Genomic DNA, 57,671 nt, shown 5'->3' on the forward strand with positions numbered 1-57,671 from the left:
GCTCGCTCTGGTCAGGGCGGGGTTGGTGGATGGTGCTGTGCCCGCACCGCACTTGGCGGTCGTGCTGTTGAGTGGCACGTCTGGTAGTTCAGGGCCAAGTACGGCGACGGGCCACCCCCCAGGACTACTGATGTGTTCCAGAGATGCGTGTCCCCAGCACTGGTAAAAACCCCCGCCGTTTGAGCGCCGACCGCCGCTCTACAGCCAACCCGCTCCACCGAGCGAAGCGTTTACCTGCACGTTTGTACCCCGCTGTGTCTGAGGGGGTTGGCGCCGCGCGGGTTCAACCAGCGGGGGGGTAAGGCTTCAAACACCCCCCTGGGCTTGAGGGGTCTGCGCACTGTGCACGCTCAACCACCGGTGGCGGAGCTTCAAGCGGGCCCGTGGGGGCGAGGGGTCTGCGCTCCGTGTGGGTTCAAGCATTCGTGGTGTCGGCTTACTCAAGGGTCACCCCGAGGGCCACAAACCCCTGGGGTACAGGGGGTGTGGACGTGCACGTGTGCGCTGCCCTGGGTTGTGCGGGGTGTGAACCTCTGCCACGTGCTGTAGTAACCCGCACCGCACAAACCCCCTTGGGCACAGGGGGTGTGGACGTGCACGTGTGCGCTGCCCTGGGTTGTGCGGGGTTTGAAGCTCTGCCACGTGCTGTAGTAACCCGCACCGCACAAACCCCCTTGGGCACAGGGGGTGTGGACGTGCACGTGTGCGCCGCCTTGAGTTGCGCGGGGTTTGAAGCTCTGCCACGTGCTGTAGTAACCCGCACCGCACAAACCCCCTTGGGCACAGGGGGTGTGGACGTGCACGTGTGCGCCGCCTTGAGTTGCGCGGGGTTTGAGGCTCTGCCGTGCGCTGTAGTAACCCGCACGGCGCCGCCTCCTCAGACACAGCGGGGTACAGACGTGCACCTGTGTGCTTGGTTCAGTGGTGCGGGTTGGCCGTAGGGCGGTGGGCGGCGCTCAGACGGCGGGGGTTTTTACCAGTGCTGGGGACACGTTCTTCTCGAACACGTCGGTTGTCCTGGGGGGTGGCCCGTCGCCGTACTTGGCCCTGAACTACCAGACGTGCCACTCAACAGCACGACCGCCAAGTGCGGTGCGGGCACAGCACCATCCACCAACCCCGCCCTGACCAGAGCGAGCAACCCCAAGGGGTACGCAGTAAGCGGCACCCGACCGCCTTTAGCTAATGGGAAAAACGGGTTGGCCGTAGAACCCTCCCGGAACAGCAACCACAACCCCAGAACACACAGCCAACAGCAACCACAACCCGCAGAGGGGCGAGGGGCGCTCAGCCCCTTGGCCTGGGTCCAGGACGCTCCTGGTCAGGACGAATCAGGGGTGGACGGCGTTGGTAATCGCGGTTCGGGCCACCTCAACTGCCATCTCGCACGCCTCATCCGCGCTGACCTGCACGTAGAAAGAGTGCTCGTTGGAGGTGGCCACGGTGAGATTGCACGAGTCCGGGAACTCCGTGGTCACGCCCGGGTACCCCTCCACGCTGACGAACTCCTGGTCGTCGGCTTCAGAGAAAGCAGCGGCAACGGTGTCCTCGACGGCGTCCTTCTCCTCATGAACCTCCACGCGGAGGTCCACGCTGGCGTCGACCCGGTTCGTGTAGAAGCAGTTGGCGTCGGACTGGGGGCTGCCCTCGCCCTCCTCGTCCAGGATGCCCAGTTCCACGGCGGTGGCGTCGGGGAGCAGATCGCAGGGGTGCGTGTCGGTGGGATCCAGCGCCGCGACCTCGAACTGCCTGATGGAGTCGCGCTCCGCCAGTTCCGCGCTGCCACAACCGCTGACCAGCAGCACGGCCGCCACCGCGACCCGTCCACGCATGCGCCGCTCCGTCCGTTGGGTGCCGGGGCCCTGTGGCCCCGGCACGAAACTACAGAGCGGCGTCGCCCGAGTGGGGGCTGTGGCCGGAAACGGTCAGGCGACGAAGGCAGTCACGCCCGTGACGAGCAGACCCACGCCGAGGCAGATCACCAGCCCGCCGAGCAGCACCGACGCCGAGGGGCGCAGGTCGCCCAGGCCGGTGCGCCCGCTCACCATGGCCTGGCGGCGGGCCAGGGTCGGCAGGAGGGCGACGTTGACCGCGTACATGACGGCGGCCACGAAGCTCGCGGTGACGAAGCCCATCCAGAAACCACCGCCGCCGGACATCACGTTGAACGCGGCCAGCGATGGCAGCATCACCAGGAGCAGCACCGAAGCGGCGCCGAATGCGGTGAGCAGCCGCGGCGAGGAACCGCGCGCGCTCCCTGAGACCACGAGGAGAAGACCGATCAGGGCCGCCACCATGATGGCGCCCCCGATTCCGAACACGGCGATGTTGACCAGCGAATTCACGCTGGTCATTGTCGCACCGCCCGGCCGGGGGACGAACCCGGGGTGGGCTCAGCCGTGGTGCTCCACCTTGGACCCACCGGCCGCCTTCACCACGCGCAGGCGGGTGGTGACGCGTTGGCGGAGGTCCGCGACGTGGCTGACCACGCCCACTGCGCGGCCGCCGTCGCGGAGCCGGTCCAGCACGTCCAGGACCTCCTCCAGGGTGTCCTCGTCCAGGGTCCCGAAACCCTCGTCCACGAAGAGGGTGTCGATCTCCGTCCCGCCCGCCTCGGCGGTGGCCACGTCTCCCAGACCGAGCGCCAGGGCCAGGGAGCTGAAGAAGGTCTCCCCTCCGGAGAGCGTCGCCGGGTCGCGTTCCACCCCCGTCCAGGCGTCCACCACGCGCATTCCCAGACCCCCGGCGGAACGGGCTCTTCCGTCCCCGGCCGCCTTGTCCACCGTGTAGCGCAGCTCGTAGCGGCCGTCCGACATCGTCAGCAGCCGGTGGTTGGCCGCCTCCACCACCTGTTCCAGCCGGGCCGCCAGCACGTAGGCCGAAAGCCGGACGCTGTCGGTGTTGTCCGGCGAGGTCCCCGCCGCCAGGGTGCTCAGGCCCTGGGCCACCGCGTAGCGGCGCAGTACGGGCTCGGAGCCGGACAGCTGCTCGCCGAGTTCCACGCGCAGGGTCGCCAGACGGCGTGCCCGGTCCGAGAGCATGCCCTGCCAGGCCACCGCTCGGTCGGCCTCCCGGTCCGCGGCCTCGGCGGCGGCGCCCAGAGTCGTGAGGTCCGGCGCCAGTGTGCTTTCGGCGGCGGCCAGGTCGGGATCCGAGAGCCGGGCCTCGACCGTGGCCCACTGGTCGTCGAAGTCCCGTGCCCGGGATCTGAGGTCACGGCGTCCGCGCTCGTCCAGGGCGGCCGCCACCACCTCGTCCTCGTGCTCGAAGCGTGCCTCGGTCAGCGAACGCCCGGCCTCGGTGACGGCGGTGCGCAGCTCCTCGGCCGCCCGGTCGCGTAGCTCGACGGCGTCCGCCGCGTCACGGAGCAGTTCGGCCTCGCCGCGCAGCCGGGCGATCCGCTCGTCCAGTCCGGCGTCCTCGCCCCGGGCCCGGTCCAGCAGCGCGGTCAGCCGTTCGTGTTCCCTGGCGCCCTCCTCACGACGGGCGGTCAGTTCGCTCTCCTCGCGTGCCAGCTCGCCCTCGCGCTGGCGGGCCCGTTCCAGCTCGGCCGTCGCCTGGGCCAGTTCCTCCTCCAACCGGTGCACCTCGCGCGCTGCGGCGCGGGCGTCGGCCAGCTCCTGTTTGCGGACGGCCACCTCCTCCGCCGCGCCCTCCACGGTGCGACCCTCGGCGCGCTCGGCGGCGGCCGTGTGCCGTTCCCGCGCCGACACCAGGGTGTTCTCCGCCTCGGTTCGCCGGGCGGCGGCGGTGTCCGCCGCGTGCTGGGCCGCCCGTTCCTCCTCGGCCGACACCAGCCCGAGCCCGCTCGGCGCGGCGGGGGAGGGGTGCTCGGTGGACCCGCACACCGCGCAGGGCGCGCCGTCGGCCAGATCGGCGGCGAGCTCGGCAGCCATGTGGGCGATCCGCCGCTCCCGCAGGTCCTGGGACCGGTCACGGGCGGCCTGGGCGGTGTCGACCGCGCGCCGACGCTCGTCCTCGGCCCGTTCCACCTCGGCACTCAGGCGACGGTGCTCCTCGGCGGCCGATCGGCGCCGTTCGGCCAGGTCGAGCGCGGCCTTCGCGGGGTCGGTCAGCCCGGACTGCTCCTGGGCCCGGCGCAGTTCCTCGGTGACCGTCCCCACCCGGGCGGGCAGCGACGCCACCCGCTCGCTGGCACGGACCGCCTCGGAGCGCAGGGCGGCGAGCCGTCGGTCCAGTCCGGAGAGGTCGCGGTGGAGGGACCGACGGCGCTCAGCGTCCCCGCGCAGGTGGTCCAGCCGGGCGAGTTCGTCCTGGCGGGACCTCTCGGAGGAGCGGAGCACCGAGGGCAGGCCAGCTCTGTCGGCCGGGTCCGCGAACTCTGCGGCGTCGACGTCCGCGACCCCGCTGACCAGGGCCAGGCGTTCGGTGACGGTCAGCTCGGCCTTGTCCAGTTCGGCGCGGCGGTGGTCGCGGGCGCGCAGGGACGGCAGCACCGTGTCGGCCCGCTCCGCGGCGGCCAGGCTGGTGTCGATCCCGGCCCGCCACTCGTGGCGCTCGGCCAACCGGGCGCGGCGTTCCCTGGCTTCGGCCAGCCGCTCGCGCCGGTTCAGCAGTTCGTGTCCGGTGTTCAGCGCCTCACGGGCCCGGTCCCTGGCCTCGGTGAACCCGGCGGTGACCGCCTCCGAGTCCCGGGCGGTGGCGGCCTGCACCGACGCCAGTTCCGTGGCCCACGCGTCGAGCTCCTCGGGGGCCTGAGGGGCCGAAGACCCGCCCACCTCGGCGATCCGTCCGGAGACCGCCCGCACCCGTTCGTCGGCGGCGCGCACCTCGCGCTCCAGCTTCCTGGCGTGACCGCCGAACCACTCCTCCACGTCCCGGAACACCCGGGTGTTGAAGATCCGCTCCAGCGACTTGCGCCGGTCGTCGGACTTGGCCCGCAGGAACCGGGCGAAGTCGCCCTGGGGCAGCATGACGATCTGGCAGAACTGGGTGATGGTGAGCCCGACGAGGTCGCCCACGAACTGTCCGGCCTCGTCCGGTCGGGTCGTCACGCCCTCCCAGCGGTCTCCCCGCCAGTCGAGGACACGCACCTTCTGGTTCTCGGTGACGGTGCCGCTCCCGCGCTTCTTGGGGCGTTCCCATCGCGGGTTCCGCTCGATCCGCACGCGGCGCCCCTGGACCGTGAACTCCAGGGTGACCTCGGGCCGGAGACCCGGGGCGGCGTGGTCGCTCCTGGGGGAGCGGTCCTTGCCGCGGGCCCCGGGCACGTCACCGTAGAGCGCGAAGCAGACCGCGTCCAGGACGGAGGTCTTGCCCGCGCCCGTGGGCCCGTGGATCAGGAACAGCCCGCCCTCGCCGAGTCGGTCGAAGTCGACGGTCTCCGTTCCCGCGAAGGGACCGAAGGCGGTCATGGTGAGGGTGTGCAGCCGCATCTAGCGTGTCCCTTCCTGGACGCGGACCTCTTCGACCGCGCGGTCCACCAGCGCGCGTTCCTCGGGGGTGGCGGCGCTGCCTCTGGCCCACTCGATGAAGTCGGCGACCACCTCGCGCTCGGGTCGGTCGGCCACCGCGACGGTCACCGGTCGCCGCTCCACGGCGCCGTCGTCGGGGTCGAACTCCAGCATCAGGGTGTGCGGGAAGCGTTCGCGCAGCCGGTCCATGGGCTGGGCGGGGCGCCGGGGGTCGGTGAGGGTGACGTGGAGCCAGTGGCCGGTGTGGGGCTCCCAGCGGTCATCCGTGAGCAGGTCGTCGAGGCGCCCCCTGACACGGGTGAGCGGCCGGGGCACCGGGGCGTCGACGAACTCCGCCCCGGCGAACCCGTCGGCGTCCAGGTCCACCACCCAGCAGCCCTTGCGGTGGTGTTCCTCGGAGAAGGAGTAGGCCAGCGGGCTGCCCGGGTAGCGCACCGTGGGCGTGATGGTCTGGCGCCCGTGCAGGTGGCCCAGGGCCACGTAGTCCACGCCGTCGTAGACCGACGCCGGAACGTGTGAGGCCCCGCCCACCGAGATGTCCCGTTCGCTGTCGGAGGGCTCCCCGCCGGTGACGAAGGCGTGGGAGAGCACCACCGAGCGCGTGCCCGGGCGCTGGGCGAGATCCGCCCTGACCAGGCTCATCGCGTGTCCGATCGCCGCCGGGTGGCCGCGCGCGGACAGCTCCCAGTGGTGGCGGGCGATCTCCGGTTCCAGGTACGGGATGCCGTAGAAGGCCACCGGCCCGTGCCGGTCCTCGATCACCACCGGGGTCCCGATCCCGTCCAGGGAGCTGCGCAGGTGCACCCCGGAGGCGTCGATCAGGTCGGTGGCGAAGGACATCCGGGCCATGGAGTCGTGGTTGCCGCTGATCAGCACCGCCCGCGCCCCGGTGTCCCGGATGCGGCCGAGGGCGCCGTCGAACAGGCGCACGGCGTCGACCGGGGGCAGGGCGCGGTCGTAGAGGTCACCGGCGACCACCACCACGTCGATCCGTTCCGAGTGGATGGTGTCGACGAGGTGGTCGAGGAACGCGGCCTGGGCCTCGATGAGGTTCTCCCGGTGGAAGGAGCGACCCAGGTGCCAGTCCGATGTGTGCAGCAGGCGCATGGAACTGGACATTACCCGGGATCGCTCCGTCCCCGCCGGGAGAACCGTGTGGCCTGTGGACAACTCCGGCGGGCCGCGGCGGTGGCTCGGGGCCTGCGGTCTCAGAGCCTGCGAGCCAGCGTCAGGCCGTCTCCGATGGGGAGCAGGACCTGTTCGACGCGGTCGTCCGCGACGAGCCTGTCGTTGAAGTCACGGATGCCCTGGACGTGCGGGGCGGTCTGCTCGGGGTCCACCACCCGCCCGTGGGACAGCGTGTTGTCGGCCAACAGCAGCCCGCCGGGACGTGTGCGGGGGACCAGTTCCTCCCAGTAGTCCACGTAGCCGGTCTTGTCCGCGTCCAGGAAGGCCAGGTCGAACTGGGGTTCCCTCGGCAGGGCGCGCAGGGAGTCCAGGGCCGGGCCGATCCGCAGGGTGATCTTGTGGTCGACCCCGGCCCGTTCCCAGTACCTCCTGGCCACCGAGGTCCACTCCTCGCTGATGTCCAGCGCGAGCAGGGTGCCGTCCTCGGGCAGTCCCCGTGCGAAGCACATGGAGGAGTACCCCGTGAAGGTGCCGATCTCCACCGCGTTCCGGGCCCCCGACAGCTGGGTGAGCAGGGTGGTGAACACGCCCTGTTCCGGGCCGATCTGCATCCCCCGGTACTCGGGGAACAGCGCGGCGGTCTCCTCGGCCAGGTCGGACAGGACGGGGTCCACCGGCTGGCTGTGGGCGACGACGTAGGCGTGCAGTTCCGGGCTGATGCCCTCTGTGGTTCGAGTCACGCCCGCCACCCTAGGAGGCATCGCCCCGCCGGGCCAGCGGCCTCGCCCGCAGCCGGGCCGCTGAGAACACGCCCTAGTGGTCCGGGAGGAGGGTGGGCCAGTCGAAGAGGTACACCGAGCCGATGATGACGCCGATGGTGAGCAGCGGGGTGACCACCTTCTGCTCCACCGGGCCGTTGGTGACGAAGCCCTTGCCCTGACCGACGCGCTTCTTCCAGAACGGCCAGAAGATCGGCACGCCCATCTTGGTGATCATGTCCCCGAAGAAGTGCAGGACGATACCGAAGGCCACCGCCAGACCCAGCCACGTGTAGTTCACGCCCACCGAGTACAGCGTGAGGGTGATCGCCGCCGTTCCCAGCGCGTTGATGATCCCCGAGGCCGTCCGGTTCTTGTCCATGCCGAAACCCAGCCCCTGCATGGCGATTCCGACCAGCAGGAACACGAAGATCTGCACGGCCAGTTCCGACCACAGGGCCAGGGCCTGGACCAGGACGCCCATCAGGACGGCGAAGAAGAACGAGTGGGTGCCCATCCGGTGCCCGCCGAAGGCCCAGTTGAGAATGTCGCTGAGGATCTCGGTGGCCTTGCCGTAGGTCTTGGTCACCGTCGCGCTCTTGTGGTCCACGTCCGGCAACAGGGCCGCGCCAGCGCACACCAGGGAACCGGCGATGATCTCACCGGGTCCCAGTTCGAAGCTGAGTCCAAGGAATTCCGTGCCCTGGACCAGCGGTACGACCGCCATCCAGCCGACCACGCCACTGAGTGCGTGCGAGTGCCCCATCATGGCGGGAACCGTAGCGGAGTCTGCCAATCGCCGCGAATCAGAGACCCGTTTCGGACAGGGAACAAAAGCCACTTCATCCCCAGGAAACACGAACGCCTCCGACACAGGAGTCGAATGTGTTGCGATATCCCGCCTCACCTCGAAGATCGTTGACGCTCCTCGCGGCGAGTTGGTAGACAACCAACAACCCCCAGGTGGCAATGCCACCAACCCCACGAAACCTGACAGGGGCCGTTATGAAAACCCAACATCCTCCCTCCGGCACCCTTCTCCGGCGGACGGCGGCGTCCGGCAGCGCGCTCCTCCTTCTCGGAGGCCTCACGGTGGCCCCGGCGGCCGCCGACGAGGCGAGCGGCAACACCCTCACCGTCGCCATCGCCCAGCAGGTCGACTCCTTCAACCCCTTCACCGCGCAGCTCGCGGTCACCACGAACATCCTCCGGCACGTCTACGACAGCCTCACCACGGTGAACCCGGAGACCGGCGAGCCCGAGCCCTCGCTCGCGGAGAGCTGGGAGACCTCCGACGACGGTCTCACCTGGACGTTCAACCTCCGCGACGACGCCCTCTTCAGCGACGGCGAGCAGCTCACCGCCGACGACGTGGCGTGGACGTTCACCACGATGATGGAGAACGACGCCGCCGCCGTCGCCAACGGCAACTACGTCTCCGGGTTCGAGGAGGTCACGGCCGAGGACGACACGACCGTCGTCATCGAGCTGGACGAGCCGCAGGCCACCATGGAGTCCCTGCGCGTGCCGATCGTCCCCCGGCACGTCTGGGAGCCGATCATCGAGGAGGAGGGCGAGGCCTTCTCCGACTACACCGCCGACGACCTCCCCACGGTCGGCAGCGGTCCCTTCGTCCTCACCGAGCACTCGCGCGGCGAGCACATCCGCCTGCAGGCCAACCCCGACCACTGGCGCGGCGCCCCCGGCTTCGACGAGCTGTACTTCCGCTACTACTCGGAGAAGGACGCCGCCGTCGAGGCCCTGCGCAGCGGCGAGGTCTCCTTCGTCTACGAGCTCACCGACGCCCAGATCACCTCCCTGGAGACGCTGGACAACGTCGCCGTCAACGTCGCCGACGGCAAACGGTTCCAGGCCTTCACCATCAACCCCGGCGCCGTCACCCAGGACGGCGAGGAGTTCGGTGACGGACACCCGGCACTGGAGGACCGCACCCTGCGCCAGGCCATCGTCATGGGCATCGACAACGAGGAGATCGTCCAGCAGGGCGCCAACGGCCAGGCCGTCGCCGCGGGCGGTTACGTCCCGCCTCGCTACACGGACTTCCACTGGGCTCCCGAGGGCGACGAGGCCATCCTCGACTTCGACCCTGACGCCGCCAACGCGATGCTCGACGAGGCCGGGTACGAGAGGGGCGACGACGGCGTGCGGGTCTCGCCCGACGGCGACCGCCTCGAACTGCGCATGCACGTCCACGCCGACCGCCCGGACAACGTCCAGGCCGGGCAGGTCATCGACGAGCGCCTCGCCGACATCGGCATCGAGATCGACAACCAGACCGTCGACCCGGGCATCCTGAGCGACGCCCTCTACGACGCCGAGTACGACCTCATCTTCACCGGGTGGACGGTCAACCCCGACCCCGACTACGTGTTCAGCATCCACACCTGCGACGCGCTGCCCACCGAACCGGGCACCATGCAGGGCGACGCGTACTTCTGTGACGAGGAGTACGACGAGCTCTACGCCGCGCAGCTGGCCGAGTACGACCGCGAGGCCCGCGCCGAGATCATCCACCAGCTCCAGGAGGTCCTGTACCGGGAGGCCGTGGTCAACGTCCTGGCCTACCCGAACATCATGGAGGCCTACCGGACCGACCACATCGCCAGCCTCCAGTTGGAGCCCGCCGAGGGCGGCAACATCTGGGGTCAGGACGGCTACTGGGCCTGGTGGTCGGCCGAGCCCGCGGAGGGCGCGTCCGGCGGCGGCTCCGGGCCGTCCACCGGGGTGCTCATCGCCATCGGTGCCGGCGTGCTGGTGCTGGTGGTCGCGGGTGCCTTCGTCTTCTTCCGACGACGCTCCACCGTGGAGGACCGCGAGTGACGACAACGCCCACCGAGGCGGACGAACCGACCGGGGCGGGGACCACCGACGTCCCCGCCCCGGCGGGCCCCACGGGGTTGGGCCGAGCGGCCCCCGTGGCCACCTACGTGCTCGGCCGCCTGACCACCGCCGTGGTCTCCCTGTTCGCCGTGATCGTCGCCGGGTTCTTTCTTTTCCGGATCCTGCCCGGCGACCCCGTCCGCGCCATGACCGAGGGCCGCGAGGTCTCCGCCGAACAGCGCGAGGAGCTGCGCCGCCAGTTCGGCCTCGACCAGCCGCTCTGGCAGCAGTTCCTCGACTACGCGGCCGGGCTGGTGCGGCTCGACCTCGGGATCTCCTTCCAGTACCGCGAGCCGGTGGTCGACCTCATTCTGGAACGCCTGGGCCCGACGATCCTGCTCGCCGGTACCGGCACGGTCATCGCCGCGCTCCTCGGCCTCTTCCTCGGCGCCCGCGCCGGGTGGCGGCCGGGCGGACGCGGGGACCGGATCAACACGGCGGTGGCGCTGTTCTTCTGGTCGGTGCCCACGTTCTGGCTCGGTCTGCTGCTGATCGTGCTACTCGCCTCGGGACGCGGGTTCATGCCCGGCCTGTTCCCGACCGGTGGCATGGTCTCGCCCAGTGCCACCGGACCGGTGGAGACCGCGCTGAGCACCGCCCGGCACATGGTGCTGCCGGTCCTGACCATGGTCGCGGTGATCTACGCGCAGTACCTCATGATCATGCGCTCGTCGCTGATGGACGAGAAGGGCGCCGACTACCTGGTCACGGCCCGCGCCAAGGGACTGCGCGACGCCCTCGTGCGCCGCAGGCACGCCGTGCCCAACGCGCTCCTGCCCACCGTGACGCTCATCTTCCTGAACCTCGGGCAGGTCGTCTCCGGGGTCATCCTCGTGGAGACGGTCTTCTCCTGGCCCGGACTCGGCCAGCTCTTCTACTCCGGTCTGCGCGTGCCCGACCTCGGCCTCGTCCAGGGGCTGTTCGTGGTGTTCGCGGCCTCGGTGATCCTCATGAACCTGCTGGCCGACCTGGTGTATCCGCTGCTCGACCCGAGGGTGCGCCCATGAACACGCCCACCGGACCCGCCCCGGCCGACCCCGCGGCGCCACCGGATCCCGCGCTCTCCAGCCGCGCCCTGGCCCGCAGACGCCGCCGTGAGGCCCTGGTCGGCTTCGCCCGCGAGTACGCCCGCAACCGGGCAGGGCTCCTCGGCCTGGGCCTGCTGCTCGCCATCGGCCTGCTCGCCGTGACGGCCCCGCTGTTCATCGACCAGACCCACCTGACCATCACCGGCGCCCCTGGTGAGTCCCACGAACCGCCGAGCTGGCAGTTCCCCTTGGGAACCGACAACTTCGGCCGCTCGATTCTGGACCTGGTGATCTGGGGTGCGCGTGTCTCGCTGACGGTCGGACTGCTGGCCACGTTCGTGTCGGTCACCCTCGGCACTCTCGTGGGAGTCACCGCCGGGCACTTCGGCTCCTCCGGCGGCGTCGGCGGCCGAATCGTGTCCACGGTGCTCATGCGGGTCACCGACTGGTTCCTGGTCCTGCCCACCCTGGTCCTGGCGGTGGCGCTGGCCGCCGTCCTGCCGCGCGGCACCGGCACCATCATCATCGCGATCGGCCTCACCGTCTGGCCGCCCACCGCACGCCTGGTGCGCGCCCAGACCCTCGCGGTGGAGGCCCGCCCGTTCGTGGAGCGCGCCCGCGCCCTGGGCGGCGGCCACGCCCACGTGATGGGCTGGCACGTGCTGCCCAACGTCATGCCGGTCGTGCTCGCGCAGACCACGCTGCTGGTGGCCACCTCCATCATCGCGGAGTCCACCCTGGCCTTCCTGGGCATGGGAGACCCCACCACCATCTCCTGGGGCGGCATCCTGGAGGCGGCCCGCACCGCCGGGGCGATCAGCGCCGGGATCTGGTGGTACATCGTCCCGCCCGGCCTGGCCATCGCCGTGGTCGCGCTCTCCTTCACCCTGTGCGGGCGCGCGGTCGAGTCCGTCATCAACCCACGGCTCAAGGGGCAGAGTTGACCAGCCTTCTCGACGTCAGCGACCTGCGCGTCACCTACTCCGGCAGCGCTGGGGACGTCCCCGCCGTCCGTGGCGTCGACCTGTCCCTGGACCCCGGCGACACCCTCGGGGTGGCGGGGGAGTCAGGCAGCGGCAAGTCCACCGTGGCCCTGGCCCTGCTGCGCCTGCTGCCCGCCAGCGCCAAGGTCACCGGAAGCATCCTGCTGGAGGGCGAGGACGTCCTGCAGATGAAGTGGGGCCGCCTGCGCGCCGTGCGCTGGGTGGGCGCCTCGGTGGTGTTCCAGGGCGCCATGCACTCGCTCAACCCGGTGAAGCGGATCGGTGACCAGATCGCCGAGCCGCTGCTCATCCACGAGCTGGTCGGTCCCGCCCGGGTGGAGGCGCGCGTGTCCGAGCTCCTGGAACAGGTGGGGCTGCCCGCCTCGCGTCGGCGCGACTACCCCCACCAGCTTTCCGGGGGCCAGCGCCAGCGGGTGATGATCGCGATGGCGCTGGCGTGCGAGCCGCGCCTGATCATCGCGGACGAGGCCACCACCGCGCTGGACGTGATGATCCAGGCGCAGATCCTGGCCCTGTTGGGGCGGCTGGTGGACGAGACCGGGATCGGCATGCTGATGATCAGCCACGACCTGTCCGTCCTGGCGGCCACCTGCGACCGGGTCGCGGTCATGTACTCCGGGCGGATCGTCGAACACGGCCCCGCGCGGGAGGTCGTGCACGAACCCGCGCACCCCTACGCGAGCGCGCTGAGCGCGGCCTTCCCGAAGATCGGTGACCCGGGCTCGCGCCTGGCGCCCCGGGGGCTGCCCGGAGACCCGCCGGACCCCGCCGACCCGCCCACGGGCTGTGTGTTCCGGCCGCGCTGTGCCGTCGCGGAGACGGTGTGCGCCACCGTGGACCCGCCGCTGTGGCCGGTCCGCCCCGACAGGGACGGCCACTCGGACCGGTACGCCGCGTGCGTGCACGTGGGCACGGGGCCGGGGTCGCTCGGCCACGGAGACGCGGCGAGTGGCTCCGGTGGCATGAGCCGACCGGGCGGCGCGAGTGACAAGAGCGGAACCGCCAACACAGAGGAGACGAGCCGTTGAGCGCCGACACTGACTCACGACAGCCCTCCTCCCGGTCCGGGCCGAAGCAGGAGACCGGGCCCATCCTGCGGGCCGACGACGTGAGGGTGGCCTTCGCCGCCGGGGTCGCCCCGGGCGGCGGCCGGGGTACCGCCCGCGCCGTGGACGGGGTCAACCTGGACGTGGCGGCGGGGGAGATCGTCGCCCTCGTGGGGGAGTCCGGCTGTGGCAAGACCACCCTGGCCCGGGCCCTGCTCGGGCTGGAGCGGCCCACGGGCGGCCGGGTCCTCTTCGAGGGGGCGCCACTGGGCTACCGCTCGCGCGACCTGCGCACCTACCGGCGCCGGGTCCAGCTCGTGCAGCAGGACCCGATGGGGTCGCTCAACCCCCGCCGCACCGTCTACGAGTCAGTCGTGGAGGGGCTGCGCATCCACGAGGGCACCGCCGTGGACGAGACGGAGCGAGTCTCGCGGGCGCTCTCCCAGGCTGGTCTGCGCCCGCCCGAACGGTTCTTCACCCGCTACCCGCACGAGCTCTCCGGCGGACAGCGCCAGCGCGTGGTGATCGCCGGGGCCCTGGTCCTGGACCCGGAGGTGCTGGTGGCCGACGAGCCGGTGGCGTCCCTGGACGCGTCCGTGCGCGGGGAGATCCTGCGGCTGCTGCTGGAGCTGCGCGACGAACTGGGCCTGTCCGCGCTGGTGGCCACCCACGACCTCGGACTGGCGTGGAACATCGCCGACAGGGTCGCCGTGATGTACCTCGGGCGCGTGGTGGAACTGGGCACCGTGGAGGAGGTCCTGTCCGCTCCCGCCCACCCGTACACGCGGGCCCTGCTGTCGGTCCTGCCCGACTCCGGGATGGAGGAGGGCCCCGTGGTGCTCTCCGGCGAGCCGCCGGACCCCAAACAGGTCCCCACCGGCTGCCGGTTCCACCCGCGCTGTCCGGTCCTGGCCTCGGGTGAGGCGGAGCGGGCCGGTGTGGCCGACCTGTGCACCACCGTGGACCCGGAGGTCCTGGGCGGCGGCGCCGAGCGGCGGGTGGCCTGCCACTGGGCGGCCGAGGACGCGACCGGCCGCCTGCGCGCGGACGGTTCGCCCGGACCCGTGCCCGTGTAGGTCGTCCCGGCAGGTGGGCACCACGTGAGCCGCATCCTGGTGGGCTGTGGGCGGCGTGTCCTCGCGGGCGCCGACCGGCCCGTCGATCCCGGACGTCTGCCCTCGTCACCCACAACTGTTCTCCCGTCCGGTTCGGGGCGGAGGAGGGGTCTCCGCGCCGGAACACTCCCGGCGCGGGCCCCGTTGGCACGGACATGTGGACCAACGAGCACCCCGAGGAACCCGTACCCGCGAAGCCGCCCGGTCCGGCGCGGGCCCCGGAGCGCGTCCTCACCGAGAGCGACCTCTGGCACGGAGCCGACCTCGATCTGGACGCCTACCTGGCGCGACTGGGCCTGTCCGGGGAGCTGCCGCCCACCCTGGACACCCTCACCGCCGTGCACCGCGCCCACCTGGCGGCGATCCCCTTCGAGAACCTCCAGCTGCTCCTGGGCCGCCCGGTCCCGCTGGACGTCCCGTCGCTGACGGACAAGATGGTCCACCACCGGCGGGGAGGCTACTGCTACGAACAGAACCTGCTGCTGGCCGCCGCCCTGGACCGGCTCGGGTTCACGCTGACCGCCTTCACCGCCCGGGTCCTGATGGGTGGTGACGGCCGTCCCCGGCCCTCCACCCACGCCCTCCTGCGGGTCGTGGTGGACGGTGAGCCCTGGCTTGCCGACGTCGGGTTCGGCGGCGGGGGCCTCGTGGAACCCCTCCCGTTCGTTGACGGCCACCAGGTCTCGCAGGGCGGTTGGAACCTGCGGCTGGACCGGGTGTCGGAGATCGGCGACGAGGAGTGGCTGCTGCGCGGGTTCACCGGTGGGCGGTGGCGGAACCTGTACCTGTTCGCCGCCGCGGGGGCACTCCCGCAGGACTACGCGGTGTACAGCCACTACCTCACCACTCACTCACGGTCACCCTTCCGCAGCCGCCTGATGGTCGCGCGGACCGGTGGCGGGACCCGGTACGCGCTCAACGACACGACGCTGTCCGTGGAGCGGGTGGACGGCACCGGGGAGACACGGGAGTTGACTCTGGGAGAGGTGGGAACGGTGTTGCGCGAGGTGTTCGACATCGCTCTTGACCAGGAAGAACGGCGGATCATCGAGGGTCGTGTGAAGGAGTTCCTGGAGGTCTGAACCCAGCCCGCGAGTTGTGATCGTCATCACGTTTGACTGGCTCGCTGGCGCGGTCCCGTCGCGAAGCCCGACGCCAACCGGCGTGTCATCCACGCGGTGGCACACCCGCGGCACGGGTTCGCACCGGTTGCGATGATTTGGGGTGATCACACACGTTCGTGACCGTGTGTGTCTGGGCAGGACCTGTGGGGCGCGACCCGAGGGAGCAGCCCATGGCGCACATGACCACCGAAGACGTCCACGACTACATCAACGGTGTCTGCTTCAAGACCGGACCACCCGGAAAGGTCGGGGCCGAGACCGAATGGCTGGTCACCGACCCCGAGCACCCCACCGCACCCGTCACCATCGACCGCCTCGCGGAGCTCATGGAGGCCTGTGGCCCCCCGCCCGCGGGAAGCCGGATCACCTTCGAACCCGGCGGCCAGATCGAACTCAGCTCGGCCGCACTCCCGGGACCGGCACGCGCCCACGAGGCCCTGGCCCGGGACCTGGACCACATCCGCAAGACCCTCGCCGACGCCGGACTGCACCTGGCCGAGACCGCTCTCGACCCGGTACGGCCCCCCGTCCGCCAGCTTCGTCTGCCCCGCTACACGGCCATGGAGCGGTTCTTCACCAACCGCCGCCAGCCCAGCGGGCACACCATGATGTGCAGCACCGCGTCACTCCAGGTGTGCCTCGACACCGGGGCCGACGCCGCCGACGCGCGCGCCCGCTGGGAACTCGTGCACCGGCTCGGACCCGTCCTGGTGGCCGCGTTCGCCAACTCCGCCGTGTGGCGCGGGCGGCCCACCGGCTGGAAGTCCACCCGCTGGGCCATCTGGGCGGCCACGGACGGCACGCGCACCCGACCGGCCCTGGAGTCCCACACCCACCCGGACCCGGCCACCGCCTGGGCCGAGTACGCCCTCGCGGCCAACGTCCTGGCCGTGCCGGAGATCCCCGGCGGGGGAGGGGAGTGGACGGCCGATCCGGGCATCACCCTGGCCGACTGGGTCGCCGGGCGGGGAGCCCGCCCGCTCACCCTCGCCGACCTGGAGTTCCATCTGTCCACGCTCTTCCCGCCCGTGCGCCCGCGCGGCTGGTGGGAACTGCGCATGATCGACGCCCTGCCGCTGCGCTGGTGGCCGGTCCCGGTGGCGCTCGCCGCCGCGCTGCTCGACGAACCCCGTGCCCGCGCCGTCGCGGAGGAGGCCACCGAACGGCTCTGCCGGGACCGCCTTCCCTCCCCGGAACTGTGGCGGCGCTCGGCCAGCCTCGGGCCGGCCGACCCCGAGATCGACGCCTGCGCGCGGGTGTGTTTCGACGCCGCGGTGGAGGCGCTGCCGAGGATGGGCGCGGCCGGACTCGCCCACCTGGTGGACGCGTACGCGGAGCGGTACGTCCGACGCGGACGGTGCCCGGCGGACGCCGCGCTCGGGGAGCTGGTGCCCGAGCCGCGTGACGGCGCCGAGGACCCGGCGGGGGACCGGAGCGGCGTGCGCGCCGCGCACAGGGGAGGTTCGTCATGAGCCACGAACAGGACCGCGCCAAGGAGCGCATCGCCGCCGAACTCGACCGGAGCAGGCGGCGCAGCAACGGGCTGACCCTGGACTCCCTGGACGACGAGGACCTGCTCACCCAGCACTCCCCGCTGATGTCCCCGCTGGTCTGGGACCTGGCGCACATCGGCAACTACGAGGAGCAGTGGCTGCTCAGGGCAGCCGGGGGACGCGAGGCGCTGCGTCCCGACATCGACGGTCTGTACGACGCCTTCGAGAACCCGAGGGCCGACCGGGTCGCCCTGCCGCTGCTGCGCCCGGACGAGGCCCGTGCGTACAACGACCGGGTGCGCCGGGAGGTCCTGGACACCCTCGAATCGGTGAACCTGGAGACGGTGCCCGCCCCCCGGAACTCGGGGGAGCGGTCTCTGCTGGAGGCCGGGTTCGTGTTCCACATGGTGATCCAGCACGAGCACATGCACGACGAGACCATGCTCGCCACCCACCAGCTCCGCCGCGGCGCCCCCGTGCTGCTGGAGGAGGAGCCCGGGGTCGCGCTGTCGAGCCCGCCCCCGGCGGAGGAGGTCCTGGTCCCCGCCGGGCCCTTCACCATGGGCACCGACGACGACCCCTGGTCCTACGACAACGAGCGCTGCGCTCACACCGTGGACCTGGACGCCTACTGGATCGACACCGACCCGGTCACCAACGCCGCCTACCTGCGGTTCGTCGCTGACGGCGGCTACCAGGACCCGCGCTGGTGGACCGGGCAGGGATGGGAGTGGCGCCAGCGGCGCGACGCCGAGGCGCCCGCCTTCTGGAACCGGGACGGCGACGGCTGGTCCCGGCGCCGGTTCGGCCGGGTCGAGGAGGTGCCGCCGGACCAACCCGTCCAGCACGTGTCCTTCCACGAGGCCCAGGCCTACGCCCGATGGGCGGGCAAACGGCTTCCCGCCGAGGCCGAGTGGGAGAAGGCCGCCCGCTTCGACCCCGCCACCGGGCGCTCACTCCGCTTCCCCTGGGGCGACGCGGAACCCACCGGCCACCACGCCAACCTCGGCCAGCGCGCGCTCGGGCCGCACCCGGTGGGCAGCCACCCCGAGGGCACCTCACCCCTGGGGGTGCGTCAGCTGATCGGAGACGTGTGGGAGTGGACCTCCACGACGTTCCACGGCTACCCCGGGTTCGCCGCTTTCCCCTACCGGGAGTACTCGGAGGTCTTCTTCGACGACGGTTACAAGGTCCTGCGCGGAGGTTCCTGGGCCACCCACCCCACGGCGGTCCGTTCCACCTTCCGCAACTGGGACCACCCGATCCGACGGCAGATCTTCAGCGGGTTCCGCTGCGCACGCGACGCGGGCCGCGACTGATGTGCCGTCACCTCGCCTACCTGGGGCCGCCGCGTACCCTGCACGAACTCCTGTACGCGGCGCCCCACTCACTGCACGTGCAGTCCTGGGCCCCGCGACAGCAGCGGTACGGGACGGTCAACGCCGACGGGTTCGGTGTCGGCTGGTACCCGGAGGGGACCGAGACCGCCGAGCCGCTGCGGTACCGACGCGCCATGCCGATCTGGGGTGACTCCTCCTTCGCCGACGCCGCCAGGGCCATCGGGTCCGGGTGTGTGCTCGCCGCGGTCCGCGACGCCACCGTCGGGTTCGGGTCGGAGGAGTCCGGAGCCCAGCCCTTCCGCGCTGACCGCCTGCTGTTCAGCCACAACGGGGCGGCCCGGGACGACCAGGCGCTCCTGACCGGAATGGCCGCGCCCTTCCCGCCGGACGCCCTGGACGCCCGCGCGCCGGTGGACTCCGCCCCGCTCTTCGCGCACGCCGTGCGGGCCTGGCGGACCTCGGGCGACCTCACCGACGCGCTCGCAAGGGCGGTGCACCGCGCCCGGGAACTCTCCGAGGGGCGGTACAACCTGCTGGCCAGCGACGGAGAGGTGATCGTCGGGACCACTGCGGGGGACACCCTGTACACCCTGCGCCGGGACGAGGGGGTCTGGCTGGCCTCCGAACCCTTCGACGACGGGCGCGGTTGGCGACAGATCCCCGAGAACTCCGTGGTCGTGGCCACCCGCGAGGGCACCGACGTCCGGCCCCTCGGCTGAGCTCAGGCACGCACGCCACTGGTATCACCCGCCCCGGGTACATCCGTAAGGGACACAGGAGGCACCATGTTCCGGATTGACCGCAACCTGACCGCTGACGAGCTCGACAAGGCCCTGCGCACCGACGTCGCCGAGGGGCTCACCGCACGCCCCAAACAACTGCCGCCCAAGTGGTTCTACGACGAACGCGGCAGCGGGCTCTTCGAGGACATCACGCGGCTTCCGGAGTACTACCCGACCCGCGCCGAACGCTCCATCCTGGAGACGCACGCCGACGAGATCGCGGGGGCCTCGGGCGCCGTCGCCCTCATCGAGCTCGGCTCCGGGGCGGGGGTCAAGACCCGGCTCCTCCTGGACGCCATGCGACGCCAGGGGGAGCTGACCAGGTTCGTGCCGGTCGACGTCAGCGGGGAGTTCCTCGCCGCCTCCGCGCGCCCGGTCGTCGACGACTACCCCGGCCTGGACGTGCACGCGGTGGTGGGGGACTTCGAGCACCACCTGGGCCTGCTGCCGGTCAGCGAGAGCGGGCGCCAGCTCCTGGCGGTGCTCGGCTCCACCATCGGCAACCAGGAACCCGGCCCCCGCGACTCCTTCCTCCGCGACATCCACGACGTGCTGCACCGGGGGGACTCCCTGCTGCTCGGCGCCGACCTGGTCAAGGACCCCGCCCGCCTGGTGGCCGCCTACGACGACTCCCAGGGGGTGACCGCCGCCTTCAACCGCAACGTGCTCTCGGTGATCAACCAGCAGCTGGGCGGCGACTTCGACCCCACCGCCTACGAGCACCTCGCGGTGTGGAACGTCGAGTGCGAGTGGATCGAGATGCGCCTGCGCGCCCGCTCCGCGCAGCACGTGCGCGTCGCCGACCTCGACCTGGAGGTGGGCTTCGCCGAGGGCGAGGAGATGCGCACGGAGATCTCCGCCAAGTTCCGCCGCGAGGGACTGGCTGCCGAACTCGACGCCGCGGGGTTCGACCTCACCCACTGGTGGACCGACACGGAGGGGGACTTCGCGCTCACCCTGGCCACCGTGCGCTGAGCGTCAGGAGCCCGCCAGGCCGCCGATCAGCGAGCCCACCGTGTAGGTCACCAGCATGGCGAACGACCCGCCGAGCACGCACCGCAGCGCGGCGCGCAAGGGCAGGGCGCCGCCCATCCGCGCGCTGATCGCGCCCAGCAGACCCGTGGCCACCAGCACCGCGACCACCGTCACCGCCAGACGCCAGGCGTCCGGGCTCAGCAGCATGGCCAGGAGCGGGATCATCGCGCCCAACAGGAAGGAGAACATGCTCGCGAACGCGGCCTGCCAGGGGTTGGCTCGGTACCGGTTCAGCCCCAGCTCCACCTCCACGTGGGCGCTCAGGGCGTCATGGTCGGTGAGCTCACGGGCGACCCTGCGGGACAGCTCCTCGCTGAGTCCGCGCTCCCGGTACATCCCTGCCAACTCCTCCAACTCGCCCTCGGGGTCGTCGGAGAGCTCCCGCCGCTCATGGGCGATCGCCGCCCTCTCGGTGTCCCGCTGCGTGCTCACCGAGACGTACTCGCCCGCCGCCATCGACAGGGCGCCCGCGAGGGTCCCGGCCACTCCCGCGACCAACAGGGTCTCCCGGTGCGGGGTGGCACCCGCCACGCCCACCACGAGACCCGCCGTGGAGACGATGCCGTCGTTGGCGCCCAGAACAGCCGCACGAAGCCCGTTCAACAGCGACCCCAGCCGCTTCTGCGAGCGCTCCGTGTTCTGCTCCATGGGGTCAGAGTGACACGTGTGACTCGCCCCGACCCGCCTCACCACGCCGGATTCCGCTACGCTCGTGCCGTGTTCAAGGTAGGAGTTTTCGGCGCCGATGGGCGCATGGGGTCAGAGGTCGTCAAGGCGGTTCAGGCCGCCGACGACATGGAACTCGTCGCGGGCGTGGACAGCGCCGACGATCGTGAAGCGGTGCTGGGGGCCGACTACGTCGTCGACTTCACGCACCCCGACGTGGTGATGGACAACCTCGCGTGGCTGATCGACCACGGGATCCACGCCGTCGTCGGGACCAGCGGTTTCGATGAGGCCCGCCTGGCGAAGGTGCGCGCCCTCCAGGAGGCCAAGCCGGGGGCGAAGGTGCTCATCGCACCCAACTTCGGCATCGCGGCCGTCCTGATGATGCACTTCGCGAAGAAGGCCGCGCCCTACTTCGACTCCACGGAGATCATCGAGCTGCACCACCCGAACAAGGCCGACGCCCCCAGCGGCACCGCCTACCGGACCGCCGAGCTCGTCGCCGAGGCCCGCCGTGAGGCCGGGACCGAGCCGATGCCCGACGCCACCACCTCGGAGATCCCCGGGGCCCGTGGCGCGGACGTCGAGGGCGTCCGCGTGCACGCCCTGCGCATCCAGGGCCTGATCGCCCACCAGGAAGTCGTGTTCGGCACCGACGGCGAGACCCTGAAGATCCGCCACGACTCGATGAACCGCACCTCGTTCATGCCCGGAGTCCTCCTCGGCATCCGCAGGACCGCAGAGCTTCCCGAGCCCCTCACCCTGGGCCTGGAGCCGATCCTGGGCCTGGACTAGCCATGTGACCAATGAGGGGGACCACCACGATGGCGGTCCCCCTCAGTCATGTCCCGTCCCAGCAGGGCGCACACAGTCCCAGCCATCTCGCCCGGGACACCGGCGGGACCATCCCCGCGTGCGCGGGGAGCACCGCGCCCACTTTGAGCAGGGTGATCGGTCGCCGGGACCATCCCCGCGTGCGCGGGGAGCACTGAATCGGACCCAAGGTGGACTCGCGGGCCGGGGGACCATCCCCGCATGCGCGGGGAGCACGTGAACGTGCTCCCGAGCGGGTTCCAGGTGACGGGACCATCCCCGCATGCGCGGGGAGCACCCTTTTTCACCTGCAAACTTACCGGTGGCAAGTGGCCATTTTTGTAACTTCTCGAGAAACGGACATTTCCACCTTCCCTACGGCTACGCGCCTCGGCGGCAGGTGAGGAAGATCTGGACCTCGGGGTGGGCGCCGTCGGGGGAGTAGGTGACCACGCGCTCGTCCTCGATGATGAGCCCGGCCCGCTCCACGACCTCTCTCAGTTCGTCGCGGGGGTAGCCGGACACCCGGATCTCGTTCCCCAGGAAGGAGATGGGCTGGTCGTCCAGGTCGGCCTCGACCATCGACAGGCACACCAGGCCGCCGGGGACCAGCGAGGCGCGCACGCGGCCCAGGGCCTGGGGAATGCGCTCCTTGGGCAGGCAGAGCAGCGAGAAGAACGCCACGATGGCGTCGTACGAGCACTCCACCGGGTCCAGGTCGACGATGTCTGCCCGGCGGAACGTCGCCTCGGGAACGTTCTGACGGGCGAGCGCGATCATCTCCTCGGAGATCTCGAAGCCGGTCACCTGGGCGCCGGAGCTGACCAGCTGGCGGGCCGTGGGCAGGCCGGTCCCCGAACCGAGGTCGAGGATCTGCGCGTTCGGTGGCAGCAGACTCAACAGCCTGCGAACGCAGTCCTCCTGGCCTTCCTTGTTGGGAAAGGCCTCGTCGTAGCGTTCTCCGATCGTGTCGAACGCGCGCGCCTGGCGGGCGTTGCGTTCGGCCCAGGCCACCGGGTCAGGGGCGAGCTCGAGGGGATCGGTGGGGTGGTCGCTCGGCACGGTTCTCCAAGGGGGTACATAGGCGGGGCAGGCATCGTAACCGGAGCGGCTTCCGGAGGCGGGTTCGCTCAGGTCGGCCCAGGCAGGACGGCGTGTCCGTGTTCCAGGTAGACCAGACCTCCACCGTGGTCGTCCACCGAGACCGCCGCCCTCATGCGCCGGGCCGTCCCTTCGGCGAGGTAGTCGAGGAGCCGCTCGGGCGGGACCCACTCCCAGCCGGACAGTTCGTCGGGCGGCAGCCGGAAGTCGGTGTGCGGGACGTCCACCCGGAACAGCCACTGGTAGGCGGCCGTGCGGGGTGGTCGGGGCGGCACCCAGTCCACCACCAGCGGGGCCCGCACGTGGGCGGTCAGCCCCAGCTCCTCGGCGATCTCCCTGCGGCAGGCGGCCACCGGTGACTCCTCGGCCTCCATGATCCCGCCGGGGACGCCCCAGGGCCTCTCGGGGTCGTACACGCGCCGTACCAGGAGCACGTCGCCCGAGGCCGAACGGATGAGTCCGCCGGCCGCTCCCCGGGTCGCGGGCAGGTTCGCGAAGAAGTCCTCGTCGCTCTGGTCCACCCGACGACCCTAACCCGCCTAGCCCAGGGCGAGCGCCACCGAGAACAGCACGCCGAAGGCCATCTGGAGCTTCCCTGTCTCGCCCAGGCCCAGCACCAGGTCACGGCCGACCTGACCGCCCAGCACCCGGCGCAGCGGCGGCACCGCCAGCGGCGCGGCCAACAGGACCAGCGGCACCCACCAGGACACCGTGGTCAGCACGAGGGCGACCACGAAGGACGCCACGATCATCCCCGCGTAGAGGCGTCGGGTGCCGCTCTCGCCCAGGCGCACGGCCAGGGTGATCTTGCCGGTCTCCCGGTCCGTGGGGATGTCGCGCAGGTTGTTGATCACCAGCACCGAGCACGAGAGGAGACCCACCGGGACCGACGCCACCCAGGCCTGCCAGGGCAGCGTTCCCATCTGCACGAACACCGTGCCCACCACGGCCACGACGCCGAAGAACACGAACACGGAGACCTCGCCCAGGCCCCGGTATCCGTAGGGGGTGCGCCCGCCGGTGTAGTACCAGGCGGCGGCGATCGCGGCCGCGCCGATCAACAGCAGCCACCACGAACTGGTCGCCACCAGCACCAGGCCGACCACACCGGCGAACGCGAAGCTCCCCAGCGCGGCGGCCAGCACCTGCTTCGGAGCGGCGAGGCGGCTCGCGGTCAACCGGGTCGGGCCGGTGCGCTCCTCGGTGTCGGTGCCCTTGACCCCGTCGCTGTAGTCGTTGGCGAAGTTCACGCCCACCTGGAGAGCCATGGACACCACCAGGGCGAGCAGGGCCTTCCACCACACGAACCCGCCCAGGGAGAAGGCCAGCGCTGTGCCGACCGCCACCGGGACGATCGAGTTCGGAAGCGTGCGGGGGCGTAGCCCCGAGACCCATTCACTGACCGTGGCCACGCGCCGGTCCTCCAGATTCGAGACGTTGACACGCCGAGGGGCGCGCCGGACAACTACCCAACGGTAGTGCCTGGCCGCCGCGCCGCCGAACTACTCGGAGACGGTCGCGTGCAGCCGCACCATCGGAAGGAGCCGACCCATGTCGATCTCCCGCCTGGCCCCGTCGGCTCGCCACCCCGAGGCCTCGAAGAACGTCCGCAGCGCGTTCTCCTCCTCCGGGACCCACACGTGCACGGTGCCGAACCCGCCCTCCACCAGGTGGTCCACGCACGCGTTCACCAGGCGGCTGCCGTGTCCCTGCCGCACCCTCTCCGGGTCCACGTGCAGCGCGAACACCTCCGCGTCCTTGGCTGGCCACAGGTCCGGGTCCCCGGCCGGGCCGAACGCCGCGAACCCGACCACGGTGCGCACCCCGCCGTCCTCGTCGGTCGCCACCACCAGCCGGTGCCTGGAGGTGGGCGGCGACTCCAGCGCCGCCGTCCACTGCTCACGGAAACTCTCCCGCGCCTGGGCACCCGAGAGCTCCTCGGCCACCTCGGCGGGCAACAGCTCCCCGTACACCGACCGCCACGACGTGACCTGGAGGTTCACCACCGTGTCCACATCGGCGGCACGGGCGGGACGGACGAACTGCGCACTGGACACGAGGGGGCCTCTCGGTTGGATCCGGACCGGCGTGCGCGGGTGTGCGACACGCCGGACGAAAAGATCACCCACGCCGGAGTTTCCGGACCTTGCACCGGCATGGGAACATCTACGTTGTGAGCCTCATTATCAGAGTTATCGCGAACGCGCTGGCCCTTTGGGCCGCTGTCCTCCTTGTCGACGGGATCGACGTCACGGCGCAGGACACCGTCGGTCAGGTCGTCGTCTACCTCGTGGTCGGTGCGATCTTCGGCGTGGTCAACGCGGTCATCAAACCGATCGTCAAGACGGTCGGCTGCCTGTTCTACGCCCTGACCCTGGGTCTGATCGGGCTGGTGGTGAACGCGCTGCTGTTCATGCTCACCGCGTGGATCGCCGGGCTGTTCGACGTCCCCTTCCACGTGGACGGGTTCTGGCCCGCCTTCTGGGGAGCCATCGTCGTCACCATCGTGAGCTGGGTGGTCAGCATGTTCCTGCCCGACGGCAGGGACGACTGAGACACGCCCGAAACGACCCCCGCGCGCCGTCTTCCGACCACGGTGATCCCGGGCCCCGTCCGAGCGACGCGGGCCCGGTGCGGGTAGGTTCACACTTCCGGGCACCGGTCGAGCGCGTAGGCTCCAGGTGACCTGGTCGGTCACGACCGGGACGGTCCCTCACCTCAACCCACGAGGACGGGGTCCGAACCGGCCACGCTCCAGCGCACTCCCACGTGCGAGGAGCACACAGACTTTCCCGCTTCCGGTGGCCCGCGTTCACCGGTCGCGGTGACGGACGCTCAGCGCCGTCTTCACCCGTAGCACGGAGGAAAGCACCCGGCTCGGGACACGCACCTGTTTCACGCACATGGAGAGGAGGAAGGGCAACCCAGGGCCCCGACGCCTTTCGGCTGGGGCCCGAGAGCCTTTCAGACACGATGGTGGAACCCAAGAACCGCCCGTTCGGCAAGATGTTGACCGCGATGGTCACCCCGATGCTCGAAGACGGGGAACTCGACTACGACGGCGCCGCCCGACTCGCCACCTACCTGGTGGACGAGCAGCACAACGACGGTCTGGTCATCAGCGGTACGACCGGTGAGTCGCCCACGACCAGTGACGACGAGAAGGACCGCCTGCTGCGCTCGGTGGTCGAGGCCGTCGGCGACCGCGCCCAGATCATCGCGGGCGTCGGCACCAACGACACCCGCCACAGCCTCAAGCTGGCGAGGGCCGCCGAGAAGGCGGGCGCGCACGGCCTGCTGGCAGTCACGCCCTACTACAACAAGCCCCCGCAGGAGGGGCTGATCCGGCACTTCACCGAGATCGCCGACACCACCGACCTGCCGGTCATGCTCTACGACATCCCGCACCGCACCGGGACGCCGATCGCCTCCGAGACCCTGGTCCGGCTGGCCGAGCACCCGCGCATCGTCGCCAACAAGGACGCCAAGGACAACGTCGGCGCCAGCTCCTGGGTCATGGAGCGCACCGACCTGGCCTACTACTGCGGCACCGACATCCTGAACCTGCCGCTGCTGTCCGTCGGCGCGGCCGGTTTCGTGAGCGTCGTCGGCCACATCGTCGGCAGCGACCTCAAGGACATGATCGACGCGTTCGAGGAGGGCGAGGTCGGCCAGGCGCTGGCCATCCACCGCCGCCTCACCCCGGTCTACACCGGTATGTTCCGCACTCAGGGTGTCATCACGACCAAGGCGATCCTGAACCTCTTCGGGCTCCCCTCCGGTCCGGTCCGCACCCCGCTCGCGGACGCGTCCTCCGAGCTCCAGGCCCTGCTGCGCGAGGACCTGGCCGCCGCCGGGGTCAAGGGCCCCATCGGGCTCGCCCCGCACCAGGCCGTGCCCGCCAGCGCCGTGCGCGTCGAACGTCTGACGGAGGGTTCCGTATGAGTCACCCGCACCCCGAACTCGGTCCGCCCCCGCCCCAGGGCAAGGGCGTCCTGCGCATCGTCCCGCTCGGCGGGCTCGGTGAGATCGGCCGCAACATGACGGTCTTCGAGTACGACGGCCGTCTGCTCATCGTCGACTGCGGCGTGCTCTTCCCCGAGGAGGAGCAGCCCGGCGTCGACCTGATCCTGCCGGACTTCGACTACATCCGGGACCGTCTCGACGACATCGAGGCGATCGTGCTCACCCACGGGCACGAGGACCACATCGGCGGCGTGCCGTTCCTGCTCCGTGAGCGGGCCGACATCCCGATCGTGGGCTCCAAGCTCACCCTGGCACTGATCAGCGCCAAGCTCGGCGAGCACCGGATCAAGCCGGAGACCGTCCTGGTGGAGGAGGGGGAGCGACACGACTTCGGCCCCTTCGACCTGGAGTTCTTCGCGGTCAACCACTCGATCCCGGACGCGCTCGCCGTGGGCATCCGCACGCCCGGCGGCACGGTACTGCACACGGGCGACTTCAAGATGGACCAGCTGCCGCTGGACAGCCGCCTCACCGACCTGGCCGGGTTCGCCCGGTTCGGTGACGAGGGCGTGGACATCCTGCTGTCGGACTCCACCAACGCGGAGCAGCCCGGGTTCGTCGTCAACGAGCGCAACCTGACCGAGGCCATCGACAAGGTGTTTCGGCAGGCCAAGAAGCGCATCGTCGTGGCCTGCTTCGCCTCGCACGTGCACCGTGTCCAGCAGGTCATCGACTCCGCGACCGCGCACGGCCGCAAGATCGCGTTCGTGGGCCGCTCCATGGTCCGCAACATGAACATCGCGCGCGACCTCGGCTACCTGAGCATCCCCGGCGACACCATCGTCGACGTCAAGCAGCTCGACAAGATGCCCGCCGACGAGGTCGTGCTGATCTGCACCGGCTCCCAGGGCGAGCCCATGGCGGCCCTGAGCCGCATGGCCAGCCGGGACCACCAGATCCGCATCGAGGAGGGCGACACCATCCTGCTCGCCTCGTCGCTGATCCCGGGCAACGAGAACTCGGTCAACCGGGTCATCAACGGTCTCACCCGCTGGGGCGCCAAGGTCGTGCACAAGGGCAACGCGCTCGTGCACGTGTCCGGCCACGCCTCCGCCGGCGAGCTGCTGTACGTGCTCAACATGGTGCGTCCGCGCAACTTCATGCCGGTGCACGGCGAGTGGCGGCACATGCGTGCGCACGCCGACCTGGCCAAGCTCACGGGCGTGCCGAGCGACCGCATCGTCATCGCCGAGGACGGCGTGGTGGTGGACGTGTACAAGAACCGCGCCAAGATCGTCGGTGCGGTGCAGGCCGGATACGTCTACGTGGACGGCTCCTCGGTCGGCGACGTCACCGACGCGGCCCTGAAGGACCGCCGCATCCTCGGCGAGGAGGGCTTCATCTCCGTCGTCGTCGCGGTGGACTCCAACTCCGGGAAGATCCTCGGTGACCCCGAGATCCACACCCGGGGCGCAGGCATGGGCGCCGCGGCCTACGACGACGTCATCGACAAGATCCAGGACGCCCTGGACAAGGCGGCCTCCGACGGGGTCAACGACCCGCACCAGCTGCGCCAGCTCATCCGCCGCAGCACGGGGCGCTGGGTCAACGAGACCTACCGTCGTCGCCCCATGATCATCCCCGTCCTGGTCGAGGTCTGACCGTAGGGGAACCCTGGAACGGCCCGAGGCGCGCAGGCGCTCTCGGGCCGTTCCTTTGTGCACCACCGCCTCGCTCGGGTGCTTGGTGGGCTGCCGATCGGACACCCCTGGCGGCTGGGACCACGGTCGAGCCGGAAACCCCCTCAGCGCGAACATGCGGGCCGCGACACGCCGGGTGCGCTTCGTGCCCCGGGCTGGACGGCTTAGTAGGCTTCCCGCCGTGCCGGGCAGCTGTGCCCGCGCCTCGGAATCGAACCCGTCCCCGGTGGAGGTGACCCCCGATGGCCACGCGTGCCTCCTCAGGTGGTGCTGGGCGCAAGAAGCCCGCCGCACGCAAACCCGCGGCGAAGAAGCGCATGCCCGACGGGCCCATCGCCTATGTGGTCACGCTCTTCGGCCAGTTCCTGCTGGTGGTGTGGAAGGTCATCGCGCACACGGTGGGCGGGGCGGCCCGCGCGGTGGGACGCAGCGCGCGCGGTCTCGACCCGGACCTGCGCCGCGACGGGATCGGTCTGATCCTGCTGGCCCTGGGCATCCTCGTGGCCGCCGCCGTGTGGTGGCAGAGCGAGGGCCCGCTGCTGGAGGCGACCCGCTTCGTGGTGGTCGGCGGCTTCGGCACCTTCTCCCCGATCCTGCCGCTGCTCTTCCTGCCCATCGCGGTCAAGCTCATGCGCACCCCCAGCACCAGCAAGGAGGGCGACGCGGGACGGCTGTTCATCGGGGTCACCGCGATCATGCTCGGCCTGCTCGGGCTCATCCACATCGCCCACGGCATCCCGCAGCCCGTCGACGGCATCGAGGGGCTCCAGGACGCGGGCGGTGTCATCGGCTTCGTCGCCTCCGGCCCGCTCAGCTCGGTGGTCACCCCCTGGATCACCGGGCTCCTGCTGGCCCTGATCCTGGTCTTCGGCATCCTCGTGGTGACGGCCACCCCCATCCGTCGCATCCCGGACCGTCTCCAGACCCTGTTCGGCGCCCTCATGGAGCGCGACGCCGGCCCCGACGCCGGGATCGGACTCCTCGGCGCGGACCAGGAGACCAAGCCCAAGCGCAAGCGCAAGCCGAAGGCGCAGGCCTCCGAGGCCCAGACCGTCGCGGGGGACCACGAGCGCCCCTACGACAGCCCGGTCCTGCCCAGCGAGCCCGACAAGGGGACGATCGCCCCCGCCCTCACCGACGAGGAGGAGGCCGAGGCGGCCGCAGCGAAGAAGCCCGCCCGCAAGAAGGCCAAGGCCCCGACCCCCGACCCCACGCCGCCGCCGGTCACCACCGAACAGCTCTCGATCCCCTCCCGTGTGGTCGAGGGCGACTACGAGCTGCCCGCCCCCGCCATGCTCAAGCCGGGCACCCCGGTCAAGCCCCGCACCCAGGCCAACGACGACGTGGTCGCGGCCTTGAGCGGGGTCATGCAGCAGTTCAAGATCGACGCCGAGGTCACCGGGTTCACCCGGGGGCCGACCGTCACCCGGTACGAGATCGAGCTCGGCCCGGCCGTGAAGGTCGAGAAGGTCACGGCGCTGTCCAAGAACATCTCGCTCGCGGTCAAGAGCGCCGACGTGCGCATCCAGTCGCCCATCCCCGGCAAGTCCGCGATCGGTGTGGAGATCCCCAACACCGACAAGGACATAGTGAGTCTGGGCGACGTGCTGCGCTCCCCGGCGGCCACCTCGGACGACCACCCCATGCTGGTGGGCCTGGGCAAGGACGTCGAGGGCACCAACGTCGTGGCCAACCTGGCCAAGATGCCGCACGTGCTGGTCGCGGGTGCCACCGGCGCCGGTAAGTCCACCTGCATCAACGGGCTCATCACTTCCCTGATGATGCGCGCCACCCCCGACGAGGTGCGCATGATCCTGGTCGACCCCAAGCGGGTCGAGCTGACCATGTACGAGGGCATCCCGCACCTGATCACACCCATCATCACCAACCCGAAGAAGGCCGCCGAGGCCCTCCAGTGGGTGGTGGGGGAGATGGACCGCCGCTACGACGACCTCGCGGCCTCCGGGTACCGGCACGTCGACGACTTCAACGCCGCCGTGCGCACCGGGGAGCTCACCGCCCCGCTGGGCAGCGAACGCGTCTACGAGCCCTACCCCTACCTGCTGGTGATCGTCGACGAGCTCGCCGACCTCATGATGGTCGCCCCCCGCGACGTCGAGGACGCGGTCGTGCGCATCACCCAGCTGGCCCGCGCGGCCGGGATCCACCTGGTCCTGGCCACCCAGCGCCCCAGCGTCGACGTCGTCACCGGTCTGATCAAGGCCAACGTCCCCTCTCGGCTGGCCTTCGCCACGTCGAGCCTCGCCGACAGCCGCGTCATCCTCGACCAGCCCGGCGCGGAGAAGCTGGTCGGCAAGGGCGACTCGCTCTTCCTCCCGATGGGCGCGGGCAAGCCCATCCGCCTCCAGAACGCCTGGGTGGCGGAGAAGGAGATCCGGGGGATCGTCGACCACTGCAAGAAGCAGTCCGAACCCAGCTACCGCGAGGACGTCGCGGTCGTCGACACCAAGAAGAAGGAGATCGACGAGGACATCGGCGACGACATGGACGTCCTGCTCCAGGCGGTCGAGCTGGTCGTCACCACCCAGTTCGGGTCCACGTCGATGCTCCAGCGCAAGCTCCGGGTCGGTTTCGCCAAGGCGGGCCGCCTGATGGACCTCATGGAGAGCCGTGACGTCGTCGGCCCCAGCGAGGGATCCAAGGCCCGCGACGTCCTCGTGCAGCCCGACGAACTCGCGGCGGTCCTCACCGACATCCGGGGTGGATGAGAGCGAACCCACGCCCGTGACGCCCGATTTGGCTCGTTCTTGAGGCCTTCATGGGGCGTGGTGACCTGCGTTGTCCGTGTCCTGGTAGCAGAGTGGGTAGACGTAGGCACAGACAGTCGCGGGGGGAGTGCGCATGGCGACGATCGGCCAAACCCTGTCCGCCGCACGAATCGCGGCGGGTTGCTCCTTGGAGAACCTGAGCACACGTACACGCATCCGTATGCAGGTCCTGAGAGGTATCGAGAACGAGGACTTCGTCCCCTGTGGTGGGGACTTCTATGCTCGCGGGCACATCCGGAGGATCTGCAAGCTCTTCGGCCTGGACCCCGAACCGCTCCTGGAGGAGTTCGAACGGGAACACGCCTCGCCTGAGAAGGCGGCCTTCATCCCCCTGCCCCGGCACCCGTCGGCACAGCCGAAGGCGACCAGGGTCGCCGCCGCCCAGGGGGGACGGGCCCACACCGGGACCGACGAACACGAGGCGCCCGAGAGCGCCCCGCGCAGTTTCGGGGACGAGGGAGCGGACCCGGAGCAGCGGGCGGAGAACTGGAACCACTTCGAACGCAACCAGCGCCTCGCCCGGCCGCCTCGGCGCAACCGGCCCAAGGGGGCGCCGGCCACGACCGGAGCCGTGCCGGAGCCGCGCCCGGCCGGCAGGCACAGCAGGCCGCAGAGCCCGCCTCCCGGACCCGGACCGGGAGCCACCCGTGCCAACAGGCCCCGGAGCGGTGTCAGCGGCACCCGGACACGCCGCGTGGAGGCCGTCCGGAGGCACTGGCCCTGGGCCGTGGTCGGACTCATCCTGATCGCCGCCGTGTTCGTGGGCGTGCGCACCTGGCAGGGCTGGGACGAGGGCAACCCCGTCCGGACCGCCTTCGAGTCGGCGCGGGCGAGCGGCGATGAGGGGGTCGACTCGGCGCTGCGACCGAACGACGCCCCGCCTGTTCCCGTCGAGCGCGCCGAGGCCGCCGAGGACACGGCACCCGTCGAGGCGGAGCCGGTCGAGTTCACGGTCTCCTTCTCTGCCGCCGAACGCAGCTGGATCGAGGTCAGCGAGGTCGACGGCGAGGCACTCTTCACCGGGTTCCTCCTTGAGGGAGAGGACCGGGAGTTCACCACCGAGGAGCCGCTGAACCTGTGGGTCGGCAACGCGGGCTCGGTCAGCGTGGCCGTGGACGGCGAGGACCACGGCCCCAGCGGACAGATCGGTGAGGTCCGGGAGGTCACCATCGGAGCCGAGGGCCTGGAGGACTGACGGGCGCCTCAACGGCGCGGCTCGGCACCACGGGAGACGAGGCCGGGGTACGGGCGGGTAGGTCAACCACGGTAGTGTGGGGGGCTGCGGGCGGCGACATTCGACGCCTTCGTGCGAGCACGACCCGACCGGTACCCCGGCCTTCGGCCGCGCCGCGCCCCGCAGTACCCGTAGCTCTCCCACACGCTTGGAAGCCATGTCATCGCGCCGTACTGTCTCACTCGTCACCCTGGGGTGTGCGCGTAACGAGGTCGACTCCGAAGAGCTCGCCGGACGCCTTGCCGCTGGCGGCTGGGACCTCGTCGACGACGACACCAAGGCCGACGTGACCGTCGTCAACACCTGCGGGTTCATCGACGCCGCCAAACAGGACTCGATCGAGACCCTGTTGGAGGCGGCCGAGGGCGGCGGGAAGGTCATCGCCGCGGGCTGCATGGCCGAGCGCTACGGTTCCGAGCTGGCGGAGGCCCTCCCCGAGGCCAACGTCATCGGGTTCGACGACTACGCGGCCATCACCGACCGGCTCGACGACGTCGTGGCAGGCCGCACACTGGTGCCGCACGACCCGCGCGACCGCCGCACCCTGCTGCCGATCAGCCCCTCCGAGCGCGACGCCTCCCAGGTCCACGTGCCCGGGCACGCCGCCTTCGCCGACGCCGAGGGCGCCGAGGGCACCGAGCTGCCCTACCGCGTCGCCACCCCGCGCCGCCGCCTCACCGGCGGCCCGGTCGCCAACCTCAAGATCGCCTCCGGCTGCGACAGGCGCTGCACCTTCTGCGCCATCCCCGCCTTCCGTGGCGCCTACATCTCCCGCCAGCCCGACGAGATCGTCCGCGAGGCCGAGTGGCTGGCCAGCGAGGGCGTGCGCGAGGTCTTCCTCGTCAGCGAGAACTCCACGTCCTACGGCAAGGACCTGGGTGACGTGCGGGCGCTGGAGAAGCTGCTGCCGCGCCTGGCCGCCGTGGAGGGCCTGGAGCGGGTCCGGGTCAGCTACCTCCAGCCGGCCGAGGTCCGCCCCGGCCTGGTGGACGTGCTCACCAACACCCCCGGTGTGGTGCCCTACTTCGACCTCTCCTTCCAGCACGCCAGCGGCCCGCTCCTGCGCCGCATGCGTCGCTTCGGCGACCGCGAGCGCTTCCTGGAACTGCTGGAGACCGCCCGCAAGGGCGCCCCGGAGGCCGGTGCGCGCTCCAACTTCATCGTCGGCTTCCCCGGCGAGACGGAGGAGGAGTTCCAGGAGCTGGTGGCCTTCCTCAGCGAGGCCCGCCTGGACGCCATCGGCGTCTTCGGCTACTCCGACGAGGACGGCACCGAGGCCCTGAACCACGAGGGGAAGGTGGCCGAGGAGGTCGTCCAGGAGCGCGTGGACACCCTCAACCGTCTGGCCGAGGAGCTCATGGTCCAGCGGGCCGAGGAGCGGATCGGCACCGAGGTGACCGTCCTGGTGGAGACCGTCCTGGAGGACGGCGCCTACGAGGGCCGCGCCGAGCACCAGGCCCCCGAGGTCGACGGCAGTACCATCCTCTACGGCGAGGGCCTGGCCGTCGGCGACCTCGTGCGCGCCACCGTCATCCAGTCGATGGGGGCCGACCTCGTCGCGGAGCAGGACGGGGAAGCCGCCGACAGATGAGCACCAACGACCCCGCGGCCTCGCCCGCCCCCCAAGCTCCACTGTGGAACATCGCGAACATCCTCACGATGAGCCGCCTGGTCATGGTGCCGGTCTTCGTCTGGTTCATGTTCCTGGACGGGCTCGGCTGGCAGCTCGCCGCTTTCGCCGTCTTCGTGATCGCCGCCATCACCGACCGCGTCGACGGTGAGCTGGCCCGACGCCGGAACCTCGTCACCGACTTCGGCAAGATCGCCGACCCCATCGCGGACAAGGCCCTGACCGGAGCCGCGCTGATCGTGCTCTCCATCCAGGGCGACCTGTGGTGGTGGGTCACCATCGCCATCCTGCTGCGCGAGTGGGGGATCACCGCCCTGCGCTTCGCGGTGCTGCGCTACGGCGTCATGCCCGCAAGCAGCGGAGGCAAGCTCAAGACCGTCCTCCAGATCGTGGCGATCAGCATCTACCTGTTCCCGCTGCAACTGCTGCCCTTCACCGACGTGTTCACCTGGATCGCGCACGGAGTCATGGCGGCCGCCCTTGCCGTCACGCTCTGGACCGGCCTGACCTACGTGGCCGACGCCGTCCGCCTCGTGCGCGCCAAGGGCGCGAGCGGCGGGGAGTAGGGCCGTGGACCCGGCGGGGGAGGAGACCACGATCGGGGGAGAGGCGCTGGAGGCCGCACGTGCCGCCCACCACGCCCTTCTGGAGGCCGGGGCCACCGTCGGCACCGGCGAGTCCCTCACCGGCGGGCTGATCGGCGCCCACCTGACCGCCGTCCCCGGCGCCTCCGCCACTTACCGGGGCGGGGCCGTCACCTACGCCACGGACACCAAGGCGTCCGTTCTGGGGGTCCCCGAGGACCTCCTGGCCGAGCACGGGGCCGTCCACCCCGACGTCGCCGTCCACATGGCCCGCGGGGCACGCCGCCTCACCGGAGCCGACTACGGGCTCGCCGTCACCGGCGTGGCCGGGCCCGAGCCGCAGGACGGACAGCCCGTGGGGACCGTCTACGCGGCGGTCGCGGGACCAGGCTCACACACCCGGGTTCTCCGGTTCAGTTTCACCGGGGATCGTTCGGGTATCCGCCTTGACACGGTCGCGGGTGCGCTGAGGCTCCTGCGGACCGCCGTTCGCGGGGACGTGACGGGAGACACCCGGGCCTGATCCCTCCGGCTGGTCCACCTCCCCCCGGGGTAGGGGAACAAAACCACCCCCGGGCATGGTTCCCCCTCCAGCGAACAGGACGGCAAGAGGTGCCCGAATTGGGCGTGGGGCAGGTACGGTGTTGTATATGAAGGTCGTTACCGGTGGGAGGGAGCGCGAATGATGGTCCTGCTTCGTCACCTACTTGGTGACGTGCTCAGGCGGCTGCGTCAGCGCCAGGGTCGCACCCTCCGTGAGGTGTCGGCCGATGCACGGGTCTCCCTCGGATATCTGTCCGAGGTCGAACGGGGACAGAAGGAAGCCTCTTCCGAGCTGCTTTCCTCGATCTGTGGGGCCCTCGGGGTCCCGCTCTCACAGGTCCTCAGGGAGGTCTCCGACCAGCTGGCCCTGGCCGAGCTCCAGGAGGCCGCACTGCTGGGCGACGCGGTCACCACCGACCCCGTTCCCGCGCAGGACCTCGGCATCGCGACCGTACCGGATCGTGTTCCCCAGGTCGCCGACATGGCCGGTGTGTGACACCCGGCCCCACGCGCTCACACCAGCGCGGACCGTAGTCCGCGTTCAGGAAGCCGGTCACCCCTCGGGGTGACCGGCTTCCTGTGTGCTGGGCGGCGCCCCAGGCGGGGCGTTTCCGTCACCTGTGGGTGTGGTTGACCCAGGACTCGGGGTCCTCGGCCAGCACGCGCACCTGTTCGGGAAGTTCGTTGGTGACCAGGTGCTGGAGGTTGACCCCCTCCAGAATGGAGCGCTCACTGGCGCGCAGGGCGATCCACACCTGTTGCAGGCTGCGGGCGGCCCCGTCGTAGTCGACGTGCTCGGGGCGTTCCCCGCGTACGTTGGCGAGCGGTCCGTCGACCGCCCGGATGATGTCGGCGAGGGAGATCTCCGCCGCTGGTCGGGCGAGCCAGTAGCCGCCAACGGGGCCCCGTTGGCTGCGTACCAGACCGGCACGCCGTAGCTGGGTGAGGATGTTCTCTAGGAATTTTCCGGGGATGGCCTGCGCGCGTGCGAGCTGCTCGGCCGTCACCGGACCGTCGCTGGCGACAGCGAGCTCTGCGGCCGCGCGAAGCGCGTAGTCGACCCGGGCTGAAAGGCGCATGCTGTGATTATGCCGTGGTTAGAAGGGCGAATGGGGCACCGGGCGCCGACGAGTGTTGCCGACGGCCGGGATGCTACACGCCAAGGGTACTTCTCCTACCGGCTTTCGAGGACATGGGTGATGTTCGCCATCGTGTCGGAACCGGAGAAGACCCTCGGCCCGGTCCCTGGAGGAGCGGTGGGGACCGGGCCGAGGCCGAGCGTACTGGGTGGGGCCCTGGGAGGGGTGGTGGACGGTCGTCCTACCCGGCGGCCTCCAGCGCACCAGTGGAGCCCAGGAGCTCGGCGGCGCTGAGCCCGTTGACGTGGGCGGCGCCGTAGGTGCTCACGTAGGCGCTGCAGTCGGGGCGCCAGATGGGCAGGCCCATCTCCACCACCACGGCCTTCGGGCGGGCGCTGAGCAGGGCGTTGACGAACGCCTGGGCGGTCGGGTACCGGTGGGCGTCGCGCACCACGACGACCAGGTCCCGGTCGGAGGCGGCGGCCAGCACGGCGGCGGGCTCGTCGGCCTCGGGTGTGACCCGGACGGTGTCGCTGAACCACGGGCCCAGGCCCCACGGCACGTCGCCGACGGCCACACCGGCGGGGGCGTCCACTTCGACCACGTAGGGGTTCTCCAGCGGCGGGATGTCGCCGTCCACACGGGTGGCGCGACGGGCCCCGGTCAGACCGACCCGCTCGGTGTCCCCGGAGTCCGCGCGGTTCTCCGCCGAACTCCTGATCCACTGGCGCAGTCGGGCGTTGCGGTCCGCAGCCTCCTCCAAACGCTCGCCGGACAGGCGTCCGTCCCCGACGGCCTCGACCAGCGCCGTGCGGACCTGCGCGACCTGGTCGGCGTACACGAACCGGCCCAGGCACAGGAGGTCGCACCCGGCGGCCACGGCGAGCACGCTGGCCTCGGGGATACCGATCTCACCGCTGACCCCGCGCATGTCCATGGCGTCGCTGACCACGACCCCGTCGAACCCGAGTTCGCCGCGCAGCAGGTCGTTGAGCACGGCCTGGTTGAGGGTGGCGGGGCCGTCGCCGCCGCCCAGACCGGGCAGCTCGATGTGCGCGGTCAGGATGGAGCGGACACCGGCGTCGATGGCGGCCCGGAACGGCAGCAGTTCGCGACGGTGCAGCAGGGCCGCGTCGGCCTCCACACGGGGCAGGGTGTGGTGCGAGTCCTGGGAGGTGGCGCCGTGGCCGGGGAAGTGCTTGGCGCACGCGGCCACCCCGGCCTCCTGGAGGCCCCGCACGGAGGCGGCGGCGTGGCGGGCGACCAGCTCGGCGTCGGCCCCGAAGGAACGGGTGCCGATCACCGGGTTGTCGTCGGCGACGTTGACGTCCACCGAGGGGGCCAGGTCCAGGTTGAAGCCCAGGCCGGAGAGCTGCTGGCCCAGCGCGCGCAGGGTGGCCCGGGTGAGGTCGGGGTCGTCCACCGCGCCCAGGGCGGCGTTGCCGGGGTAGTCGCTGCCCCGGGCCTGGCCGATGCGGGTGACGTCACCGCCCTCCTCGTCCAGGGAGATCAGCGGGGTGTCCGTGGCCTCGCACAGGCTCGCGTTGAGGGCGGTGACCTGCTCGGGGCTCTCCAGGTTGTTGTGGAAGAGACAGACGCCGGAGATCCCGTCCGCCAGCCCGTCCAGGATCCATCGGGGGGCATGGAGGGACTCGAAGGGCACCAGCAGCGTGGCGTTGGCCAGACGCTCCAGGGTCGGGTCGTGCGGCATGACGAACTCCGTTCGGTGAGCAAGGGTGCCCATGGGAGGGCAGACGCGTAGCGGGGATGGTGTGGTGTGACGGCGGTGGTGTCGGGCGGTCAGCCCTTGACAGCCCCCATGGTCAGGCCGGAGACCATGCGGCGCTGGACGAAGAGGAAGAAGATCATCACCGGGATGGTCAGCAGTGTCGAGGCGGCCATGATCGGACCCCACTCCGTGCCGAATCGGCCGAAGTAGTACGAGAGGGTCAGCGGCAGCGTGTAGTTGTCCGTGCTCCGGCCGAGGAAGGTCAGGGCGACGATGAACTCGTTCCACGCCGTGATGAACGCGAAGATGCTGGCGGCGACCAGACCGGGTGCGACGAGCGGCATGAGGATGCGCCAGAAGATGGTCCAGCCGCTGGCGCCGTCGATGGCCGCGGCCTCCTCCAGCTCCTTGGGGACCGCGGCGACGAAGCCCCGCAGCATCAGGATGGTGATCGGCAGGGACACCGCGGTGTAGACGATCAGCAGCCCGGAGAGGTTGCCGAGCAGTTGCAGGCCGGTGGCTTCCGAGAGCGACCGGAAGTTGATGAAGATCGAGATGATCATCGCTTCCATCGGCACCATCTGGATGACGATGAGCAGCATGATGAAGGCGGAGCGGAGCTTGAACCGGAACCTGGCGACGGCCACCGCCGCCAGCAGGGAGAACAGGGCCCCCATGGTCACGGCGCCGAGGGTGACCAGGAGGCTGTTGGCGAGGAAGGTCCCGAAGCTCACCCCGGGGATCAGCTGGCCGTTGATCACCCGGTCGAAGTGGTCGAGCGTGGGCGCCTGGGGGAACAGCCGCTGGTCCCGCGTGAAGATCTCGCCGGTCGGCTTGAAGGCCGTCGAGACCATCCAGTAGACGGGGAAGACCGAGAACACGAAGACGGCGATCCCGGCCAGGTACAGGGGGAGGTCGCGCAGGCGGCGCAGCGGGCTGCGGCGGTGGACGCGCCGCGGGCTCCCGGGGCCGTTGGAACCACCGGACGAGGAGCCGTGGGTGGCGGCGGCGGTCGTGGTCCGGACTGTCTTGTCGACGGCGGTCATCGGGTCTCCCCCTGGCGGATCATGATGCGCAGGTAGTACGCGGTGACGGCGAGGATCATGACGGTCATGACCACCGCGATGGCGGAACCCATGCCGTAGTTGGCCGGGCTGGCGCTGAACCCCTGCTGGTAGATGTAGTAGGAGAGCAGGTAGACGTCCTTGTTCTGGAAGCTGTTCGCCAGGATGTACAGCTGCGTGAACACGCGCAGGTCCCAGATGATCTGGAGGACCAGCAGCAGCGCGAACAGCGGCCGGAGCATCGGGAAGGTGACGTTCCAGAACGACTTCCAGGCGTTCGCGCCGTCCATCCGGGCGGCTTCGTAGAGCTCGGACGGGATGCTCTTGAGCCCCGCGAGCACCGACACCGCGACGAACGGGAACGACTGCCAGACGATCACCATGATGAGGATGCTGAACAGCGAGAGCGGTTCGAGGAACCAGTTGTACTGGAGCCATCCGTCGCCGACCAGCCAGTTCGGGAGGCGGTCGAGGACGACGTTGACCAGGCCGCGCTCGGGCAGGAACAGCCACCGGAAGACCAGCGACGCGCTCAGAGCCGGTGTGGACCAGGCGAGCATCATGCCGATGGCCACGAAGGTGGAGAACCACTTGGGCAGCTTGTGCAGCAGGATGCCGATGAGCGTCCCCAGCACCATGGTGATGCCGACCATCAGGACGCAGACGACGACCGTGTTGCGCAGGATCGACCAGAACGAGGGGTCGGTGAGCAGGCTCTGGTAGTGAGCGAAGTTGTTCCACTCCGGACCCGGCTGGTTGGGCATCAGGTTGCGGGTGGTGAAACTCGTGAACGAGTACCAGACCATCTGCACGATCGGCCAGAGCAGGACGACCGCGAGCAGGATCACCGACGGGATGATGAGCAGGTACGGGATGGGCTTCGGCCGCCTGGTTCGGGCGGGGGCCTGACCTACGGCGTCGTCCGGTTCGGCTGACGCTTTGTCGACGGTTCTCGGCATCGGCTTCTCAATCGGGGCGGGTTCGACCGTGGGGGGCGGGCGCGGGCGCCGCGCCCACCCCCCACGGCTGTGCACAGAAGGGAGGGGCTTCCTACTCGACCGGCTCGTTGAGGATCGTGGTCAGCTGCTCGTTGGCGCCTTCCAGGACCTCCTCGGGGTCGCCGCCCCGAACGATGTCGAGCACGGCGCCGGGCAGGATCTTGTTGTCCAGGTCGGCGGCGTTCCAGCGCGGGGTGCTGGGGAAGAAGCGCGTGTTCTGCATGCTGGTGGCCGCGGCCGAGCGGGCGGGGTCGTTCTGGTACTCGTCCGCCTCGAGCAGCTCCGGGTAGGCCGGGAAGAAGCCCGCGACGTCGGCGTAGGCCTTGCCGCCCTCCTGGTCACCCAGGACGCCGAGCAGGTCGAAGGCCTCGTCCGGGTACGAGGTGAGACCGAAGACGGTCAGGGCCGAACCGCCCGCGAAGACCGGGGCGATGCCGTCGGCGCCGGGGATCGGGGCGGAGGCGATGTTGTCCAGGACCTCGGGGTCCTCGGCCTGCTCCTCCATGGAGCCCAGCGCCCAGCCGCCGTCGATGTACATGCCGAGCTGGCTGTTGGCGATGTCGGCCAGCGCGACCAGCTCGGTCTCACCGACGTAGCTCTGCGGGGAGATACCGTCCGTGGTGAGACCGGCGTAGAACTCGACGGCCTCGACGGTGGCGGGGTCGGTGAGCCTGCCGGTCCACTCCTCGCCGTCCTGCTCGGCGATCTCACCGCCGTTGCCCCAGATGAAGCTCGCGATGCCGTTGGTGAAGTCGGTGGGCGCGGCGAAACCGGGGACGTCGTACTCCTCCTCGATGGCCTCGGAGACCTCGATCAGCTCGTCCCAGGTCTCGGGGGCCTCGTGGCCGATCTCCTGGAGCCAGTCGGCGCGGTAGTACAGGGTGCGCACACCGGAGAACCACGGGATGCCGTACTGGACGCCGTTGTAGGTGCCGTACTCCAGGGCCTCCTGGTCCATGTCGGCGGCGGGGGCCCACTCGTCGACGTGGCCGCCGATGTCGAGCAGGGCGCCCTGGGACGCCCAGTTGGAGACCTGGTCGTTGCCGACCTCGAGGACGTCGGGAGCGTCACCGCCCGCGATGGCGTTGGTGATCGACTCCTGGGCGTCGCCCCACGGGATGAACTCGACGTTGACGGAGGTGTCCGGGTACTGCTCCTGGAAACGGCTCTCCGCCTCCTCGAAGTAGGCGACCAGCTCGTCCTGGGAGGTGCCCATGACCCACACGGTCAGGGAATCGGGGGTCTCGCCGGAAGAGTTGCCGTCGCCACTGCCGCAGGCGGCCGCGAGCATCACCACGGCCGAGGCCAGAGCGATCTTGGGGAACCTCATGTGAACGTATCTCCCTTCGCACGTCGCCGGGGCTCGGCGCCTGTGCTCGAAACGACCTGGGATCATGAACGGACCCGGGCGCCTCGACGTCTCTTATGGGGGGTGTGCTGGGACAGCACTGGTTGTGGCCGCCCCGCCGGCGCGGGTACCGGTGGCCCGAACACTGCCTCGGACCTGCCGGGACGTGACCTCCTGTGAGGTTGTCAGCTAAATTAACAGGAAACTTTCCTAATAAAAACAGGGTGAGGTGTCACGGTTATGTCTCAACGTCCGGGGACTCCCCGGCTGCTGCGCCAGCTCAACGATCGCGCGGCACTGGAACTCCTCTTGTCCGGCGGTCCGCTCACGAGGACCCAACTCGGAACGAGGACGGGCCTGTCCAAGGTGACTGCGTCCCAGCTTCTCTCCCGCCTGGAGGAACGCGACCTCGTCCGGGTCGTCGGCAGCCAGGCCGGGGGCAGGGGGCCCAACGCGGCCCTCTACGCGGTCGTTCCGGAGAGCGCCTACGTGGCGGCCCTCGACGTCAGCGCGGGGCGGGTCACCGCCACGATCGCCGACATCACCGGCCGGATCATCAGTGACGTCACGGTCGACCCCAGTGCCTCCGACGACCCCGTCGCCCTGGTGCACACCGCGGTGATGAGGTTGGCCGAGACCGCGGAGGTCCCACTCGACAAGGTCCGCGCGTGTGTGATCGGCACTCCCGGCGTGGTCGATCCGCGCACCGGCGACATCCGCTTCTCCTTCGACCTCATGTCCTGGCACGAGGGGGTCCTGGAGGCCCTGCGCACCGACCTCAAGCGCTCGGTCATGCTGGAGAACGACGTGAACCTGGCCGCGCTGGCCGAGTACTCCGAGGGCGCGGCCGAGGGCGTGGACGAGTTCGTGCTGATCTGGCTCAGCGCGGCTGGCGGGGTCGGCATGTCCACGATGATCGACGGCCGCATCCTCCGGGGCCGCTCCGGAGGCGCGGGGGAGATCGGCTACCTGCCGGTGCCCGGCGCCCCCATGCCGGTCGACGTCGGTCTGTCCGGAGGGTACGACTCGCTTGCGGCCCAAGGCGACCGGGAGCTGCCGCACGGCTTCCAGGCGCTGGTCAAGGCCAAGCAGGTGGTCCAGCTCGCCGCCGAGCACGGTATCCCCGGTGACGACGTCACCGAGGTCGTGGCGGCAGCTTCGGGCAGCGACACTCCCGAGAGCGATGCCTTCCTCGACGCCTTCGCCGACAGGCTGGCCCGGGGCGTGGCGGCGGTGAGCGTGATCATCGACCCGGGGCTGGTGGTCCTGGGCGGCGACGTCGCCAAGGCGGGCGGCCCCAGGCTCGCCGAGCGGGTCCAGGCGGCCACCGCCCGGATAGCGCCCAACGTCACCGAGGTGGCCATGGGCACCGTCGAGGGCAGTCCGGTGGTGCGGGGCGCCCTCCTGCACGCTCTGGAGCGCGCCCGCGACGAGGTCTTCTCCTCCACGGTCTGAATCCCGTCACCCGTCCGCGCGCCCCGGCACCCTCACCCGCCGGGGCGCGCGGACGCGCCGCGCCAGCGGTGCCAGCCCCGGGAGCGACGGCCCCCGGGTGTCAGTCCTGGTCGGTGTCGGGCCCGAAGGAGTCGATCACCGCCTGGAACTCGTCCTGGTGGTCGCCACGGAGGTCCGCCGGGAAGTTGAAGCTGATCCGGTAGGCGATCCCCCGGTTGTCGTCGCTGATCTCGCGGGTGAACATCCACCGCTCCGGGGAGTCACGTTCCTCGTGACGGAACAGCACCTCGTAGACGGCGCTCCGGACGCCGGCCCCCAGCTCCTCGGTCTCCAACCGCTGCTGTCGGACGTCGCTGAACTCCTCGTCCTCCTGGAGCAGCTCCTCCATCCGCACCATGGAGCCCTCGGCGTCGCGGACCAGGAAGTCGTATTCGGTGGCGATGACCGTGGCGGTCGCGTCCTCCTCCCCGATCTCCAGCTCGTAGGACGAGAGGCGGGTGGCCGACTCGCCGCCGCCCTGGAAGTCCCCGTCGCGCACCACCCAGTCCTGCGGCATGACGAGTTCGACCACGCCGTCGCTGAGGCGGGCGAAACCCTCGGGAGCGTCGTCGGAGAGGTGGTCGGGGGCGTCGTCGGACGCGGAGTCCGAGGGGGCGTCGCTCGGCTCGGGTGCCGGTTCCTCCGGGGACGCGCTCCCCGCCTCGGGGCCGTACCCGTCGTTCAGCAGAGCCGGGAGGGTGAGAACACCCATCACCAGCAGGGCCGCGAGCGCGGCGGCGCCGATCCACAGCGGAGCACGGGAACGCCGTGGGCGGGCCACCGGGGGAGTCGGAGACGGAACTGGCGGCGCCTGGCGCACGGGGGGCGTATGGGGGCCGGAAGCGTGCGAGTCGAGCAGCGCCAACGCCTGCTCCGGGAGCAGTCGTCGCCGGGGGTCCCGCACCAACAGCCCGTTCACCACGGCGGCCAGCGGGCCACGGGCGGGCACCTGCGGGACGGGCTGCGTGAGCACCGCGGTGAGGGTCGAGGTGAGCGTGTCCCGCTTGAACGGGGAATCCCCGGCCAGCGCCGCGAACAGGGTGGCGCCCAGGCTCCACAGGTCCGAGACCGCGCTGGTCTCGTCGTCCTCCAGCCGTTCGGGGGCCGCGTAGGCGGCCGTGCCGAGGATCGTCCCGGTACCGGTCAGGGCCGTTCCCTCGTGGTCGGGCAGGTTGGCGATGCCGAAGTCGGTCAGGACCGGTCGGGCGCCGCCCTCGCTCAGCATGATGTTGGCGGGCTTGACGTCGCGGTGGATCACCCCGGCCCGGTGGGCGGCCCACAGGGCGCCCAGCAGGGGACGGGCGATCCGCTCGACCTCCGCCTCGGGCAGGGGACCCGCGCGCCTGAGCCGCTCCCGCAGCGACTCACCGTCCAGCAGCTCCATGACGATGTAGGTGACCCCGCCCTCGTCCAGGACGTCGTGCACGGTCACCACCGAGGGGTGGGAGACACGAGCCGCCGCCTGGGCCTCGCGCACCATCCGGGCGCGGGCGCGCTCACGCTCACGCGGGGGCATGTCGTGGGGGAGGTGGACCTCCTTGACCGCGACCTCCCGGTTCAGCCCGGTGTCGTGGGCGCGCCACACCGTGCCCATGGCCCCGCTGCCCAGTTCCCCCAGGAACGTGTAACGACCGACCGACCCGCGCGGGGAGGGTTGGTTGAGGTTCGCGGTGGGGCCCGAGGGGTCCGGGGGATCGGTGGGGTGCATGGACCCATTCTCTCAAAACCGCGAAGCGGGACGAATACGAAGGGTGCCGTCCCGGGGGCGGTCGCGGACCCGCCGCCCGTCAGCCGTCCCCGAGCGGCCGCACCATCGCGATCCTGGGGCGGACCGTGATCCCCGCCCGCTCCTCGGCCTGCCACTGTCGCTCCAGATCGGGACCCCACCCGGCTTGTGGCAGCTCCTCGAAGCCCCGGCGCTCGTACCAGGGGCCGTTCCAGGGCAGGTCCCGGAAGGTGGTGAGGGTGACCCGTGTGTGCCCGTCCTCCCGCGCGCGGGTGCAGACGGTCTCCAGGAGCGCCCCTCCGATCCCGCGCCGACCGTGGTCGGGGTGGACGGCGAGCTGTTCGAGGTGGACGGCGTCGTCCAGGGTGACCGTGGCGGCCAGGCCACACACGCCCTGGTCGGTGACGGCCACCAGGACCCGCTCCACGTGGTCGAGCATCTCCCTGGGGTCGTCCGGCGGGAGGTCGAGCCCGGCCTCGGCGAACAGTGTGTCCGCTGCCAGGGACACCTCCACCAGGGCGTCGGTGTCCTCGGGGCCCATGGGACGGATGACGAGTGGCAAGGCCACCTCCTGCGCGCGGGTTCGAGCGATCGAGGTGATCCTCGCGCATCACCCGCCCCTTCGGCCAGTGGATTCCTCCGGGCTCACCGCCGCAGCCGCAGCCCCTTCGGAGTGACGTGGAACCCGGCCGAGACCAGGGCCGTGTCCACCGGGGTGCCGAACACCTCCGCGCCGTCCGCGCGTTCCACCGTCAACGACTCCACCGCGCCCGAGAGCACCAGCTCCGCCACCCTGCGGGCCGCCCGCTCCAGCAGCGCCGGGGTGGAACCGAAGGTCAGAACCGACCGGCCGCCCCGGCCCACGAACAGGGTCAGCCGACCGCCGTCCAGGACCACCAGCGCGCCCGCCACGCGGCCCGGCCGGTGGGACGCCTCCACACCCGCCGAACCCGCGGGCCAGGACAACGCGGCGCCGAACGGGTTGGCGGGGTCCGTGGCGGCCAGCACCACGGGCGGCGTCGGTCCGCCGGGCTCCTCACCGGACAGCGCCCGCAGCCGGTCCACCGCGCCGGGCAGCGCGAACTGCGCACCGCCCAACCCCTCCACGAAGTAGCCCCGGCGTACCCGACCCGCCTCCTCCATGGAGCGCAGCACCCGGTACTCGTCCGAGGAGATGCCCCGACCCTGCTGTCCCTTGAGCAGGATCCCGTCGCGTTCGAGCCGCGCCTCCACCCGAGCCAGCGTGCGGCGGGTCGGGTCCGGGTCGGGCGCCGGCAGGGCCGACCAGCGACCCGCAGCTGTGGGAGGACCGGACCGCGTGGGCATGACCGGGCGTCTCCTGGCCCGGGAGGAGCCGCGCCGCGTGACGGGGCCGGCCCCCAGCACGGCACGCAGCGGGGCCAGGGTGTCGTTGGTGACGCACCCCGCCCACACCAGCCGCCACACGGCCGCCACCAGGTCCGCGTCGGAGACCACCGCCCCGCCCAGAGCACGGGCGACACGGTCGGACACGTCCCGGAAGAACAGCGCCCCGCCCTCCCGCAGCACACCCAGGACGGTCTCGGCGAGCGAGCCCTCCTCCGGCGGGACGGGATCGGGCAGCAGCAGTGACGCCTCGTCCGCCGGGACCAGCGTCAACCAGCCGTCCTCACCCGGCAGCGCCCCGGTCCCCGCCCACACGACCTCCCCGGCCTGGGTGAGCGAGTCCAGGGCCACGGGGGCGTAACCCTCCACCCGGGCGGCCAGCACCGTCGACTCCAGGGACGAGGCCACCAACGGGGCACCGCGTAGCGACTCCACCGCCTCGAACACCGCGTCGGGTCCCCGCAGCCGCGCGTCGGGAACCGCCCGCTGCCACAGCGGCGCGAACCGGGCCAGCGCCCCGGGCTCGACCGGCTCGACCTCCCTGCGCAACCGGGCGACCGAACCCCGTCGCAGACGGCGCAGCACGTCGTCGTCGCACCACTCGGTACCGCTGCCTCCGGGCCGGAACCCGCCCCGGGCCACCCTGCCGCGCCCGGACAGCTCCCGCAGGGCGCCCTCCACCACCTCACGGCCCAGTCCCAGCCGCCCGGCCGCCTGCGCCGAGGTGAACGGCGCGTGCGTGCGCGCGTACCGCGACACCAGGTCCACCACCGGCTCCGCCACCGGTTCCAGGAACACCTCCGGGACCCCGGGCGGGGGCACGGCACCCAGGGCGTCGCGGAGCCGGGCCGTGTCCTCCACCGCGCACCACCGCTCGGCCCCGGCCACCCGCATCCGCACCACGCGACCGGCGCCCTCCAACTCGGCCAGCCACTCCCGCAGCGCACCCCGCTCGTCCGCCTCGGCGGTGGTCAGCGGCCCCACCTCCCGCAACAGGTCGGCCGCACCCTCCAAGTCCCGCACCGGTGCGGCGGTCCGCTGCAACAGGGCGTCGGTCTGCTCCACCACCTCCGGGTCCAGCAGCTCCCGCAGGTCCGCGCTGCCCAGCAGGTCCGCCAACAGCGACGCGTCCAGGGTGAGGGCCTGCGCGCGCAACTCGGCGGCGGGGGCGTCACCCTCGTACAGGAACGCCGCCGTGTACTCCATCAGCAGTGACCGGGCGAAGGGCGAGGCCTGCGGGGTCTCCACCTCCACCACCCTCATCCGACGCGCCCGGACGTCAGTGAGCACCTCCGCCAGCGCGGGCACGTCGAACACGTCCCGCAGACACTCGCGCACCGTCTCCAACACGATCGGGAACGACCCGTAGCGGCCCGCCACCGACAACAGGTGCTGGGCCCGCAACCGCTGCTGCCACAACGGCATCCGCCGGTCCGGGCGCTGCCGGGGCAACAGCAGCGCCCGCGCGGCGCACTCACGGAACCGGGACGCGAACAGCGCCGACCCGGTGAGCTCGTCGGTGACCACGGCCTCCACGGTCTCCGGGTCCAACGACACCAGGTCGGCCAGCTCACCCGCCCGCAGGATGCCGCCCGACTCCACGTCCGGCAGCCGCAGCACGATCCCGTCGTCACCGTGCACCACCTGGGCGTCCGTCCCGAACCGTTCCCGGGCCCGCCCGGCGATCGCCAGCGCCCACGGCGCGTGCACCCGGGCCCCCAGCGGTGAGTGCACCACCGCCCTCCAGTCGCCCACCTGGTCGCGGAAGCGCTCGATCACCACTGTTCGGTCGTCCGGCACGCTGCCGGTCGCCTCACGTTGGTCGGCCACGTACTCCACGAGGTTGTCGGCGGCCCAGTCGTCAAGCCCGGCGGCCGTGGCCAGCTCACGCCCTGCCACCTGGTCGCGTTCGGCCAGTTCACGGGTCATCGCGCCCACCGCACGGCCCAGTTCGGCCGGGCGTCCGAGCGCGTCCGCCTTCCAGAACGGCATCCGGCCCGGCCGTCCGGGGGCGGGGGAGACCATCACGCGGTCGGCGGTGATCGCCTCGATCCGCCACGAGGTCGAGCCCAGCACGAACACGTCGCCCACCCGCGACTCGTACACCATCTCCTCGTCCAGCTCACCGACTCGGGTCGGTGCCCTGCTCGTCGACTCCGAGGCCAGGTGCACCCCGTACATGCCCCGGTCGGGGATGGTGCCGCCGCTGATCACCGCCAGCCGCTGGGCGCCCGGCCGCGACCGCAGCACGTCCTCGCCTCGGTCCCACACCAGGCGTGGGCGCAGCTCGGCGAACTCGTCCGAGGGGTAGCGGCCGGACAGCATGTCCAGCACCGACTCCAGCACCGCGTCGCTCAGGTCCGCGAAGGGCGCCGCGCGTCGCACCAGCGCGGCGAGCCCGGGCACCGTCCAGTCGTCCATCGCCACCATGGCCACGACCTGCTGCGACAACACGTCCAGGGGGTCGCGCGGCATCTCCAGCCGTTCGATCCCGCCCGCGCGCATGCGTTCGGTCACCACGGTGGTCGCCAGCAGGTCGCCCCGGTACTGCGGAAGGAACACCCCGCGGGAGGTCTCACCCACCTGGTGGCCCGCGCGGCCGACCCGCTGGAGGCCACTGGCCACCGACGGGGGAGCGGCCACCTGCACCACCAGGTCCACCGCCCCCATGTCCACCCCGAGTTCGAGGCTGGAGGTGGCCACCACACACCGCAGCCGCCCCGCCTTGAGGTCGTCCTCGATGAGCTCCCGCTCGGCCTTGGACACGGACCCGTGGTGGGCGCGCGCGATCACCGGGTCACCGCCCCGGCTCTGCTCGGACTGGCCGATCACCTGCGCGGCCACCTCCTCGTCGGGGAGGCCGCCGTCGACGCGTTCGGCGTGGAGGTCGTTGAGCCGGGCGCACAGCTTCTCGGCGGTGCGACGGCCGTTGGTGAACACGATGGTGGAGCGGTTGGCCTCGACCAGATCCAGCACCCGGCGCTCCATGTGCGGCCAGACCGAGCCCCGGCTCATGGTGTTGCCCGCGCGCGGGTCCGGGGGCAGGCCCTCGGCCGTGGCGGCCGGGCTCCCGGGTTCGTCGAGGTCGGGTACGGACGCCTCCACGCGCAGGTCCATGCGGGGGGTGTCCGGCGGCGCCACGATCACGGCGCCACCGGTTCCGGCGGATCCCCCACCGGTGCCGCTCAGGTAGGCGGCGACGGTCTCCCGCGGACGCACCGTGGCGGACAGGCCGATCCGCTGGGCCGGGCGGTCCACCAGGGCGGACAGGCGCTCCAGGCTCAGCGCCAGGTGGGCGCCGCGCTTGGTCCCGGCCAGGGCGTGCACCTCGTCCACGATGACCGTCTCCACCCCGGAGAGGCCCTCACGGGCCCTGGAGGTCAGGACGAGGAAGAGGGACTCGGGCGTGGTGATGAGGACGTCCGGGGGGTGGGTCGCCATCCGGCGCCGCTCCTGGGCGGGGGTGTCGCCGGTGCGCACCCCCACGGTGACCGGTGACAGGACCTCCCCACCGCCCTCGGCGGCCGCGGCGATCCCCGCGAGCGGCTGGCGGAGGTTGCGCTCCACGTCCACAGCCAGCGCCTTGAGCGGCGACACGTACAGGACCCGGCAGCGCTTCGAGCGATCCGTCGGCACCGGGGCGTGGGTGAGCCGGTCCAGGGACCACAGGAAGGCCGACAGCGTCTTGCCCGACCCGGTCGGCGCCACCACCAGCGTGTCCCTGCCGGAGGCGACCGTCCGCCAGGCCTCGGTCTGTGCGGCCGTGGGCCCGTCCGGGAAGGCCCGACCGAACCAGGCCCGGGTCGCCGTGCCGAAGGGTGCCAGGGGATCGGTCGCTCCGCTCATCGCACCAGTCTGCCCAAGGGGTCCGACAGATCGCCGCAGGACACCCGGGACCGCGGACCGGCGGAACTCGTCCTGTGGACGAGGCCCAGCGGCTCCCTCCGGTCACCCATACTGGGGCCGATGAGACTCACTGTTTTCTGGCACAACATGCACGCCCAGTTCGGCGAGGCCTACGCGGACAGCCTGGCCAAGGACTACGTCATCGAGAAGCTCGGCTCCCGCACGGTCAACCAGGCGCTGGCCGACGGGACCTCGGCCAAGGAGGTGTGGCGGGCCGTGTGTGACGCGTTCGACCTTCCCGCCTCCGTCCGCTGAGCCGACCTTCCCCAAGCACACGTAAAAACCGGGACGCCAGGGGTTCGTACCGGATTTCGAACATGAGTTCGGGTACTCTGGGTTCTCGGTGGGCGGACGTCGAGCGTCGCGATTGTCGTAGCGACCGCGTAGCGTCATGCGCATCATGAAGAAAAAGGCATCAACCCAACAGGGGAATCCCGTGGCATCTGGAGACCGAGACAAGGCTCTCGAAACAGCGCTCGCGCAGATCGAGCGGCAGTTCGGCAAGGGCTCCGTCATGCGGCTGGGGGACGACGACCGTCCGCCGATCGAGGCGATCCCCACCGGCGCCATCGCGCTGGACGTCGCCCTGGGCATCGGAGGCCTGCCCAAGGGCCGGGTCGTCGAGATCTACGGCCCCGAGTCCAGCGGTAAGACCACCGTCGCCCTGCACGCGGTGGCCAGCGCCCAGAAGATGGGCGGCATCGCCGCCTTCGTCGACGCCGAGCACGCGCTCGACCCCGAGTACGCCAAGAAGATCGGCGTCGACACCGACAACCTCCTCCTGTCGCAGCCGGACACCGGTGAGCAGGCGCTGGAGATCGTCGACATGCTCATCCGCTCCGGCGCCGTCTCGATCATCGTGATCGACTCCGTGGCGGCCCTGGTGCCCCGCGCCGAGATCGAGGGCGAGATGGGCGACAGCCACGTCGGCCTCCAGGCCCGGCTCATGTCCCAGGCGCTGCGCAAGATCGCCGGTGCCCTGCACACCACCGGCACCACCGCGATCTTCATCAACCAGCTCCGCGAGAAGGTCGGCGTCATGTTCGGCTCGCCGGAGACCACCACCGGTGGCAAGGCGCTGAAGTTCTACGCCTCGGTCCGCCTGGACGTGCGCCGCATCGAGACGCTCAAGGACGGCACCGACGCGGTCGGCAACCGCACCCGCGTCAAGGTCGTCAAGAACAAGGTCGCTCCGCCCTTCAAGCAGGCGGAGTTCGACATCCTCTACGGTGTCGGCGTCTCCCGCGAGGGCAGCCTCATCGACCTGGGCGTCGAGCACGCCATCGTGCGCAAGTCCGGCGCCTGGTACACCTACGACGGCACCCAGCTCGGGCAGGGCAAGGAGAACGCCCGCAACTTCCTGCGCGAGAACGTGGACGTGGCCAAGGAGATCGAGAAGAAGATCAAGGAGAAGCTGGGCATCCCCGGACAGGGTGACGACAGCGCCTCCAGCGCCTCCAGCCCCGCCGAGCCCAAGGCCGACCCGGTCAAGGCCGAGGAGCCCAAGGCCCCGGCCAAGCGCGTCGCGGCCAAGACCACCAAGGCCGCCGCCCCGGATGCGTGAGCGGCGCCGGTCACCCGACCGCACCGGACCGGCCGAGGCCGATCCGGTGAGCGCCGACGAGGAGACCGCTCCGGGCGGGCAGCCCGGAGCGGACCTCGAGAACAAGGCCAGGAACCTGGTCCTGCGGATGCTCACCCACTCCCCGCGCACCCGCGCCCAGCTGGAGCGCTCCCTGCACCGCAGGGAGTACCCGGACGAGGTGGTGGAGGGGGTCCTCAACGGCCTCGATGAGGCCGGACTGATCGACGACGCCGCCTTCGCCCAGGCCTGGGTCACCTCCCGGCAGTACGGCAGGCACCTGTCCCGCCGTGCCCTGACCCAGGAGCTGCGCACCCGGGGGGTGGAGGAGGAGACCGTCCGTGAGGCGGTCGCCGAGGTCAGTGACGAGGACGAGCAGGAGGCCGCCCGCGTGCTGGCCCGCAAGAGCCTGCGCGGGAGCCGAAGCAGGGAGAAGGAGGCCCGCATCCGCCGTGCCCTGGGCGTCCTGGCACGCAAGGGCTACCCGGGGGGCCTGTCCTACCGCATCGTCCGCGAGGAGATGGAACAGGAAGGCCTGGAGGCCGACCCGGACCACCCCGACCTCTAGCGCCCACTCAGCCAACTCTGCCCCACCCGGGCCGCAGGCGGGCAGGGCCGCTTCGGCCCCGGGCGCCGTGCACGCACGCGGATGCTAGCTTCCTCTTCTGTGACGGAACACCAGGAAGAGACCAGGGCCGCCTACGACGGGGTCGTCGAGCTGTACGCGTCGATGTTCGCGGGACGGTTGGAGTCACAGCCGTTCTCGCGGAACATGATCGGCACCTTCGCCGAACTGGTGCGCGGGACGGGGAACCCGCTGGCGGCCGACGTCGGGTGTGGGCCCGGACACCTGACGGCCATGCTGCGCGAACTGGGTCTGGACGCCTTCGGGCTGGACCTCTCCTCCGCCATGGTCGACCACGCACGGCGGACGTACCCGTCCCTGCGGTTCGAGCAGGCGCGGATGGAGACCCTGCCGGTCGAGGACGGCGCGCTCGGCGGTGTTCTGGCCCACTACTCCGTGATCCACACCCCGCCCGGGGAACTGCCGGCGCTCCTGGACGAGCAGGTGCGGGTCCTGGCGCCCGGGGGTCTGCTCCTGGTCTCGTTCTTCGCCACCGACGGACCCGAGCCGGTTCGCTTCGACCACAAGGTGACCCCCGCCCACAGCTGGCCTGTGGAACGGTTCGCCGAACTGCTGGCCGAGGCTGGTCTCACCGTGGTCGCCCGGCTCATCCATGATCCGGCCTCCGAGCGGGGCTTCCTTGACGCCCACCTGTTGGCCCGCCTCGACCGGTGATCGCCGAGGTGGCCGTGTGCGCACGGCTCCCTGACGGGCCCCACCCCGGCAGGGCGGCGGCGAACACCCCGCGGGTCTGATCAGGCCCGACCAGGCACTCCCGCACCGGTCGAGCTCCTCGGGGGCTCAGGACGGCTCCGTGTGCTCCCTGACCACGGGCTCACCGGTCCCGGCGGTCACACCGGCCTCCGGGGTCACCTCGGGAAGCTGCTCCGCGACGGGGATGTCGACCTCCGGTTCCTCTGCGCGCGGTTCGGGGGGATCGGTGGTGAGTTCCAGCGGGGCCACGTCCGGCGCGAAACCGAACACTCCCGCGTAGAAGGCCAGCTCCGCCTCCAGGGAGCGCACGCGCGCGGCCTCGGACCGGAATCCGTGCGCCTCACCCTCGAACTCCAGCAGCGCGTGGGGCACCTGGCGCCTGCTCAGCCCAACGGCCATGCGGCTCGCCTGGTCCGGGGTGACCACCTTGTCCTCCAACCCCTGGAGCAGGAGGACGGGGACCCCGATCTCACTGATCCGGTTGATCGGCGACCGCTCCCGGTAGGTCTCCACGAACCCCGGCAGGGTCCCGACCAGCGTGTCCGTGAAACGTGACTCGAAGTCGTGGGTGGTCTTGACCAGGCCCAGCAGGTCCGCGACACCGAAGTACGACACCCCGCAGGCGAAGGTGTCACCGGTCAGGGCGAGCAGGGCGGTGAGGCCGCCCGCGCTCGGGCCCCGGATCGCCAGGCGCTCGGGGTCGGCCAGGCCACGATCCACCAGGGCCCGAGCGGCCGCGGTGCAGTCCTCGACGTCCACCGCACCCCACTGCTTGTGCAGGCGCTTGCGGTAGGAGCGCCCGTAGCCCGTGGAACCGCCGTAGTCCACGTCCACGATGCCGATCCCACGGCTGGTGAAGTAGGCCTTGACCAGGTCCAAGGAGCGCGTGGCCTGCCCCACCGGCCCGCCGTGCGCCCACACCACGTAGGGCGCTGGCCCCTCCGAGGAGACCTCGGGGTTGGTGGGCGGGTACACGTTGGCGTGCACCGTCGCCCCGTAGCGGCCGGGCAGCGTCTCCTGGCGGGGGACGGGAAGGTAGGCGGGGTCGACGGGTTCCTCGGCGCCGCGCACCAGCACCTCGACGGTACGGCGGTCCGGGTCGAGCCGCACCAGGCACCCGGCGGTGTCCGCGGAGGCCGCGATGGCCACCACGCTGGTGCCGTCCGAGTCCAGGTGCGACCACGAGGTCAGCTCGGTGGTGACCGGCTCCAGGTCCAGGGTGTCGGGGTCGTACACGCTCGGCCGCATCGCGGTGTCGCCGTGCAGGGTCACGATCCGTCCGTCGTCCAGCAGGCGGAAACAGCGGTCGCCCAGACGCCACGGCGGGGAGTGGAACTCCTCCTCGGCCGGGTACAGGGCGATGGCCTGTCCCTTCAGCCCGGCCTGATACAGGTTCCAGAAGCCGGGCCAGTCCGAGGCCAGGTACAGCGTGGAGTCGTCAGACCAGACGGGGGCGAGCACGGACTCGTCCACCCCGCCCTTGAGCGTGTACTCGCCGATCAGCCCGTCCTCGGTGAGGTCGCCCACCCGCAGCTCCGTGCCGTCCCAGGGCATCCTCGGGTGGTTCCACCGCACGTAGGCCAGATGGGTGCCGTCCGGCGAGACCGTGGGGGAGGCGTAGAAGTGCGCTCCGGAGACCAGCTCGCGGATCGCGGACGGGTCGTGGGCGCCCCGGCCCGAGAGCGGAACCGTCACGATGGAACGGCGCACGGTGCCGTCGACGTGCTGTTCCCGCACGCACAGGAGCTGTTTGCCGTCGGCGCCCAGCGCCGGGTCGGCGTACCGCAGAGCCCCGGGGGAGGCGGGTTCGGGGGTCAGCGGGACGGGGTCCTTGGCCCCGCGTTCGAGCAGGTAGAGCCGCTGGTCCTCGGAGTTGGCGAAGACCACGCCCACACGGGCGATGGCCTTGTCGTCACGGCGGGGGACGGGGAGATGGGAACGGCCGCCGTACTCGTGCACCCGCGTGCCCACGTTCCACGGTGCGGGCAGCAGATCGCGCACGGTGCCGTCCGCGTCACGGCGCACGAGCGTGGTGCGGCCCTCCTCGGCTGGTCGGTACTCCTCCCACCAGACCTCGTCGCCCAGGACGGAGGGATACGCCATCTGGCGCACTCCTCGGGCGACGTCACCGGCACTGATGGGTGATGGCCAGGAGCCGTGGGGGCTCGACAGTTCAGACATGTCCCGCTCAGGAAGGGTCGTGGGTGTGATCAGATGACATGTCGACCTTAGTGCTCCATGGCCTTCGTGTGCAGTCCCGAAGGGCCCGCCTGTGGACAGACGGCGCCGCCGCCACACGGGCAGGGCAACGTCGACAGCGGCGAGAACGTTCGACGACACCGGTGGCGAGCCCGAACGCGTGTGAGCCGCGGGTGGTACCAACGGCGACGGCCCCGCGGAGCGCACTCGGAGTGCGTCCACGGGGCCGTCGCGCGGGTGTTCCCAGGGGCTCGTTACGAGCTCGAACCCCCGTCGCTACCGGAGCCGGAGTCGCCACCGGAACCGGATCCACCACCGGAGCCGGAGTCCCCGCCGGAGCCGGAGTCCCCGTGGGATCCGGAACCGCCGTCACCGGACTCGGGACGCGGATCGGATTCGCCCCTTTCGGAGTCCTCCTCGGTCTCGATCACGACGAAGTCCGCCCCGGGCTGGGCCGTTGCTCCGCCGGTCACGGGCTGGCCGCCGGGAACTGCGGTCACGCCCGCCACGTCGGTGGGCGCGCCGCCCGCCGCCGTCGCCTTGGCGGAGGGCCTGCCCCGACGGGCGTTGCGGCGCTCCAACCAGATTGCGAACCGGCTCAGCGACAGGTTGATCATGATGTAGATCAACGCGCAGATGATCGCCGCGGGGATCACGTTGCTCTCCCGGGTGGCCACCAGCGTGAAACTACGCAGCAGCTCCGGGAAGGCGATGATGTAACCCAGCGCGGAGTCCTTGAGCAGGACCACCAGCTGCGCGACGATCGCGGGCATCATCGAGGTGATGGCCTGCGGGATGAGGATCGTCCACATCGTCTGGGTCCGGCTCATGCCGATGGACTGCGCGGCCTCGGCCTGGCCCTTGGGCACGGCCAAAATGCCCGCGCGGAACACCTCCGCGAGCACCGACCCGTTGTACAGGGTCAGGCCCGTGACCACCGCGACCAGCGCGGTCACCTGGAAGGTCCCGGTCGGGATGTTGAAGAGCTGCCAGGCGACGATGGGCAGCGCCATCGTGAAGAAGATCAGCATCAGCAGCGGGATGCCGCGGAAGAACTCCACGACGGCCCCGGCCGGGACGCGGATCCACCAGCGCTCGGAGAGACGACCGATACCGAAGACCAGGCCGAACAGCACCGCCAGCACCGAGGCGGTCAGCGCCGCGGTCAGCGTGTTCTGGAGGCCGGGGAGGACGTAACCGGTCCACGTCTCGGGACGGAGGAAGGGCTCCCACTTGTCTGCGGCCCACTGGCCCGACGGGTTGACGGCCCAGGTCTGCGCCGAGAACAGCGGTGACTCGCGCTCGCTCAGGGTCCGGTTGAACCCCAGGTACAACACGGCCAGACCGACCAGCCCGAGGGCGACGGTGATGATCGTGTAGACGAGGTTGCGCACCCGGGCCTTGGGCCCCGGAGCGTCGAAGAGAACGGCCTGCGCGCTCATCGGACCACCGCCACTCGCTTGGCGAGCCAGCCGAAGAAGTAACCCATCGGCAGGGTCAGGATCAGGAACCCGATCGCGAATCCGACGAAGGTCGGCAGGACCGGGGCGATGCCCTGGTCGAACATGAGCTTCATCTCCCGGGACGCCTCCTGGACGCCCAGCCCCGCGACGGAGGCGACGGTGGTGTTCTTGGTCAGCGCGATGAGCACGCTGCCCAGCGGACCGACGACGGTGCGCAGCGCCTGCGGGATGACGATCAGGCGCAGGTTCTGGGTGAAGGTCAGACCCAGGGAACGGGCCGCCTCGACCTGGCCCAGAGGGATGGTGTTGATCCCGGCGCGCAGCGATTCGGACACGAAGCACGCGGTGTAGGCGGACAGGCCGATGACCGCCCACCAGAACACGTCCCAGGCCACGCTGTCGGCCAGGCTCAGCCCGAGGGCACTGTTGAGGCCGAGGCCGCAGAAGAGCAGGACCAGGGTCAGGGGCGAGTTCCGGATGCCCTCGACGTAGGCGGTCGACAGACCGCGCAGCAGCGGGACGGGGGAGACCCGCATCGCGGTGAGCAGGATGCCGAGGACGAACGAGAAGACGGCACTGAAGAGGGTGAGCCGGACGGTCCATGAGAAACCGTCGACGACCCTGTCGATGTTGCTGAGAAAGGCTTCCATAGGTCCCAGCCGGTCAAGGCTCGGAAGGTGGGGCCGGGCTGTCCCGGCCCCACCTTCCGAACAAGGTCAGATGACGGTTTTAGGCGCAGGCCTCAAGCTCGGGGACGGACTCCTCGTAGGCGAAGTCGGTCGCGCCGAAGGCCTCCTCGAGGTACTCGGTGGCGGTGCCGTCATCCCACATCTTGGTGATGGCCTCGTTGATCTCCTCGCAGCGCTCGGTCGAGCCGGCGGGCAGACCGACGCCGTACATCTCCTCGCCGAACGGGTTGTTCACCATCCGGAAGCTGTCGGGGTTCTGGGCGGCGAAGCCCGCGAGGATGGTGTTGTCCGTGGTGACGGCGTCGACGGTGCCGTTGCTGAGCAGCTCCAGGCACTCGGAGTAGTTGCCCGCCTCGCGCAGCTCGGCGTCGATCTCCATGTCCTCGGTGATGTTGTTCGCCGAGCGGGAGCCGGAGGCCGAACACAGCACCTTGCCGTCGAGGTCCTCGGGGCTGTTGATGTCCGTGTTGTCAGC

General features: G+C 71.0%; 48 protein-coding genes (1 of these 48 running past the window's edge). 25 read left to right on the forward strand and 23 right to left on the reverse strand.

Features of this window, described 5'->3' with window-relative positions; translation table 11 throughout:
* Window positions 1-1,331: 1,331 nt before the first annotated feature.
* The 6 genes from ADX84_RS10790 to ADX84_RS10815 all read right to left on the reverse strand — a co-directional run bounded on the left by ADX84_RS10790 (window position 1,332) and on the right by ADX84_RS10815 (window position 8,090).
* Complete coding sequence (locus tag ADX84_RS10790) at window positions 1,332-1,832, reverse strand: DUF3558 family protein (protein ID WP_049571537.1); 501 nt, start codon at window positions 1,830-1,832, stop codon at window positions 1,332-1,334.
* A gap of 93 nt (window positions 1,833-1,925) precedes the next feature.
* A complete protein-coding gene (locus tag ADX84_RS10795; protein ID WP_049571540.1) occupies window positions 1,926-2,354 on the reverse strand; it encodes a hypothetical protein in 429 nt (142 codons plus the stop codon).
* 39 nt (window positions 2,355-2,393) lie between these two features.
* Entirely contained in the window at window positions 2,394-5,396 is a 3,003-nt protein-coding gene (locus ADX84_RS10800; protein ID WP_049571543.1) for an AAA family ATPase, read from the reverse strand.
* Window positions 5,397-6,554: an exonuclease SbcCD subunit D gene (locus tag ADX84_RS10805; RefSeq protein ID WP_049571546.1), complete on the reverse strand. Its 1,158-nt coding sequence runs from the start codon at window positions 6,552-6,554 to the stop codon at window positions 5,397-5,399.
* 89 nt (window positions 6,555-6,643) lie between these two features.
* Window positions 6,644-7,303 (reverse strand): O-methyltransferase, encoded by a 660-nt coding sequence (locus ADX84_RS10810; protein ID WP_049571549.1) that lies wholly within the window; start codon window positions 7,301-7,303, stop codon window positions 6,644-6,646.
* A 73-nt stretch (window positions 7,304-7,376) separates the two neighbouring features.
* Entirely contained in the window at window positions 7,377-8,090 is a 714-nt protein-coding gene (locus tag ADX84_RS10815) for a metal-dependent hydrolase (RefSeq protein WP_082206387.1), read from the reverse strand.
* Between the two features lie 236 nt (window positions 8,091-8,326).
* Here ADX84_RS10815 and ADX84_RS10820 point away from each other — a divergent pair, with 236 nt between their 5' ends.
* From ADX84_RS10820 to egtD, 10 genes are all read left to right on the forward strand, one after another.
* The gene (locus ADX84_RS10820) at window positions 8,327-10,162 is read left to right on the forward strand and encodes an ABC transporter substrate-binding protein (protein ID WP_049571552.1); all 1,836 of its coding nucleotides are present in this window, start codon (window positions 8,327-8,329) and stop codon (window positions 10,160-10,162) included.
* Window positions 10,159-11,229 (forward strand): ABC transporter permease, encoded by a 1,071-nt coding sequence (locus tag ADX84_RS10825; RefSeq protein ID WP_017546380.1) that lies wholly within the window; start codon window positions 10,159-10,161, stop codon window positions 11,227-11,229. The genes ADX84_RS10820 and ADX84_RS10825 overlap by 4 nt, the downstream gene beginning before the upstream one ends.
* Window positions 11,226-12,194: an ABC transporter permease gene (locus ADX84_RS10830; protein WP_049571555.1), complete on the forward strand. Its 969-nt coding sequence runs from the start codon at window positions 11,226-11,228 to the stop codon at window positions 12,192-12,194. Before ADX84_RS10825 ends, ADX84_RS10830 begins: the two co-directional genes overlap by 4 nt.
* On the forward strand, window positions 12,191-13,282 hold the full coding sequence (locus ADX84_RS10835) for an ABC transporter ATP-binding protein (RefSeq protein WP_049571561.1): 1,092 nt from the start codon (window positions 12,191-12,193) through the stop codon (window positions 13,280-13,282). The genes ADX84_RS10830 and ADX84_RS10835 overlap by 4 nt, the downstream gene beginning before the upstream one ends.
* Entirely contained in the window at window positions 13,279-14,376 is a 1,098-nt protein-coding gene (locus tag ADX84_RS10840) for an ABC transporter ATP-binding protein (RefSeq protein WP_049571564.1), read from the forward strand. Before ADX84_RS10835 ends, ADX84_RS10840 begins: the two co-directional genes overlap by 4 nt.
* Before the next feature lie 194 nt (window positions 14,377-14,570).
* On the forward strand, window positions 14,571-15,497 hold the full coding sequence (locus ADX84_RS10845; protein WP_049571567.1) for an arylamine N-acetyltransferase: 927 nt from the start codon (window positions 14,571-14,573) through the stop codon (window positions 15,495-15,497).
* A gap of 212 nt (window positions 15,498-15,709) precedes the next feature.
* Window positions 15,710-17,011, forward strand: coding sequence for an ergothioneine biosynthesis glutamate--cysteine ligase EgtA (egtA, locus tag ADX84_RS10850; RefSeq protein ID WP_049571572.1), 1,302 nt, complete (start codon window positions 15,710-15,712; stop codon window positions 17,009-17,011).
* A complete protein-coding gene (gene egtB, locus ADX84_RS10855; RefSeq protein WP_049571574.1) occupies window positions 17,008-18,351 on the forward strand; it encodes an ergothioneine biosynthesis protein EgtB in 1,344 nt (447 codons plus the stop codon). The genes egtA and egtB overlap by 4 nt, the downstream gene beginning before the upstream one ends.
* Window positions 18,351-19,091 carry an ergothioneine biosynthesis protein EgtC gene (gene egtC / locus ADX84_RS10860; protein WP_049571575.1) on the forward strand — a complete coding sequence of 247 codons (741 nt, stop codon included), beginning with the start codon at window positions 18,351-18,353 and terminating at the stop codon, window positions 19,089-19,091. The genes egtB and egtC overlap by 1 nt, the downstream gene beginning before the upstream one ends.
* A gap of 66 nt (window positions 19,092-19,157) precedes the next feature.
* Window positions 19,158-20,129 carry an L-histidine N(alpha)-methyltransferase gene (egtD, locus tag ADX84_RS10865; RefSeq protein ID WP_049571580.1) on the forward strand — a complete coding sequence of 324 codons (972 nt, stop codon included), beginning with the start codon at window positions 19,158-19,160 and terminating at the stop codon, window positions 20,127-20,129.
* A 3-nt stretch (window positions 20,130-20,132) separates the two neighbouring features.
* On the opposite strand, the gene ADX84_RS10870 is transcribed toward egtD, so the two are convergent.
* Window positions 20,133-20,837: a VIT family protein gene (locus ADX84_RS10870; protein WP_049571582.1), complete on the reverse strand. Its 705-nt coding sequence runs from the start codon at window positions 20,835-20,837 to the stop codon at window positions 20,133-20,135.
* A 69-nt stretch (window positions 20,838-20,906) separates the two neighbouring features.
* Here ADX84_RS10870 and dapB point away from each other — a divergent pair, with 69 nt between their 5' ends.
* Entirely contained in the window at window positions 20,907-21,650 is a 744-nt protein-coding gene (dapB, locus tag ADX84_RS10875) for a 4-hydroxy-tetrahydrodipicolinate reductase (RefSeq protein ID WP_082206388.1), read from the forward strand.
* 399 nt (window positions 21,651-22,049) lie between these two features.
* Here the strand turns inward: dapB and ADX84_RS10885 are convergent, their stop codons facing one another.
* The 4 genes from ADX84_RS10885 to ADX84_RS10900 form a co-directional block, all read right to left on the reverse strand.
* A complete protein-coding gene (locus ADX84_RS10885) occupies window positions 22,050-22,730 on the reverse strand; it encodes a class I SAM-dependent methyltransferase (RefSeq protein WP_049571592.1) in 681 nt (226 codons plus the stop codon).
* Between the two features lie 68 nt (window positions 22,731-22,798).
* Window positions 22,799-23,290, reverse strand: coding sequence for an NUDIX hydrolase (locus tag ADX84_RS10890; RefSeq protein WP_049571595.1), 492 nt, complete (start codon window positions 23,288-23,290; stop codon window positions 22,799-22,801).
* An 18-nt stretch (window positions 23,291-23,308) separates the two neighbouring features.
* A complete protein-coding gene (locus tag ADX84_RS10895) occupies window positions 23,309-24,181 on the reverse strand; it encodes a 1,4-dihydroxy-2-naphthoate polyprenyltransferase (RefSeq protein WP_049571599.1) in 873 nt (290 codons plus the stop codon).
* Between the two features lie 90 nt (window positions 24,182-24,271).
* Window positions 24,272-24,826 carry a GNAT family N-acetyltransferase gene (locus ADX84_RS10900; protein ID WP_049571603.1) on the reverse strand — a complete coding sequence of 185 codons (555 nt, stop codon included), beginning with the start codon at window positions 24,824-24,826 and terminating at the stop codon, window positions 24,272-24,274.
* Window positions 24,827-24,942: 116 nt separating this feature from the next.
* On the opposite strand from ADX84_RS10900, the gene ADX84_RS10905 reads away from it, so the two are divergent.
* From ADX84_RS10905 to ADX84_RS10945, 9 genes are all read left to right on the forward strand, one after another.
* Window positions 24,943-25,323 (forward strand): phage holin family protein, encoded by a 381-nt coding sequence (locus ADX84_RS10905; RefSeq protein ID WP_049571606.1) that lies wholly within the window; start codon window positions 24,943-24,945, stop codon window positions 25,321-25,323.
* Between the two features lie 419 nt (window positions 25,324-25,742).
* Complete coding sequence (dapA, locus tag ADX84_RS10910; protein WP_049571609.1) at window positions 25,743-26,714, forward strand: 4-hydroxy-tetrahydrodipicolinate synthase; 972 nt, start codon at window positions 25,743-25,745, stop codon at window positions 26,712-26,714.
* Complete coding sequence (locus ADX84_RS10915) at window positions 26,711-28,396, forward strand: ribonuclease J (RefSeq protein ID WP_049571613.1); 1,686 nt, start codon at window positions 26,711-26,713, stop codon at window positions 28,394-28,396. Before dapA ends, ADX84_RS10915 begins: the two co-directional genes overlap by 4 nt.
* Window positions 28,397-28,677: 281 nt before the next feature.
* Window positions 28,678-31,164 (forward strand): DNA translocase FtsK, encoded by a 2,487-nt coding sequence (locus ADX84_RS10920; RefSeq protein ID WP_049571615.1) that lies wholly within the window; start codon window positions 28,678-28,680, stop codon window positions 31,162-31,164.
* 133 nt (window positions 31,165-31,297) lie between these two features.
* Window positions 31,298-32,419: a helix-turn-helix domain-containing protein gene (locus ADX84_RS10925; RefSeq protein WP_199776553.1), complete on the forward strand. Its 1,122-nt coding sequence runs from the start codon at window positions 31,298-31,300 to the stop codon at window positions 32,417-32,419.
* Between the two features lie 196 nt (window positions 32,420-32,615).
* On the forward strand, window positions 32,616-34,049 hold the full coding sequence (rimO, locus tag ADX84_RS10930; protein WP_049571621.1) for a 30S ribosomal protein S12 methylthiotransferase RimO: 1,434 nt from the start codon (window positions 32,616-32,618) through the stop codon (window positions 34,047-34,049).
* The gene (gene pgsA / locus ADX84_RS10935) at window positions 34,046-34,654 is read left to right on the forward strand and encodes a CDP-diacylglycerol--glycerol-3-phosphate 3-phosphatidyltransferase (protein WP_049571624.1); all 609 of its coding nucleotides are present in this window, start codon (window positions 34,046-34,048) and stop codon (window positions 34,652-34,654) included. The genes rimO and pgsA overlap by 4 nt, the downstream gene beginning before the upstream one ends.
* Window positions 34,655-34,658: 4 nt before the next feature.
* The gene (locus ADX84_RS10940) at window positions 34,659-35,195 is read left to right on the forward strand and encodes a CinA family protein (protein ID WP_049571627.1); all 537 of its coding nucleotides are present in this window, start codon (window positions 34,659-34,661) and stop codon (window positions 35,193-35,195) included.
* Between the two features lie 159 nt (window positions 35,196-35,354).
* A complete protein-coding gene (locus tag ADX84_RS10945; RefSeq protein WP_049571632.1) occupies window positions 35,355-35,711 on the forward strand; it encodes a helix-turn-helix domain-containing protein in 357 nt (118 codons plus the stop codon).
* A gap of 118 nt (window positions 35,712-35,829) precedes the next feature.
* On the opposite strand, the gene ADX84_RS10950 is transcribed toward ADX84_RS10945, so the two are convergent.
* From ADX84_RS10950 to ADX84_RS10970, 5 genes are all read right to left on the reverse strand, one after another.
* A complete protein-coding gene (locus tag ADX84_RS10950; RefSeq protein WP_026129576.1) occupies window positions 35,830-36,294 on the reverse strand; it encodes an Rrf2 family transcriptional regulator in 465 nt (154 codons plus the stop codon).
* Window positions 36,295-36,535: 241 nt separating this feature from the next.
* Window positions 36,536-38,005 carry a glycoside hydrolase family 3 protein gene (locus ADX84_RS10955; protein ID WP_049571635.1) on the reverse strand — a complete coding sequence of 490 codons (1,470 nt, stop codon included), beginning with the start codon at window positions 38,003-38,005 and terminating at the stop codon, window positions 36,536-36,538.
* Between the two features lie 89 nt (window positions 38,006-38,094).
* Window positions 38,095-39,069, reverse strand: a complete 975-nt coding sequence (locus ADX84_RS10960) for a carbohydrate ABC transporter permease (RefSeq protein WP_049571638.1) — start codon at window positions 39,067-39,069, stop codon at window positions 38,095-38,097.
* On the reverse strand, window positions 39,066-40,046 hold the full coding sequence (locus ADX84_RS10965) for a carbohydrate ABC transporter permease (protein ID WP_049571641.1): 981 nt from the start codon (window positions 40,044-40,046) through the stop codon (window positions 39,066-39,068). Before ADX84_RS10965 ends, ADX84_RS10960 begins: the two co-directional genes overlap by 4 nt.
* 91 nt (window positions 40,047-40,137) lie before the next feature.
* The gene (locus ADX84_RS10970; RefSeq protein ID WP_049571644.1) at window positions 40,138-41,415 is read right to left on the reverse strand and encodes an extracellular solute-binding protein; all 1,278 of its coding nucleotides are present in this window, start codon (window positions 41,413-41,415) and stop codon (window positions 40,138-40,140) included.
* A gap of 258 nt (window positions 41,416-41,673) precedes the next feature.
* Here ADX84_RS10970 and ADX84_RS10975 point away from each other — a divergent pair, with 258 nt between their 5' ends.
* Window positions 41,674-42,888, forward strand: coding sequence for an ROK family transcriptional regulator (locus ADX84_RS10975; RefSeq protein ID WP_049571646.1), 1,215 nt, complete (start codon window positions 41,674-41,676; stop codon window positions 42,886-42,888).
* A gap of 100 nt (window positions 42,889-42,988) precedes the next feature.
* Here the strand turns inward: ADX84_RS10975 and ADX84_RS26305 are convergent, their stop codons facing one another.
* From ADX84_RS26305 to ADX84_RS10990, 3 genes are all read right to left on the reverse strand, one after another.
* A complete protein-coding gene (locus ADX84_RS26305) occupies window positions 42,989-44,635 on the reverse strand; it encodes a serine/threonine-protein kinase (RefSeq protein WP_053107282.1) in 1,647 nt (548 codons plus the stop codon).
* Between the two features lie 79 nt (window positions 44,636-44,714).
* On the reverse strand, window positions 44,715-45,194 hold the full coding sequence (locus ADX84_RS10985; protein WP_049571651.1) for a GNAT family N-acetyltransferase: 480 nt from the start codon (window positions 45,192-45,194) through the stop codon (window positions 44,715-44,717).
* Window positions 45,195-45,298: 104 nt separating this feature from the next.
* The gene (locus tag ADX84_RS10990) at window positions 45,299-49,864 is read right to left on the reverse strand and encodes an ATP-dependent helicase (protein WP_049571654.1); all 4,566 of its coding nucleotides are present in this window, start codon (window positions 49,862-49,864) and stop codon (window positions 45,299-45,301) included.
* 120 nt (window positions 49,865-49,984) lie between these two features.
* On the opposite strand from ADX84_RS10990, the gene ADX84_RS25385 reads away from it, so the two are divergent.
* From ADX84_RS25385 to ADX84_RS11005, 4 genes are all read left to right on the forward strand, one after another.
* On the forward strand, window positions 49,985-50,179 hold the full coding sequence (locus tag ADX84_RS25385; protein WP_026129574.1) for a DUF3046 domain-containing protein: 195 nt from the start codon (window positions 49,985-49,987) through the stop codon (window positions 50,177-50,179).
* Window positions 50,180-50,360: 181 nt separating this feature from the next.
* Window positions 50,361-51,488 (forward strand): recombinase RecA, encoded by a 1,128-nt coding sequence (gene recA / locus ADX84_RS10995; RefSeq protein WP_049571657.1) that lies wholly within the window; start codon window positions 50,361-50,363, stop codon window positions 51,486-51,488.
* Window positions 51,481-52,074 carry a regulatory protein RecX gene (locus ADX84_RS11000; RefSeq protein ID WP_049571660.1) on the forward strand — a complete coding sequence of 198 codons (594 nt, stop codon included), beginning with the start codon at window positions 51,481-51,483 and terminating at the stop codon, window positions 52,072-52,074. The genes recA and ADX84_RS11000 overlap by 8 nt, the downstream gene beginning before the upstream one ends.
* Before the next feature lie 99 nt (window positions 52,075-52,173).
* On the forward strand, window positions 52,174-52,806 hold the full coding sequence (locus tag ADX84_RS11005; RefSeq protein ID WP_049571663.1) for a class I SAM-dependent methyltransferase: 633 nt from the start codon (window positions 52,174-52,176) through the stop codon (window positions 52,804-52,806).
* Window positions 52,807-52,932: 126 nt separating this feature from the next.
* Here ADX84_RS11005 and ADX84_RS11010 read toward each other — a convergent pair whose 3' ends face one another.
* The 4 genes from ADX84_RS11010 to ADX84_RS11025 form a co-directional block, all read right to left on the reverse strand.
* Window positions 52,933-55,026: a prolyl oligopeptidase family serine peptidase gene (locus ADX84_RS11010; protein WP_049571667.1), complete on the reverse strand. Its 2,094-nt coding sequence runs from the start codon at window positions 55,024-55,026 to the stop codon at window positions 52,933-52,935.
* 272 nt (window positions 55,027-55,298) lie between these two features.
* The gene (locus ADX84_RS11015) at window positions 55,299-56,486 is read right to left on the reverse strand and encodes an amino acid ABC transporter permease (RefSeq protein WP_049571670.1); all 1,188 of its coding nucleotides are present in this window, start codon (window positions 56,484-56,486) and stop codon (window positions 55,299-55,301) included.
* Window positions 56,483-57,157 (reverse strand): amino acid ABC transporter permease, encoded by a 675-nt coding sequence (locus ADX84_RS11020; RefSeq protein WP_049571675.1) that lies wholly within the window; start codon window positions 57,155-57,157, stop codon window positions 56,483-56,485. Before ADX84_RS11020 ends, ADX84_RS11015 begins: the two co-directional genes overlap by 4 nt.
* A 79-nt stretch (window positions 57,158-57,236) precedes the next feature.
* Window positions 57,237-57,671 carry the 3' portion of a glutamate ABC transporter substrate-binding protein gene (locus tag ADX84_RS11025; RefSeq protein ID WP_049571679.1) on the reverse strand. The gene runs 417 nt beyond the window's last position, so the window shows 435 of its 852 coding nt (coding positions 418-852); the start codon falls outside the window, past its right edge — the gene reads right to left on this strand; it ends in the stop codon at window positions 57,237-57,239.

Origin of the sequence: Nocardiopsis sp. SBT366, assembly GCF_001083815.1 — a bacterium.
GTDB lineage: Bacteria > Actinomycetota > Actinomycetes > Streptosporangiales > Streptosporangiaceae > Nocardiopsis > Nocardiopsis prasina.

Coding starts and splice junctions, on each gene's coding strand:
- ADX84_RS10820 (WP_049571552.1), top strand. CDS start 8,327: ATGAAAACCCAACATCCTCCCTCCGGCACCCTTCTCCGGCGGACGGCG.
- ADX84_RS26305 (WP_053107282.1), bottom strand. CDS start 44,635: ATGCACCCCACCGATCCCCCGGACCCCTCGGGCCCCACCGCGAACCTC.
- ADX84_RS10945 (WP_049571632.1), top strand. CDS start 35,355: ATGATGGTCCTGCTTCGTCACCTACTTGGTGACGTGCTCAGGCGGCTG.
- egtA (WP_049571572.1), top strand. CDS start 15,710: ATGGCGCACATGACCACCGAAGACGTCCACGACTACATCAACGGTGTC.
- ADX84_RS10985 (WP_049571651.1), bottom strand. CDS start 45,194: ATGGGCCCCGAGGACACCGACGCCCTGGTGGAGGTGTCCCTGGCAGCG.
- ADX84_RS10960 (WP_049571638.1), bottom strand. CDS start 39,069: ATGACCGCCGTCGACAAGACAGTCCGGACCACGACCGCCGCCGCCACC.
- ADX84_RS10975 (WP_049571646.1), top strand. CDS start 41,674: ATGTCTCAACGTCCGGGGACTCCCCGGCTGCTGCGCCAGCTCAACGAT.
- ADX84_RS10990 (WP_049571654.1), bottom strand. CDS start 49,864: ATGAGCGGAGCGACCGATCCCCTGGCACCCTTCGGCACGGCGACCCGG.
- ADX84_RS25385 (WP_026129574.1), top strand. CDS start 49,985: ATGAGACTCACTGTTTTCTGGCACAACATGCACGCCCAGTTCGGCGAG.
- egtB (WP_049571574.1), top strand. CDS start 17,008: ATGAGCCACGAACAGGACCGCGCCAAGGAGCGCATCGCCGCCGAACTC.
- ADX84_RS11010 (WP_049571667.1), bottom strand. CDS start 55,026: ATGTCTGAACTGTCGAGCCCCCACGGCTCCTGGCCATCACCCATCAGT.
- ADX84_RS10925 (WP_199776553.1), top strand. CDS start 31,298: ATGGCGACGATCGGCCAAACCCTGTCCGCCGCACGAATCGCGGCGGGT.
- ADX84_RS11020 (WP_049571675.1), bottom strand. CDS start 57,157: ATGGAAGCCTTTCTCAGCAACATCGACAGGGTCGTCGACGGTTTCTCA.
- ADX84_RS11015 (WP_049571670.1), bottom strand. CDS start 56,486: ATGAGCGCGCAGGCCGTTCTCTTCGACGCTCCGGGGCCCAAGGCCCGG.
- rimO (WP_049571621.1), top strand. CDS start 32,616: ATGTCATCGCGCCGTACTGTCTCACTCGTCACCCTGGGGTGTGCGCGT.
- egtC (WP_049571575.1), top strand. CDS start 18,351: ATGTGCCGTCACCTCGCCTACCTGGGGCCGCCGCGTACCCTGCACGAA.
- egtD (WP_049571580.1), top strand. CDS start 19,158: ATGTTCCGGATTGACCGCAACCTGACCGCTGACGAGCTCGACAAGGCC.
- pgsA (WP_049571624.1), top strand. CDS start 34,046: ATGAGCACCAACGACCCCGCGGCCTCGCCCGCCCCCCAAGCTCCACTG.
- ADX84_RS10800 (WP_049571543.1), bottom strand. CDS start 5,396: ATGCGGCTGCACACCCTCACCATGACCGCCTTCGGTCCCTTCGCGGGA.
- ADX84_RS10815 (WP_082206387.1), bottom strand. CDS start 8,090: ATGATGGGGCACTCGCACGCACTCAGTGGCGTGGTCGGCTGGATGGCG.
- ADX84_RS10830 (WP_049571555.1), top strand. CDS start 11,226: ATGAACACGCCCACCGGACCCGCCCCGGCCGACCCCGCGGCGCCACCG.
- ADX84_RS10870 (WP_049571582.1), bottom strand. CDS start 20,837: ATGGAGCAGAACACGGAGCGCTCGCAGAAGCGGCTGGGGTCGCTGTTG.
- ADX84_RS10795 (WP_049571540.1), bottom strand. CDS start 2,354: ATGACCAGCGTGAATTCGCTGGTCAACATCGCCGTGTTCGGAATCGGG.
- ADX84_RS11000 (WP_049571660.1), top strand. CDS start 51,481: ATGCGTGAGCGGCGCCGGTCACCCGACCGCACCGGACCGGCCGAGGCC.
- ADX84_RS10920 (WP_049571615.1), top strand. CDS start 28,678: ATGGCCACGCGTGCCTCCTCAGGTGGTGCTGGGCGCAAGAAGCCCGCC.
- ADX84_RS10955 (WP_049571635.1), bottom strand. CDS start 38,005: ATGCCGCACGACCCGACCCTGGAGCGTCTGGCCAACGCCACGCTGCTG.
- ADX84_RS10790 (WP_049571537.1), bottom strand. CDS start 1,832: ATGCGTGGACGGGTCGCGGTGGCGGCCGTGCTGCTGGTCAGCGGTTGT.
- ADX84_RS10915 (WP_049571613.1), top strand. CDS start 26,711: ATGAGTCACCCGCACCCCGAACTCGGTCCGCCCCCGCCCCAGGGCAAG.
- ADX84_RS10970 (WP_049571644.1), bottom strand. CDS start 41,415: ATGAGGTTCCCCAAGATCGCTCTGGCCTCGGCCGTGGTGATGCTCGCG.
- ADX84_RS10845 (WP_049571567.1), top strand. CDS start 14,571: ATGTGGACCAACGAGCACCCCGAGGAACCCGTACCCGCGAAGCCGCCC.
- ADX84_RS10965 (WP_049571641.1), bottom strand. CDS start 40,046: ATGCCGAGAACCGTCGACAAAGCGTCAGCCGAACCGGACGACGCCGTA.
- ADX84_RS10950 (WP_026129576.1), bottom strand. CDS start 36,294: ATGCGCCTTTCAGCCCGGGTCGACTACGCGCTTCGCGCGGCCGCAGAG.
- dapA (WP_049571609.1), top strand. CDS start 25,743: ATGGTGGAACCCAAGAACCGCCCGTTCGGCAAGATGTTGACCGCGATG.
- ADX84_RS10805 (WP_049571546.1), bottom strand. CDS start 6,554: ATGTCCAGTTCCATGCGCCTGCTGCACACATCGGACTGGCACCTGGGT.